41 protein-coding genes, 1 pseudogene and 1 riboswitch are annotated in these 50,045 nt (G+C 62.4%); of the genes and pseudogenes, 26 read left to right on the forward strand and 16 right to left on the reverse strand.

Annotated features, from left to right (window positions below):
* Positions 1-216: 216 nt before the first annotated feature.
* From RCH91_RS14380 to RCH91_RS14390, 3 genes are all read left to right on the forward strand, one after another.
* Positions 217-1,722, forward strand: a complete 1,506-nt coding sequence (locus tag RCH91_RS14380) for a YiiX/YebB-like N1pC/P60 family cysteine hydrolase (RefSeq protein WP_306535661.1) — start codon at positions 217-219, stop codon at positions 1,720-1,722.
* 109 nt (positions 1,723-1,831) lie between these two features.
* Complete coding sequence (locus RCH91_RS14385) at positions 1,832-4,324, forward strand: SPFH domain-containing protein (protein WP_306535662.1); 2,493 nt, start codon at positions 1,832-1,834, stop codon at positions 4,322-4,324.
* Positions 4,325-4,427: 103 nt separating this feature from the next.
* Positions 4,428-5,204: a class I SAM-dependent methyltransferase gene (locus RCH91_RS14390; protein ID WP_306535663.1), complete on the forward strand. Its 777-nt coding sequence runs from the start codon at positions 4,428-4,430 to the stop codon at positions 5,202-5,204.
* Positions 5,205-5,271: 67 nt separating this feature from the next.
* Here RCH91_RS14390 and RCH91_RS14395 read toward each other — a convergent pair whose 3' ends face one another.
* Positions 5,272-5,562 (reverse strand): type II toxin-antitoxin system RelE/ParE family toxin, encoded by a 291-nt coding sequence (locus tag RCH91_RS14395; protein WP_306535664.1) that lies wholly within the window; start codon positions 5,560-5,562, stop codon positions 5,272-5,274.
* Entirely contained in the window at positions 5,562-5,828 is a 267-nt protein-coding gene (locus RCH91_RS14400; protein WP_306535665.1) for a type II toxin-antitoxin system ParD family antitoxin, read from the reverse strand. Before RCH91_RS14400 ends, RCH91_RS14395 begins: the two co-directional genes overlap by 1 nt.
* Before the next feature lie 172 nt (positions 5,829-6,000).
* Between RCH91_RS14400 and RCH91_RS14405 the strand changes: the two genes are divergently transcribed.
* From RCH91_RS14405 to RCH91_RS14435, 7 genes are all read left to right on the forward strand, one after another.
* Positions 6,001-7,512: a phosphatidylserine/phosphatidylglycerophosphate/cardiolipin synthase family protein gene (locus RCH91_RS14405; RefSeq protein ID WP_306535666.1), complete on the forward strand. Its 1,512-nt coding sequence runs from the start codon at positions 6,001-6,003 to the stop codon at positions 7,510-7,512.
* Positions 7,513-7,631: 119 nt separating this feature from the next.
* The gene (gene gatC / locus RCH91_RS14410; protein WP_306535667.1) at positions 7,632-7,919 is read left to right on the forward strand and encodes an Asp-tRNA(Asn)/Glu-tRNA(Gln) amidotransferase subunit GatC; all 288 of its coding nucleotides are present in this window, start codon (positions 7,632-7,634) and stop codon (positions 7,917-7,919) included.
* Between the two features lie 74 nt (positions 7,920-7,993).
* Positions 7,994-9,451 (forward strand): Asp-tRNA(Asn)/Glu-tRNA(Gln) amidotransferase subunit GatA, encoded by a 1,458-nt coding sequence (gatA, locus tag RCH91_RS14415; protein ID WP_306535668.1) that lies wholly within the window; start codon positions 7,994-7,996, stop codon positions 9,449-9,451.
* Positions 9,452-9,467: 16 nt separating this feature from the next.
* Positions 9,468-10,910, forward strand: coding sequence for an Asp-tRNA(Asn)/Glu-tRNA(Gln) amidotransferase subunit GatB (gene gatB / locus RCH91_RS14420; protein WP_306535669.1), 1,443 nt, complete (start codon positions 9,468-9,470; stop codon positions 10,908-10,910).
* Positions 10,911-10,912: 2 nt separating this feature from the next.
* Entirely contained in the window at positions 10,913-11,953 is a 1,041-nt protein-coding gene (mtnA, locus tag RCH91_RS14425; protein WP_306535670.1) for an S-methyl-5-thioribose-1-phosphate isomerase, read from the forward strand.
* A complete protein-coding gene (glnE, locus tag RCH91_RS14430) occupies positions 11,950-15,144 on the forward strand; it encodes a bifunctional [glutamate--ammonia ligase]-adenylyl-L-tyrosine phosphorylase/[glutamate--ammonia-ligase] adenylyltransferase (protein WP_306535671.1) in 3,195 nt (1,064 codons plus the stop codon). The genes mtnA and glnE overlap by 4 nt, the downstream gene beginning before the upstream one ends.
* On the forward strand, positions 15,144-15,812 hold the full coding sequence (locus tag RCH91_RS14435) for an endonuclease III domain-containing protein (RefSeq protein ID WP_306535672.1): 669 nt from the start codon (positions 15,144-15,146) through the stop codon (positions 15,810-15,812). Before glnE ends, RCH91_RS14435 begins: the two co-directional genes overlap by 1 nt.
* A 6-nt stretch (positions 15,813-15,818) precedes the next feature.
* Here the strand turns inward: RCH91_RS14435 and RCH91_RS14440 are convergent, their stop codons facing one another.
* From RCH91_RS14440 to rsmB, 4 genes are read right to left on the reverse strand one after another with little or no spacing between them, the layout of a single operon-like run.
* The gene (locus RCH91_RS14440; RefSeq protein ID WP_306535673.1) at positions 15,819-16,790 is read right to left on the reverse strand and encodes a diguanylate cyclase; all 972 of its coding nucleotides are present in this window, start codon (positions 16,788-16,790) and stop codon (positions 15,819-15,821) included.
* Between the two features lie 42 nt (positions 16,791-16,832).
* On the reverse strand, positions 16,833-17,423 hold the full coding sequence (locus RCH91_RS14445; protein WP_306535674.1) for a CoA pyrophosphatase: 591 nt from the start codon (positions 17,421-17,423) through the stop codon (positions 16,833-16,835).
* A gap of 37 nt (positions 17,424-17,460) precedes the next feature.
* Positions 17,461-18,126 carry a ribulose-phosphate 3-epimerase gene (rpe, locus tag RCH91_RS14450; protein ID WP_306535675.1) on the reverse strand — a complete coding sequence of 222 codons (666 nt, stop codon included), beginning with the start codon at positions 18,124-18,126 and terminating at the stop codon, positions 17,461-17,463.
* Positions 18,127-18,141: 15 nt separating this feature from the next.
* Positions 18,142-19,488, reverse strand: a complete 1,347-nt coding sequence (rsmB, locus tag RCH91_RS14455; RefSeq protein WP_306535676.1) for a 16S rRNA (cytosine(967)-C(5))-methyltransferase RsmB — start codon at positions 19,486-19,488, stop codon at positions 18,142-18,144.
* A gap of 171 nt (positions 19,489-19,659) precedes the next feature.
* On the opposite strand from rsmB, the gene cls reads away from it, so the two are divergent.
* Positions 19,660-21,093, forward strand: coding sequence for a cardiolipin synthase (gene cls / locus RCH91_RS14460; RefSeq protein ID WP_306535677.1), 1,434 nt, complete (start codon positions 19,660-19,662; stop codon positions 21,091-21,093).
* A gap of 33 nt (positions 21,094-21,126) precedes the next feature.
* Here the strand turns inward: cls and RCH91_RS14465 are convergent, their stop codons facing one another.
* Together RCH91_RS14465 and RCH91_RS14470 are read right to left on the reverse strand one after the other, a co-directional pair.
* Positions 21,127-21,897, reverse strand: coding sequence for a sugar phosphate isomerase/epimerase (locus RCH91_RS14465; protein WP_306535678.1), 771 nt, complete (start codon positions 21,895-21,897; stop codon positions 21,127-21,129).
* On the reverse strand, positions 21,890-22,945 hold the full coding sequence (locus tag RCH91_RS14470; RefSeq protein ID WP_306535679.1) for a TrkA family potassium uptake protein: 1,056 nt from the start codon (positions 22,943-22,945) through the stop codon (positions 21,890-21,892). The genes RCH91_RS14465 and RCH91_RS14470 overlap by 8 nt, the downstream gene beginning before the upstream one ends.
* A gap of 162 nt (positions 22,946-23,107) precedes the next feature.
* Here RCH91_RS14470 and RCH91_RS14475 point away from each other — a divergent pair, with 162 nt between their 5' ends.
* The 6 genes from RCH91_RS14475 (at position 23,108) to cysS (ending at position 29,758) form a co-directional block, all read left to right on the forward strand.
* Complete coding sequence (locus RCH91_RS14475; RefSeq protein ID WP_306535680.1) at positions 23,108-23,812, forward strand: GntR family transcriptional regulator; 705 nt, start codon at positions 23,108-23,110, stop codon at positions 23,810-23,812.
* Positions 23,813-23,919: 107 nt separating this feature from the next.
* Positions 23,920-25,308, forward strand: a complete 1,389-nt coding sequence (gene selA / locus RCH91_RS14480) for an L-seryl-tRNA(Sec) selenium transferase (RefSeq protein ID WP_306535681.1) — start codon at positions 23,920-23,922, stop codon at positions 25,306-25,308.
* Between the two features lie 116 nt (positions 25,309-25,424).
* Positions 25,425-26,123: a 2-C-methyl-D-erythritol 4-phosphate cytidylyltransferase gene (gene ispD, locus RCH91_RS14485; protein ID WP_306535682.1), complete on the forward strand. Its 699-nt coding sequence runs from the start codon at positions 25,425-25,427 to the stop codon at positions 26,121-26,123.
* The gene (gene ispF, locus RCH91_RS14490) at positions 26,120-26,593 is read left to right on the forward strand and encodes a 2-C-methyl-D-erythritol 2,4-cyclodiphosphate synthase (protein ID WP_306535683.1); all 474 of its coding nucleotides are present in this window, start codon (positions 26,120-26,122) and stop codon (positions 26,591-26,593) included. The genes ispD and ispF overlap by 4 nt, the downstream gene beginning before the upstream one ends.
* A gap of 35 nt (positions 26,594-26,628) precedes the next feature.
* Positions 26,629-28,290: a glutamine--tRNA ligase/YqeY domain fusion protein gene (locus RCH91_RS14495; RefSeq protein WP_306535684.1), complete on the forward strand. Its 1,662-nt coding sequence runs from the start codon at positions 26,629-26,631 to the stop codon at positions 28,288-28,290.
* A gap of 16 nt (positions 28,291-28,306) precedes the next feature.
* Positions 28,307-29,758, forward strand: a complete 1,452-nt coding sequence (cysS, locus tag RCH91_RS14500; protein WP_306535685.1) for a cysteine--tRNA ligase — start codon at positions 28,307-28,309, stop codon at positions 29,756-29,758.
* A gap of 91 nt (positions 29,759-29,849) precedes the next feature.
* Here the strand turns inward: cysS and RCH91_RS14505 are convergent, their stop codons facing one another.
* Both RCH91_RS14505 and RCH91_RS14510 read right to left on the reverse strand, forming a co-directional pair.
* On the reverse strand, positions 29,850-30,041 hold the full coding sequence (locus RCH91_RS14505) for a ribbon-helix-helix protein, CopG family (protein ID WP_306535686.1): 192 nt from the start codon (positions 30,039-30,041) through the stop codon (positions 29,850-29,852).
* A 214-nt stretch (positions 30,042-30,255) separates the two neighbouring features.
* On the reverse strand, positions 30,256-32,544 hold the full coding sequence (locus RCH91_RS14510; RefSeq protein ID WP_306535687.1) for a sigma 54-interacting transcriptional regulator: 2,289 nt from the start codon (positions 32,542-32,544) through the stop codon (positions 30,256-30,258).
* Between the two features lie 403 nt (positions 32,545-32,947).
* On the opposite strand from RCH91_RS14510, the gene RCH91_RS14515 reads away from it, so the two are divergent.
* Entirely contained in the window at positions 32,948-33,160 is a 213-nt protein-coding gene (locus RCH91_RS14515) for a hypothetical protein (RefSeq protein ID WP_306535688.1), read from the forward strand.
* A gap of 94 nt (positions 33,161-33,254) precedes the next feature.
* Positions 33,255-34,715 carry a transglutaminase family protein gene (locus RCH91_RS14520; protein WP_306535689.1) on the forward strand — a complete coding sequence of 487 codons (1,461 nt, stop codon included), beginning with the start codon at positions 33,255-33,257 and terminating at the stop codon, positions 34,713-34,715.
* Between the two features lie 92 nt (positions 34,716-34,807).
* On the opposite strand, the gene RCH91_RS14525 is transcribed toward RCH91_RS14520, so the two are convergent.
* Positions 34,808-36,106 (reverse strand): pitrilysin family protein, encoded by a 1,299-nt coding sequence (locus tag RCH91_RS14525; protein WP_306535690.1) that lies wholly within the window; start codon positions 36,104-36,106, stop codon positions 34,808-34,810.
* Positions 36,103-37,164: a hypothetical protein gene (locus tag RCH91_RS14530; RefSeq protein ID WP_306535691.1), complete on the reverse strand. Its 1,062-nt coding sequence runs from the start codon at positions 37,162-37,164 to the stop codon at positions 36,103-36,105. The genes RCH91_RS14525 and RCH91_RS14530 overlap by 4 nt, the downstream gene beginning before the upstream one ends.
* A gap of 166 nt (positions 37,165-37,330) precedes the next feature.
* On the opposite strand from RCH91_RS14530, the gene RCH91_RS14535 reads away from it, so the two are divergent.
* The gene (locus RCH91_RS14535; RefSeq protein ID WP_306535692.1) at positions 37,331-37,786 is read left to right on the forward strand and encodes a hypothetical protein; all 456 of its coding nucleotides are present in this window, start codon (positions 37,331-37,333) and stop codon (positions 37,784-37,786) included.
* A gap of 34 nt (positions 37,787-37,820) precedes the next feature.
* On the opposite strand, the gene RCH91_RS14540 is transcribed toward RCH91_RS14535, so the two are convergent.
* Complete coding sequence (locus RCH91_RS14540; RefSeq protein ID WP_306535693.1) at positions 37,821-39,386, reverse strand: GGDEF domain-containing protein; 1,566 nt, start codon at positions 39,384-39,386, stop codon at positions 37,821-37,823.
* A 155-nt stretch (positions 39,387-39,541) separates the two neighbouring features.
* Here RCH91_RS14540 and RCH91_RS14545 point away from each other — a divergent pair, with 155 nt between their 5' ends.
* On the forward strand, positions 39,542-40,063 hold the full coding sequence (locus tag RCH91_RS14545; RefSeq protein WP_306535694.1) for an NUDIX hydrolase: 522 nt from the start codon (positions 39,542-39,544) through the stop codon (positions 40,061-40,063).
* Positions 40,060-40,953, forward strand: coding sequence for an RluA family pseudouridine synthase (locus RCH91_RS14550; protein ID WP_306535695.1), 894 nt, complete (start codon positions 40,060-40,062; stop codon positions 40,951-40,953). The genes RCH91_RS14545 and RCH91_RS14550 overlap by 4 nt, the downstream gene beginning before the upstream one ends.
* A 50-nt stretch (positions 40,954-41,003) precedes the next feature.
* Here the strand turns inward: RCH91_RS14550 and RCH91_RS14555 are convergent, their stop codons facing one another.
* From RCH91_RS14555 to RCH91_RS14565, 3 genes are all read right to left on the reverse strand, one after another.
* The gene (locus RCH91_RS14555; protein ID WP_306535696.1) at positions 41,004-41,471 is read right to left on the reverse strand and encodes a BCAM0308 family protein; all 468 of its coding nucleotides are present in this window, start codon (positions 41,469-41,471) and stop codon (positions 41,004-41,006) included.
* Positions 41,472-41,591: 120 nt separating this feature from the next.
* Positions 41,592-43,352 carry a diguanylate cyclase gene (locus tag RCH91_RS14560; protein ID WP_306535697.1) on the reverse strand — a complete coding sequence of 587 codons (1,761 nt, stop codon included), beginning with the start codon at positions 43,350-43,352 and terminating at the stop codon, positions 41,592-41,594.
* Positions 43,353-43,362: 10 nt separating this feature from the next.
* Positions 43,363-44,043 (reverse strand): cyclase family protein, encoded by a 681-nt coding sequence (locus RCH91_RS14565; RefSeq protein WP_306535698.1) that lies wholly within the window; start codon positions 44,041-44,043, stop codon positions 43,363-43,365.
* 244 nt (positions 44,044-44,287) lie between these two features.
* On the opposite strand from RCH91_RS14565, the gene RCH91_RS14570 reads away from it, so the two are divergent.
* The 4 genes and pseudogenes from RCH91_RS14570 to RCH91_RS14585 form a co-directional block, all read left to right on the forward strand.
* Positions 44,288-45,736, forward strand: a complete 1,449-nt coding sequence (locus tag RCH91_RS14570; RefSeq protein WP_306535699.1) for a sensor histidine kinase — start codon at positions 44,288-44,290, stop codon at positions 45,734-45,736.
* Position 45,737: 1 nt separating this feature from the next.
* On the forward strand, positions 45,738-46,352 hold the full coding sequence (locus tag RCH91_RS14575; RefSeq protein ID WP_306535700.1) for a response regulator transcription factor: 615 nt from the start codon (positions 45,738-45,740) through the stop codon (positions 46,350-46,352).
* 199 nt (positions 46,353-46,551) lie between these two features.
* A riboswitch (cyclic di-GMP riboswitch) is annotated at positions 46,552-46,632 on the forward strand.
* An 866-nt stretch (positions 46,633-47,498) separates the two neighbouring features.
* Positions 47,499-48,092, forward strand: a pseudogene (locus tag RCH91_RS21500) (cytochrome c peroxidase); the annotation flags it as partial.
* A gap of 1,873 nt (positions 48,093-49,965) precedes the next feature.
* Positions 49,966-50,045 (forward strand): transposase (locus RCH91_RS14585; RefSeq protein WP_306534530.1); only part of this gene is annotated, 80 nt, incomplete at its 3' end.

Genomic DNA, 50,045 nt, shown 5'->3' on the forward strand with positions numbered 1-50,045 from the left:
GATTGCATCGCCACCCTCCTGTGAAGTCAGAAAGGTAGCACCCGAAACGAATTCAAATCGAAAAAAGAACAATTATGTCAAAGAGCTATAAGAATCAGTTGGTTACAGAAGTACATTCGAACTTTACCGGACAGTAGTGAAAATTTATTAAAAGTTTTGCTGCACAGCTGCCGAAGAGATAAGGACAGACTGGAAAACCGTTCAAGGAGACAATCGATGGGGCGCATCACTGCCGCAGTGCTGCTCATGGCAGCCATGCTCTCACCCGTCACGGTCCTGGCCCAGCGCCAGACGGAATGCCGCGAGCACCTTGCCTCGGCCCACACTGGCGGCCGGGCAGCGGTTGAGCACTCCCTCGACCGGGAAACAGCCGCCTTCCGGACCCTTGCGGAACGGGCACTGGCCCTCCGTGCGGAGACCATCATGGCGGGAAACACGGTCCGCGCCAAAGTGGACCAGCGCAAACCCCTCACCGGCGACGACATCGCCCTGCTCAACCAGGGGATCAACGAGCACCTGGCCCTGCGGGAAGAGATGCTGGCCGTGGCCGAGAGCCATGAGTGCTGGCTCGACGCCCCGGCCGCCGAGCTGGGGAGGGCGGGCATCACCGGAGAAGCCCGCTTCAGGGGGGTGATGGTCTCTCTCGCCTCGGCTTTGGTCCTCTACGACAACTACCTGCTGGCGGTCTCCCTCTTCGAGGGGGACGCCAAGCTGCGCCGCATCCTCAACGAAAAGGACCCCGGCTACGCCGTAACCCGTGCCGCACTCTCCAGGGTCACCCTCAACTACAACTCCATCACGAACCGACAGCGGGTCCGGCGGGCCATATCCTTCTTCGAAAGCGAAGCGGCGAAATACCCGGACCTCCTTCGCAATGACCGGGAAGCCGCCTATCTCTCCCTGCTCATCTCCCAGAGCCCGTCGTATACCATGGCCAAGAAGATATCCCCCCTCTACGTGATCGGCCGCAAGCTGGGCTTCCTGGGGGCCGCCACCACCGACACCCTCACGGGCCTGGAGCGGGAAGGGGTCAACCTTTTCAGCATGCTGTTCGGCAACACGGTGGGGCTGGTGGAGACCCGCAAGGGGAAGCTGGCCCGGCGGAGCGACGTGGCGACAAAGGTTTCGGCAACCCTCAGGGCCGGCGACATCCTCCTGGAGAAGACCCCCTTCCGGCTCACCGACAAGCTCATCCCCGGCTACTGGGGCCATGCGGCGGTCTGGATCGGCGGCGAGGCGGAGCTGAAGGAGCTGGGGATCTGGGACAATCCAGTGGTGGCCCGCCACCACGACGAGATCCGCGAGGGGCGGCTGGTGGTGGAGGCGCTCCGCTCCGGCGTGGAGATGAACACCCTGGAGCACTTTCTCAACGTGGACAGCCTCGGCATCCTGCGCAAGGCCGCCGCCGGCCGGGAAGAGCGGGGGCGGATCATCATCCAGGCCCTGCGCCAGGTGGGCAAGCCCTATGATTTCAACTTCGACGTGGAATCCAAGGAGCGGGTCTACTGCTCCAAGCTGGTCTACCTCTCCTACAGCGGCATCGACTGGCCCACCAGGAAATCCCTCGGCCGGGCCACCTTCAGCCCCGACGACGTGGCTGTCCGGGCATTCCGTGGGGGAGACCTGCAGCTGGTCAGCTTCTACCACGACGGCCGCCAGGTCAGCGACGAGCCCGTGGCGCTCATGGCGAAGCTGATGGGGGAGCGAAAGCAGGGGAAATGACACCATCGCGGCTGCGATCCGATACGAGGAAAGGGATACACCTGATCCTCAATGACTACCTCGCCGCAGTTCCAATCCACTCACACACCACAGCACGAAAGGAACCGAAATGTTATTGAATGTCGTCATGAACAACTGGGGGTATTTTGCCGCCCTGGTACCCATCGCCGTCCTCCTCTACGCCTCCGTCGTCATTGTCGGCGGCAACGAGATCGCCCTGATCGAGCGGCGCTGGTTCGGCAGCAAGATGCCCCAGGGGCGGGTGGTGGCGCTGGGGAACGAGGTGGGCATCCAGGCCCGCACCCTCGGCCCGGGGCTCCATTTCCTCATTCCCTTCATCTACAAGGCGACCAAAAGCGTCTTCACGGAAATTCTGGATAACGAGATCGGCCTGATCGAATCGGTGGACGGCAACGCCATTCCGGCCGGGCGGATCTTCGCCGAGGTGGTGGCCGGCCACAATTCCTTCCAGGACGGCGAGGCGTTCATCAGGAACGGCGGTCAGAAGGGGCCCCAGATCGAGGTGCTCCCTCCGGGAAAGTACCGGATCAACCCCTACCTGTTCAAACTGACCAAGGGAAGCGTCACCGAGATCAAGGACACGGAAATCGGCATCGTCGAATCGGTGGACGGCGCCGCCATCCCCGAGGGGAAAATCTTCGCCCGGGCCGTGGAGGGGCACGCCTCCTTCCAGAACGGCGAGGCGTTCATCAAGAACGGCGGCCAGAAGGGGCCGCAGATCGAGATCATTCCGCCGGGTAACTATCGAATCCACCCCGGCCTGTTCAAGGTAACCAAGAGTCTGGCAACCAAGATCAACGAAGGGGAGATCGGCATGGTGGAGTCGGCCGACGGTTCGGCCATCCCCGCCGGGCGCATCTTCGCCAACGTGGTGCCGGGGCACAACTCCTTCCAGGACGGTGAGACCTTCATCAAAAGCGGCGGCCAGAAGGGGCCCCAGATCGAGATCCTGCCGCCGGGGGTCTACCGGATACATCCCAATCTCTTCCGCATCACCAAGGCCTCGGCCGTGGTCATCGCCAAGGGTGAGGTGGGGATGGTCACCGCCCAGGACGGCGAGCCGATCCCCATGGGGCGGCTCCTGGCCCAGAGCGTGCCGGAGCACTCCAATTTCGAGAACGGCGAGGCGTTCCTGAAAAACGGCGGCCAGAAGGGACCCCAGATCGACGTGCTCCTCCCCGGCACCTACCGGATCAACCTGAACCTGTTCCAGATCCAGATCGCCCCGGCGGCGGTGGTCGAAGCCAACAAGATCGGCCTGGTCACCGCCCTGGACGGCATCCCGCTGCCGGAGCGGGAATACGTCGCTTCTCCCATCACCGGTCATAACGACTACCAGGACGGTTCCGCCTTCCTGACCAAAAGCGGGCAGCGGGGGCCCCAGCTCGATGTCCTTCGCCCCGGTACCTACTACATCAACCCGCTCATGTTCAGCGTGGCCATCGACGACGTGGCCGTGGTGGAGCGGGGCCAGGTGGGGGTCATCGTCTCCAACGTGGGCGACGACCCGACGGAGGAAATGAAGAAGCGGCTCGGCTCATCTCAGACCGGCGCATCAATCGAGGAAGGGAAAGAGAAGTACGTGGTCCCCAAGGGGTTCCGCGGCATCCAGGAGGAGGTGGCCGGACCGGGCCGCTACTACCTGAACCGCCGGGCCTTCATGTGCTACATCATCGACACCACCAACATCACCATCGACTGGGACGACCAAGTGGATACCCGTTTCGACCAGCTCACCGTCATCTCCAAGGACGGCTTCCCGATCCAGGTGGCGGTCAAGGTGGTCATCCGCGTGCGGCCCGACCAGGCCCCCTACATGGTGGCCAAGGTGGGCTCCATCGACAACCTGATCCAGCACGTCATCCACCCGATGATCGACTCCTCCTTCCGCAACCAAGCCTCCACCGCCTCGGCCATGAATTTCCTCCAGAGCCGCTCCGAAGAGCAGGCCAAGGCGGAAAGCCGCGCCCGTATCGACCTGGAGCGCTACCACGTGGAGTGCGTCTCCGTCCTCATCTGCCAGATCAAGCTCCCCGAAGACTTGATGGAGACCCAGACCAAACGGATCATCGCCGAGCAGCAGCAGGAGATGTACAAGATGGAGCAGCGCTCCCAGGCCGAGCGGACCGAGATGGAGAAGATGCGGGCCACCGCCGACCAGCAGCCGACCCTGGTGGCATCGGAGATCGCCGTGAAAGTGGCCACCCAGAAGAAGGCCGAGATGATCACCCTAGCCGAGGGGACCGCGGAATCCAAGGCCCTGGAGGGAACCGGCGAAGGGAAGCGGCTCAAGGCCATCGGCGACGGCGAGGCCTCCAAGATCGCCGCCATCGGCGACGCCACCGCCCAGGCCTACTCGAAGCAGAAAGAGGCCATCGGCGAGGACGCCATCAAGCAGATCAAGATTGTCGAGCTGATCTCCGCCGCCATCGAAAACGGCCAGATCAAGATCGTCCCCGATGTGCTCGTCTCCGGCGGCGGCACGGCTGGCGACGGGCTGATGGGGCAGTTGACCCGGCTGCTGCCGGGGGTGGATCTGAATGCGCTGGTGGCGAAGGGGGGCGGGGTTAAAGGGGCGTAGGCGGGAAAGGCCCTCTCGGGAGAAATGTTCCAATAGGGTGGATCACCGGTTCACGCGGGTGTGCGCGTGAATCGGTCGATGACGAGTTGTACAGGAGATGAATATGCCACATGATTTTGATGGTAAAAAGTATGAAAAGGCATCTGCTCATCAAAAGGAATGGGGTTCCACCATTATCGCGGAATTATGTTTAACTGGGAATGAGCGGGTATTGGATCTTGGATGTGGTGATGGAGTACTTACGTCTCAGATTGCAGATCTCTTACCTTGCGGAGAAGTAGTCGGAATTGACGCTTCTCAAGGTATGATTGATGTTGCTTGCGAGAAAAAGCGTAGAAACTTGAATTTTCTTTTAAAAGACATTGAAGACATGGATTTTGTAGAGGAATTTGATCTGATCTTTTCAAATGCTGCGCTGCACTGGATCAAAGACCACGAGAAATTATTACGAAATGTCAAGCGCGCGTTACGCGAAGGCGGAAAAATTCGGTTTAACTTTGCCGGTGATGGCAATTGTTCCCATTTTTTTAGAGTTGTCCGTGAGAGCATGAAAAAGAGTACATTTCAAGAATACTTCCAAAATTTCGAATGGCCTTGGTACATGCCCTCAGTAATGGAATATACGTCAACTGTTGGGCGTATCGGACTCAAGAACATCCGAGTACGGGGTGAGAACGCAGACCGATACTTTCCGGACACGCAAGCAATGGTTAACTGGGTCGATCAGCCAAGCCTTGTGCCATTTTTAGCCATGATTGCAGATGCCGATAAAGAGGAGTTCCGGGATATTGTCATAAGCAGAATGATAGAAGAAACAATGCAAGAAGATGGCAGGTGTTTCGAGATATTCCGTCGTATTGATGTGATTGCAGAGAAGTGAATGCCCGACCATCGGCACGACCGGCTCTTGAAACCGACCGGTCAGCCCCCGCCCTGTTAGGCGAGGGTCAAAAGAAGAAAGCGTCGATATCCATCATGCCGTGCAAAACTCTGATAATCTCAATGCCGCCGCTGATCGGCATATAAAAAATCAGATACTTGCCGACCGGAAAACTTTGCAAACCCGGGTAGAGGTCATCCCGGTCTCTACCCATATTCTTGAACCGACCAAGTTTACGGCTTGTTTCCTCAATTTCGTCGAGGAGTTTATCTGCACTGGCTGGGCTATCCTGGGCTATATACCACCAGATTTCGTCGAGGTCTCTTTCAGCCTCGGGGCGCAGGAGGATTTTCACCATCAGCCGTTCGCCTTGTTTGCTTGCGCATCAAGCCGTTTACGGCCCCGAGCCTTAATAGCCCCAACGTCTAAAGGGGTAGGTTCGCCACTGTCCAGGCCCTTCTTGATCTCGGCCCTTAATTCTTCGACACGCAGAGCGTGTCTCCGATCGCGCTCTTCAAGAAGACGCAAGGCTTCGCGCATAACTTCACTAGCGGAACCGTAAAGTCCGCTATCAACCTTGTTTTTCACTAGTTTTTCAAGTTGGGGGGTAAGAGAAACGTTCATTTTGGGCCTCCTCGTTCGACCTCAAGCATAGCATAGAATAACAAACTTTGTTATCAAGAATTGGCAAGAAAGGAAGGGCATAACAGGTTACGACCCGCCCTATAAACCCGGCGGCTCAGCCGCCACACCGTTAACGACAGGACGTGCGATTGCATTTCCGAGGTACATTGTAATGATTCGACATCTGCGGCTTATCATCCTATCCACCCTGCTCATCCTCACCGCCGTTCCCGGCCTGCGCCCCCTGTCGGCCGCCGAAACCTCCCCGGCCACGCTCCCCCTGTCCCGGAGCATCCAGCCCCTCCTGGCCGCCCACCCGGGCAAGACGGGGCTGTATGTCCTGGAAAAGGGGGAGGAGTCACTCCTGGCCCGGGCATGGCTCGCCGACCACGCTACGAAAACCATCGATGTTCAGTATTTCATCTGGAGCAGCGACAACGTCGGCATCCTGGCTTCGGAGGCGCTGCTTAGGGCTGCGGAGCGGGGGGTGCGGGTCCGGGTACTGGTGGATGACCTCCTCATCGACGCGCCGCCGGAATCGCTCCTGGCCTTGGCCCGTCACCCCAACGTCGGCATCCGGATCTACAACCCGAAGATGACCGTGGGGACCTCGAAGGTGAAGCGGCTCGCCAACGTGGTGACTGGCTTCCGGGCCGTTAACCAGCGGATGCACGACAAGACCGCCCTGTTTGACGGGATGGTGGGGATCACCGGCGGCCGCAATATGGCCGACGAGTACTACGACTATGACCAGGAATACACCTTCCGGGACCGGGACATCCTGATGATGGGGCCGGCGGTGGCCGAGGCAGAGGCCAGTTTCGCCCGGTTCTGGGAGAGCCCCCTGGCGGTGCCGGTGGAGAAGCTGCTGAAGAAACCCCTGAAGGCGATGACCCCGGAGCGGACCGGCCAGGTCTATGCGGGCCTCCACGCCTATGCCGGGAAGCCGGAGAACTTCGCCCCGGAGGTCCGCCAGGCGCTCCAGGACCTCCCCCGAAGGTTCGACGAGCTGCTGCGGGAGATGGTCTGGGAGGAGGCCCGCTTTATCTCCGACGTCCCGGGGAAAAACAGCGGCCGGGATGGTCTGAAGGGGGGCGGCCGGAGCACGGCGGCCCTGTTGGACGCGGTGCGCAAGGCCAAGCGGCGGGTCACGATCCAGTCCCCCTACCTGGTCCTGCCGGAGGGGGGTCTGGAGCTGTTCCGGGGACTCATCAAGCGCGGAGTGGAGGTGCGGATCGTCACCAACTCCCTGGCCGCCACCGACAATCTCCAGGCCTTCAGCGGCTACCGCAAACAGCGCGGCAGGCTCCTGAAGGCGGGGATCGCCATCCGGGAGTTCCGCCCCGACCCGGCCGTGCGGAAGGAGCTGATCGAGCGCTATCCGAAGCTTAAGGAGAAGCCACCCACCTTCGCCCTCCACGCCAAGACCCTGGTGATCGACGGCGAGACCCTTTATGTGGGCACCTTCAACCTGGATCCCCGCTCCGCCAACCTGAACACCGAGGTGGGGGTGTTGGTCCGCAGCCCCTCCCTTGCCCGCCGGGTGGAGGAGCGGATCGAGCGGGATATGTTCCCCGAGAATAGCTGGAACCCGGCCACGGGCAACCCGGACCGGTACGCCTCGGCGGCCAAGCGGAACCAGCTCCGCCTCTGGAAGTCGCTGCCGCTGGAGCCGATTCTCTAGCCTTTCGGGGTCGGTCGTGACGGCCGGCCTCCCCCTCCCCCCTCTGCCTTGTCATTTCCCCCCGTTCGTGCTACAAAATACCGTTCATTTCACCAGTTGCACCCCACGGAGACCACCCCATGAAGATAACCAAAGCCGAAGTCGATGCCGTCGCCCTCCTGGCCCGCCTTGAGCTGACCACGGAGGAGACGGAAACTTTCACCGGCCAGATGGACGCCATCCTCGCCTACGTGGAAAAGCTGAACGAGCTGGACACAAACGGCATCATCCCCACTTCCCACGCGGTGCCGGTGGAAAACGCCTTCCGCGCCGACGCGGTGCGCCCCTCCATCGGCGTGGAGAACGCCCTGGCCAACGCCCCGGACCGAGTGGACGGGTTCTTCCGGGTGCCGAAGGTTATTGAATAATCGCGTAGGGGCGCGGTTTCCGCGCCCAGGGCGGGGAGACCCCGCCCCTACATTGACTTTTCATCGGAGATCGCATGGAACTCTTTGATCTGACCATACACGAACTGCACGACCGGCTGAAAAAGAAGGAGGTCTCCTCCGTGGAGGCGACGAAGGTGATGCTCGCCCGGATCGAGGCGGTGGACCCCAAGGTGAACGCCTACATCACGGTCACACCCGAAGAGGCCCTGGTGGCGGCTGAAGCCGCGGACCGGCGGATCGCCGCCGGCGACATCAGCCCCCTCACCGGCATCCCCATCGCCCTCAAGGACATCTTCGTCACCAGGGGTGTCCGCACCACCTGCGCCTCGAAGATCCTCGGGAACTTCGTCCCCCCCTACGACGGAACCGCCGTGGCGAAGCTGAAGGAGGCCGGCGCAGTCATCGTGGGGAAGCTGAACCAGGACGAGTTCGCCATGGGCTCCTCCGGCGAGTCGAGCGCCTTCGGCCCCACCTGCAACCCCTGGAACCTGGAGTGCATCCCCGGCGGCTCATCCAGCGGCTCGGCGGCGGCCATCGCGGCCCGCACCGCCACCGCGACGCTGGGGACCGACACCGGCGGCTCCATCCGCCAGCCCGCCTCCCACTGCGGTTGCGTGGGGCTGCGTCCCACCTACGGCCGGGTCTCCCGCTACGGGGTCATCGCCTACGCCTCGTCCCTGGACCAGGTGGGCCCCCTGACCCGGGACGTGACCGACTGCGCCCTGATGCTCGGCGCCGTGGCGGGCCACGACCCGATGGACTCCACCAGCATCGACCTTCCGGTCCCCGACTACACCAAGGCCCTCACCGGCGAGGTGAAGGGGCTGAAGCTCGGGCTCCCGAAGGAATACTACATCGCGGGGCTCGACCCGGACGTGAAGCAGGCCCTGGACGAGGCCATCGAAACCTACCGGGGGCTCGGCGCCGAGTTCGTGGACATCTCCCTCCCCCACACCGACTACGCCGTGGCCACCTACTACCTCATCGCCACCGCCGAGGCGAGCTCCAACCTGGCCCGCTACGAAGGGGTCCGCTTCGGCCACCGGGCCGAAGGGGCGGCGAACCTCATCGACATGTTCCGCAAGACCCGCGCCGAGGGGTTTGGCGCCGAGGTGAAGCGCCGCATCATGATCGGCACCTACGCCCTCTCGTCCGGCTACTACGACGCTTACTACCTCAAGGCCCAGAAGGTCCGCACCCTCATCATGCAGGACTTCCTCAAGGCCTTCGAGAAGGTCGACGCCATCCTCACCCCGGTGGCCCCGACCCCGGCCTTCAAAATCGGCGAGAAGACGAGCGATCCGCTCCAGATGTACCTGTCGGACATCTTCACCATCCCGGTGAACCTGGCCGGCACCTGCGGCATCTCCGTCCCCGCCGGGATAAGCGGCGCCGGACTCCCCATCGGTCTCCAGCTCATCGGCCGCCCCTTCGGGGAAGAAACAATCCTGCGCGCCGCCCACGCCTTCGAGCAGGCCACGGCGTGGCACCAGCGCAAAGCCCAACTCTAACTCTTCGGAGATTTCCATGAACTACCAGCCCGTCATTGGCCTTGAAGTCCACGTCCAGCTGAAGACCGACACCAAGATCTTCTGCGGCTGCTCCACCCAGTTCGGCGCCAGCCCCAACTCCCAGACCTGCCCGGTCTGCCTCGGGATGCCCGGCGCCCTCCCCGTCCTCAACAAGAAGGTGGTGGAGTTCGCCATCCGGGCAGGGCTTGCCACCAACTGCCGGATCGCCCCGCGGTCGGTCTTCGCCCGGAAGAACTACTTCTACCCGGACCTCCCCAAGGGGTACCAGATCAGCCAGTTCGAGCTACCCATCTGCCAGAACGGGCATCTCGATATCGAGGTGGAGGGTGAAACGAAAAGGATCGGCATCACCCGCATCCATATGGAGGAGGACGCCGGCAAGCTCGTCCACAGCGACATCCCCGGCCTGGGGAGCGGCTCCGGCGTGGACCTGAACCGGGCCTGCACGCCGCTTTTGGAGATCGTCTCGGAGCCCGACATCCGCAGCGCCGACGAGGTGGTGTCCTACCTCAAGAAGCTCCACCAGATCGTGGTCTACCTGGGGATCTGCGACGGGAACATGGAGGAGGGGAGCTTCCGCTGCGACGCCAACGTGTCGGTGATGCCGGTGGGCTCCACGACCTTCGGGACCCGCACCGAGACCAAGAACGTCAACTCCTTCAAGTTCGTGAAGCAGGCCATCGAGTACGAGATCGAGCGCCAGATCGAGCTGATCGAGGAGGGGGGGAAGGTGGTCCAGGAGACCCGCCTCTTCAACCCGGACAGCGGCGAAACCCGCTCCATGCGCGGCAAGGAGGAGGCCCACGACTACCGCTACTTCCCCGACCCCGATCTGGTGCCGCTCGTTATCTCCAACGACTGGGTCGAAGATGCGCGCCTCTCGCTCCCCGAACTCTCCGAGGCACGGCGGAGCCGCTACCGCTCCGAACTGGGGCTCTCCGACTACGACGCCGAGGTCCTGACCGCCACCCGGGAGATGGCCGAGTACTTCGAGGCCTGCCTCGCCGCCGGCGCCCCGGCCAAGGGAGCCGCCAACTGGGTGATGGGTGAGGTGACCAGGGCACTCAACGAGGCAGGGAAGGGGATCGGGGAATGCCCGGTCACGCCGGAGCGCCTCACGGCGCTTCTGCAGCTCATGGAGAAGGGGACCATCTCCGGCAAGATCGCCAAGACCGTCTTCGACGAGATGTGGTCCAGCGACAAGACCCCGGAGGCCATCGTGGAGGAGAAGGGGCTCGTCCAGGTCTCCGACACCGGCGAAATCGAGACAATCATCGATGAGGTCATGGCCGCCAACATGGGGCAGGTGGAGGAGTTCCGGGGCGGCAAGGAGAAGGTCTTCGGCTTCTTCGTCGGCCAGGTGATGCGGGCCTCCAAGGGGAAGGCGAACCCGGCGGTGGTGAACGAGTTGCTGATGAAGAAACTCAAGGGAGAGTAGCCATGTCCTTCAGGACCATAGAATGGCGCGACGACAAGGTGGTGATGATCGACCAGACCCGGCTTCCGGGCGAGGAGGTCTACTGCGAGTACGCCGACTACAAGAGCGTGGCCGAGGCGATCCGGGGGATGATCATCCGGGGGGCGCCGGCCATCGGGGTGGCGGCGGCCATGGGGGTCGCCCTGGGCGCCCGGGAGATCATGGCCGACACCCATGAGTCGTTCCTGCGGCAGCTGGACAACGTCTGCGACACCCTGGCCCGCACCCGCCCCACGGCGGTGAACCTCTTCTGGGCCATCGAGCGGATGAAGCGGGTGGCCGGGGAGAACCGCGACAAGACCCTGGACGAGGTGCGCGAGATCCTGAAGACCGAGGCTATCCGGATCGAGGAAGAAGATCTGGAACTCTGCAAGGCCATCGGCCGCCACGGGGCGGCGCTGATCCCCGAGGGGGCCACGATCCTCACCCACTGCAACGCCGGCGGGCTGGCCACGGCCGGCTACGGCACGGCCCTCGGCGTCATCCGCGCAGCCCACGAGGCAGGGAAGAAGATCCAGGTATTCGCCGACGAGACCCGTCCCTGGCTCCAGGGGGCGCGGCTCACGGCCTGGGAGCTCATGAAGGACGACATCCCCGTGACCCTCATCGCCGACAACATGGCCGGCTTTTTCATGAAGCGTGGGGAGATAACCTGCTGCGTGGTGGGAGCCGACCGGATCGCCGCCAACGGCGACACGGCCAACAAGATCGGCACTTACAGCGTGGCGGTTCTGGCCAAGGAGAACAATATTCCCTTCTACGTGGCGGCGCCCACCTCCACCTTTGATCTGACTCTGGCCGACGGCGACCAGATTCCCATCGAGGAGCGCCACTCCCGGGAGGTGACCCACCTCCAGGGGCTCCCCGTGGCCCCCGAGGGGATTGCGGTCCGCAATCCGGCCTTCGACGTGACGCCCGCCCGCTACATCACCGGCATCATCACCGAGAAAGGGGTGGTCACCGGCGATTACCTGGCGAAGCTCAGGACCCTCGTGACACCATGAACCGTACCGACTCCTTCGCCCGACGCCTGGAGGAGGCCCTCGCCACCTCCCCCGATTTCGACAACGACCAGACCCTCGTGGCGCTCCTGGAAGAGCAGGGGTTCGTCTACGCGGCCCGTTCGGCCACGAACCTCCGCCTCCTCCAACAGGTTTTTCCCGACGACCTCATCCGCGACATAGCCGTCGCCTCCCTCGCCACCCCCCTGCCGGACATGGCCCTGAACGGCCTGGAACGGGTGAGCGGCGTGGCGACCCAGGACGAACTCCTCGCCGTCTGCGCCCGGCGGGACGGGCTTGCGAGGCTCCTCACCATCTGCGGCTCGTCCCCCTTTCTCGTCAACATCCTCTCCCGGGACCCCTCGTACTTCCACCAGCTCTTCGTGGCCAAGGGGATCGACACCCGCCGGAGCGAGACCGAGATGCTGTCCCAGCTCCGCTCCCAGGTGACGAAGGAGACCGACTACACCTCCCTTTTCCCGCTCCTGCGCCGCTTCAAGTTCATGGAGATCCTCAGGATCGCCGCCCGGGACCTGACCGGGGTCGCGCCCCTGGAGGAAGTCACCGGAGAGCTCTCGGCCCTGGCCGCCGCATCTCTCCAGGTGGCCCACGATGTGGCGCGGCGAAAGCTCGTGGCGGAGCACGGTGCCCCCCTCATGGAGACCCCCGACGGCCCCCGGGAGGCGGAACTCACCATCATGGGGATGGGGAAGTTCGGGGGCCGGGAGCTGAACTTTTCCTCGGACATCGACCTCATCTACTTCTACTCCTCGGACCAAGGGGAAACGGCCGGGATTCCCGACGGCCAGGGGGGGGTGAAGGGGGAGATTTCCCTCCACGCCTTCTTTGTGAAGCTGGGCGAGATGATCAGCAAGGCGGTTTCCCAGGTGACGGCCGACGGCTTCGTCTTCCGGGTGGACCTGGGGCTTCGCCCCGAGGGTAAGAGCGGTGACATGGCCTGTTCGTTCCGCTCGGCTGCCACCTATTATGAGTACTGGGGCCAGTCGTGGGAACGGGCCGCCATGCTCAAGGCCCGCCCCGTGGCCGGCTCCATCGAGTTGGGGAACCAGCTCCTGGCGGCCATCGAGCCCTTCGTCTACCGCAAGTACCTCGATTACAATCTGATCGAGGACATGATGGCCATGAAAAAGAAGATCGATGCGTCCCTGGCCCGGCAGCAGGAGGGGGATCTGAACATCAAGCTGGGCCGGGGCGGCATCCGGGAGATCGAATTCTTCATCCAGGCCCTTCAGCTCGTCTATGCCGGCAAAAACCCGGCGCTGCGGGAGCGGAACTCCCTCAAGGCCCTGGAGACGCTGCGGGACGGCCGCATCATCGCCGAGGAAGACGCCGCGGCCCTGGCCGACGCCTACCGGTTTCTCCGCACCGTGGAGCACCGGATCCAGGTGGTCCAGGAGCGCCAGACCCACTCCCTCCCCAAGAAGGACGACGAAATGCTGGCCCTTGCCCGCCGCAGCGGCTACCTGCGCAAAGACGGCCTGGAGAAGTTCCGGGAGGTTCTGGAGGGGCACCGGAGCTCCGTGGCCGCCATCTACGGCGGGCTTTTTCTCTCCCGGGACGAAAAGCTCAAGGAGGAGGTGCGGCCGGAGATCTACGTCTTCTTCGACCACAGCGCCGATCCCGACCTCATCAAGGACATGCTGGCCGAGCGGCGCTTCGAAAACGTTGACGCCGCCTATGCGAACCTGCTCCTCCTGCGGGACGGCCCCCCCCGGGCCCACCTCACCGAGCGGTCCCGGCGCCTGCTGGAGCAGATCTCGCCGCTCCTTCTCCAGGAGATTTTCGCCTCCCCCGACCCGGACATGGCCCTCAACAACCTGGAGCGCTTCCTCTGTGCCGTCGGCTCCCGCTCCTCCTTCTATGCACTCCTGGCTGAGAACCGCGAGATACTGAAACTCCTTGTCACCCTCTTCGCCACCTCGGAACTCCTGTCGAAGATCTTCATCGGTCATCCGGAACTGCTGGACAGCCTCGTCTCCCGCTCCTCCGCCTCCTACATGAAGGATCGGGAGACCATGGAGGCGGAGCTGGAAGGGATGCTCGCCGCCGCAGCCGACTACGAGGAACGCCTCGACATCCTGCGCCGCTACCGCAACGAAGAATTCCTCCGGATCGGTCTGAACGACATCTACGGCAAGCTGGGACAATCGGAGCTCACCTATCAGCTCACGGGGATCGCCGAGGTCTGCCTCAGCGCCGCCTGCCGCATGGCCAAGAAGGAGCTGGCCCGCTTCGGTCGGCCCATGTACCGGGACACCGACGGCGACCTGCGCCAGGCCCACTTCGCCATGGTAGCCATGGGAAAGATGGGGGGAAACGAGCTCAACTACCATTCGGACCTGGACATCATCTACATCTACGACCAGCAGGGGGAGACCCACGACGGCGACAAGCAGATTTCAAACCGGGAGTACTTCGCCAAGCTGGGGCAGAAAATCATCTCCATCCTCACCACAGCCACCCGCGAGGGGTACGTCTACAAGATCGACACGCGGCTCCGTCCTTCGGGGAACGCCGGCCCCCTGGTCACCTCCCTGGAGTCGTTCCGGACCTACCACCAGGAGGAGGCCCAGATATGGGAACGCCAGGCCCTCACCAAGGCCCGGGTGGTCTTTGGCGACGAACGGCTGCGGCGCCAGATCGAGGAGGTGTTGCGGGGGACGGTCTACGGCTCCGGCGCCGACGAGACGGTACGCCGGGAGATCCACCGGCTGCGGACCCGCATGGAGGTGGAGCTGGCCAAGGAAAAGGAAGGGAGCTACAACATAAAGACCGGCCGGGGTGGGATCGTCGACATCGAGTTCATGGTTCAGTACCTCCAGCTCCGCCACGGCGTGAACCTCCCCGAGATCAGGAGCACCAACACGCTTCTGGCCCTGAAGGCGATGCGGCTCTGCGGTGTGCTGACCGAGGTGGAGTCCGCAACGCTCCAGTCGGGCTACAAGTTTCTCCGCCGGCTGGAAAACCGGCTCCGGCTCATTCACGATTACTCAATCAACGACCTGGGGGGACCCCGGGAATACCTTGACAAGCTGGCCCGGCGGCTGGGTTACGATCCGAAGCTGCGACATCCGGGAGATCTCCTCATGCGGGAGTACGAGGAGACGACCGAGGCGATCAGGGGGATATACGAGCGGATCCTCGGGGGAGAAAACCCCGGGAGAGAACCCTGATGCTCGACGCGTACCTGCTGGAGATCTTCGACCTCCTCCACGCCACCTACGGCCCCCGCCACTGGTGGCCCGCCGAAACCCCCTTCGAGGTCTGCGTGGGCGCAATCCTGACCCAGAACACCAACTGGGGAAATGTGGAAAAGGCCATCGGCAATCTTAAGGGGTCGGGAATCCTCTCTCCCGAAGCCCTGCGCGACGTGCCGGCAGACCGCCTTGCGGAGACCATCCGGCCAGCGGGGTACTTCAACGTGAAGAGCGTCAGGCTCAAGGATTTCGTCGGCTATCTGTGGGAGCGGCACGGCGGGAGTCTGGAGCGGATGTTCGCGGGGGAGTGGCGAGAACTGCGGGAAGAACTGCTACGGGTGCGGGGGATCGGCCCGGAGACCGCTGATTCGATCCTCCTCTACGCGGGGGATAAACCGACCTTCGTGGTGGACGCCTACACAAGGCGCCTCTTCGCGGCCCTGGGGGTGGTGGACCGGGAAACCGGCTACGAGGAGGTACGCTCCCTCTTCATGTCCAACCTGCCGTCGGATGTGCGGCTCTTCAACGAATACCACGCCCTCATCGTGGAGCACGGCAAGCACCACTGCCGCAAGCGCCCCCGCTGCGCCGGCTGCGGGCTCCACCTCTTCTGCCGCGCCAACGCCGCGGAACGGCCGGCATAATTCCGGTCAGTCGGTAACCATCACCTGGGCGCCTGAAGGCGTCGATCTTTCAGCATTCGCCCCCGCCATGAGCTCCACGCGGTTCCGTCCCCCCTGTTTGGCCCGGTAAAGGGCCTCGTCGGCCTGCCTGAAAAGGGAGTCGATACTCTCCACCCGGGACGATGGGTAGGTCGCCACGCCGAGGCTTATGGTAAGCACCAACCCCTGGAGGCTCCCGTCGAAGACATGCTCCTGAACCTCCAACCGCAACCGCTCCGCTATGGACAAGGCTTCATGGATGGGAGTCTCCGGCAACAGCAGCACGAACTCTTCCCCCCCATAGCGTGCCGCAAGGTCGTAGCTTCGGAGTCGCCTCGTAACGATCTCGGCCAGGATGGTGAGAACCCGGTCCCCCTCCTGGTGTCCGTAGGTGTCGTTTATCTTCTTGAAGTAGTCGATATCGAGGATGACGAGGGAGAGGTGCGCTCCCTTGCGTAATGCCCGCTGGAACTCCCTCTCCACCATCTCCATGAGGTGGCGGCGGTTGTGGAGGTGGGTGAGGGGATCGGTGATGGAGAGGGTGCGCAGCATCTCGTTGGAGCGCTTCAGCTCGTCCTGGAGCGATTTCATCTTGAGCTGGACCCGCACCCGGGCCACCAGCTCACCGGCGTCGAAGGGTTTGGTCACATAGTCCGAGGCCCCCTGCTCCAGGCCCCGGATCTTCGTATCCCGGTCCTCGCGCCCCGTCAGGATGATAACCGGCAGGTCCTGGAACTCCTCCCGTGCCCGCATCATGGCAAGGAAGCGGAACCCGTCCATCCGCGGCATCTCCAGGTCGCAGAGGACCAGGTCCACCCGGTTGTTGAGGAGGGTCTTGAACCCTTCGAGCCCGTCGCGGGCTTCCAGGTAGGAATCGAAAAGGGACACCTCCTGCAGGGTCCGGAAGATCTCCCCCCTCAAGGTGTCCGAATCGTCGATGACCAGGACTGTCGTCGTCATGTCTGCCCTATGATCGTCGCGCTCTGGGCGCGGTTCCCGCCGTTAGGGCCGGGGAAAAGCCAGGTCCAGGAACTGTTTGAGGATGGCCGCTGTCAGCCCCCAAATCTCGTCCCCTTCATACGTGAAAAAATAGACCGGGTGGGTACGTCCCTTCCAACTCCAGTCCTCGACCCGAAAGATCTCGGGCCGGAGAAGGTGCGCTAACGGCACCACAATGATCCGCTCGATCTCGTCGGGGTTCACCTGCAAAGGGTAGCGGGGAGGAAAGACCCCCACCACCGGCGTCACCAGGTAGTTGTGGATCGAGTAGAAATCGTCCAGCTCCCCCAGCACGTCCACATCGTCCGGCCGTATCCCAACCTCTTCCCAGGTCTCCCGCAGGGCCGCCTCGCGGGGGCTCCCATCCTCGGGGTGGCACACCCCGCCGGGGAAGGAAATCTCTCCCCGGTGATGGTTCAGGTGCTCCGTCCTCTTGGTGAAGAGCACGTGGTACTCTCCCCCCTCCAGAAAGAAGGGGACGAGGACCGCGGCCGGAACCGGTCCCGGCTCCATGGGCACCCGCACCCGGCTTGCCAGGACGGTCCGGATCCGCGCCGGGAGATCTCTCTGATCGCGAACAACCGGCTCATTCATTCTATAACACTTTTTGAAGAAAGTGCATGGCACGTAGTTACAGTATCGGCTCTTTTGCCCGACGCTTTAGCTCTTTTATGGTCTCCCCGTAATCTTTGCTCCCGAATACGGCGCTCCCGGCCACGAAGACGTCGGCCCCCGCATGGGCAATCCGGTCGATGTTGTCGATCTTCACGCCGCCATCCACCTCCAGTTCCGCCTCGCACCCCCGCCGGTCAAGCATGGCCCGCAGGGCATGGATTTTCGGCAGGCAGGCCTCGATGAACGACTGCCCCCCGAAGCCCGGGTTCACGGTCATGAGGAGGACCAGGTCCAGCTCGTCGATGACGTATTCCAGGGACGAGAGGGGGGTGGCCGGGTTCAGGGAAACCCCTGCCCTTTTACCCAGGGATTTGATGAGCTGGATGGTCCGGTGGAGGTGAACGGATGCCTCGGCGTGGACCACGATGATATCGGCGCCGGCCTTGGCAAAGTCGGGGATGTAGCGGTCGGCGTTCTCGATCATGAGGTGGACGTCGAGGGGGAGATCGGTCACCTTCCGGACCGCCTCCACCACCAGGGGGCCGATGGTGATGTTGGGAACGAAGTGGCCGTCCATGACGTCCACGTGAATATAGTCGGCCCCGGCGGCGGCCACGGCCCGAACTTCGTCGCCAAGACGGGAGAAATCGGCGGACAGTATTGATGGGGCGATCTTCTTCATTGCATCCTCCACAAACTAGAGCTTTCTCAGCCGGGCGGCGAAAAAGCCGTCCATGCCGTGCCGGTGGGGCCAGCTCCGAAATAGCCCCCGAGGGGTGAAAAGTCCTGCAAATCCGGGGGAGATGGCATTCAAGTTTTCTAACACAAAATCTTCATGCCGGGAAAGGAAATCATCGACGACATTCTCGTTTTCCGCCACCATAGTCGAGCAGGTGGAGTAGAGGAGAACCCCGCCGGACCGAAGCCTCGGGGCGAGGGCGCCGAGGATGGTTCGCTGGGTCTCGACGAGGCGGGCCACATCCTCCGGCGTCTTCCACCATTTCCCTTCGGGGTTGCGCCGGATGACGCCGAGCCCCGAGCAGGGAGCATCGAGGAGGATCCGGTCAAAGGGGGGGCCGTCTGGCACCCCGCCGGGCTTCGCCGCGTCGCCGGCAACGGTCCGGATGATGCCGATGCCGAGCCGGGTCGCCGCCTCGGTCACGAGCCGAAGCTTTTTTGCCGAGATGTCGCAGGCGGAGACCTCGCCCCGGTTTTCCATGAGCTGGGCCAGGTAGGTGGCCTTGCCGCCCGGGGCGGCGCAGGCGTCAAGAACCCGCTCGCCGGGCCGGGGGGCCAGGAAAAAGGCCGCCAGCTGCGACGATTCGTCCTGCACGGTGAAACGTCCCTCAGCAAAGCCGGGAAGCGCCGGGACGACGACCCGGGAGAGGATGCGCAGCCCATGGGGCGCCCAGGTGGTCGGCTCGGCGGCGACCCCGGAAGCGGCAAGCTCCTCCCTGAAGGCTTCGCGGGTGGTCTTCAGGCTGTTGACCCGGATGGTCAGGGGGGCCGGCTCTGCCATGGCAGCGGCAAGCTCCTCCGCTCCAGCCACATCGAGTTGTTCGATCCACCGCTCCACGAGCCAGCGGGGATGGGAGTGGCGGGCCGCGATGTACGCGGCCGGGTCTCGCTCCCGATCGGGCCAGGGGAGGGCTTCCCGCTCCCGGTCGGCCCGGCGCAGCACGGCATTCACGAACCCCGCGGCCCGGGGCGCCAGGGCCTTGGCGAGGTTCACCGATTCGTTCACCGCGGCCGAGGCCGGAATCCGATCGAGGAAGAAGAGCTGGTAGAGCCCGAGGCGAAGGATGACGAGAACCGCCCGCTCGAGCTTTCCGCTCCGGCTGGCGGCAAAGGCATCCACCAGAAAGTCGAGGGAACCCTGGCGGCGAAGCACCCCGTAGACCAGTTCGGTGAGGAGCCCCCGGTCGGGCCCCGCAAGGGTACCCTGGGAGAGCTCCCGGTCCAGGAGCTGCTCGGCAAAGGCATGGTCGCGTTCGACCCGCAGGAGGATATCGAGCGCCGTTCGGCGCGGGTTGGCTCTGGTCACGGATAATCCTTTTATGCTGAACTTGTTATAAGTATAGTGATTCCTGCCCGAAAGCTCAAGAAACCAGCAAAACCGGCGCGCTGCTTGACTTGGCCGGCGGGTGAGCTACCCTTTTGACTGCGCCGGTCGGCCCCGTTGCCGGGCGTACGTGCAGATGTTATGGAGAAGTGAGTGATCGACGATCTGGCCATAGCCATAGGGATAGCGGCTCTCATTGCCCTCTCGCTCTATTCGGCGGGACACGCCCTGATCATGAAGCGCGACCCCCGTTCCTCCCTGGGGTGGATCGTCGCCTGCCTCACCATTCCCCTCTTGGGCCCCCTTTTTTACTGGGGCATGGGGGTCAACCGGATTTTCCGCCGGGCCCGCACGTGGCTTGAAAGCGGCCGGCGTCTGGCCGACCCCGAGTTGTTCAAATCGACCCTCGACAAGAACACCGCCACGTCACTCCCCCCCGGCGCCGAGTACCTGAGCGAACTCCGCCGTCTGGCCGACCGGGTAGTGAGCACCCCCCTCGTGACGGGAAACCGGTTCATCCCCCTCAAAAACGGCGAAGAGGCCTATCCCGTCATGCTTGAAGCCATCGCCGGCGCTCACCGGTCGATCCACCTCTCCACCTACATCTTCGACTCCGACGGCGCGGGGCGTCGCTTCATCAAGGCCCTGGCCGATGCCGCGGCGCGCGGGGTTGACGTGCGGGTCATCATTGACGGCCTCGGCGAAAAGTATTCCTTCCCCCGTGCCCGGACCCTCATGGAGGGTACCGGGATCCATGTCGCCCGCTTCCTGCCGCTGAGGCAGGGTATCTACATGAATCTGCGCAACCACCGGAAGATGGTGATCATCGACGGGGAACGGGCATTCACGGGGGGGATGAACATCGGGGACCGCCACCTCGTGGAACGACCGGATTCCACGGTGGTGAAGGACTTGCACTTTGCCGTGGAAGGGCCGGTGGTGGGGGAGCTCCAGCAGATTTTCCTGGAAGACTGGTACTTCGTTGCCGGAGAACTTCTGGACAACAGGCACCACTTCCCCCCCATCCCCCCCACGGGGCATGCCATCGCGCGGGCCGTCGGCGACGGCCCCGACAAGGAGTTCCGCAAGCTCTTTCTGATCATTATGGGGGCACTCTCATGCGCCACCCGGCAGGTGCAGATCATGACCCCCTATTTCATCCCCGACCGGGCCCTGGTGGCAGCCCTTGTCACCACGGCCCTGCGCGGAGTGGAGGTGACTCTCATCCTCCCCGAGAAGAACAATCTACCCTTTGTCCACTGGGCCTCCCGATCCTACCTCTGGGAGATCCTTCAGCAGGGGATACGGGTCTTCTACCAGCCCCCCCCCTTCGTCCACACAAAGCTCTTCATCGTGGACGGGATCTGGAGCCTCATAGGGTCCGCAAACCTGGATCCCCGCAGCCTCCGCCTCAATTTCGAGCTGAACGTGGAGGTCTACGACCGGGAGTTCGCCGGGACCCTGACGAAGCATGTGGCCGGCGTGCTGGCTCAATCCCGGGAGGTTTCCCTCGCCCAGATGGACAGCCGCCCCCTGCCGGAAAAGCTGCGGGACGGGGTGGCAAAGCTCTTTTCCCCCTATTTGTAGCCCCATGAAAAGGCCCGCTTGCGCGGGCCATGGTCACTTGCGGAATTTCTCGATGCCGACCAGCGCCCGGTCGAGGGCATCGCGGCAATGGGCCTCGATGGTCCAGGCGGCCCCGGGGGCGTAGCGCTCCATGAGGGAAAAGAAGAGGTCGAAGTCAATGTCCGCCTCCCCCAGCGGCAGGTGGTCGTCCCGCTTCCCGAAGTTGTCGTGGATGTGGGTTTCAGCCACGAAACAACCCAGCTCGGCAAACCACTCCTCCATCCCCACCGTGTGAAACAGGTTCCAGTGCCCCACGTCGAAGCAGTGCCTCAACCGGGGATGGTTGATCTCCTCCAGGAGCGCCTTCAGCGTTGACGGCTCCTCCTCGAAGATATTCTCCACCGCGATGGTGGTGCCGATGGCCTCGGTCAGCTCCAGCACCCGGCGCCAGGCAACGATGCTGTGGGCAAGCCACTTGTCCTGGCTCTCACCGTAGCGCCACTTGTCGTACCCCGGATGGAAGACGATGACGTCGGGCCTGAGGATATCGGCCGCATCCAGCACCTGTCCGAAGCGGTGCATGGTCGCCTCCCGGATGAGGCGTTCCACCGACCCGGGGTTCAGGTCCAGGAACGGCGCATGGAAGGTGCAGCGGAGCCCCGCCTCCCCCAGCTGCCCGGCGATGGCGCCGAGCTCCTCGGGAACGATGGTGTCGAGGATGTCACCGGAAAAAAATATCTCCGGGTTGATCCGGCGGGAGGTTATGGTCGGCAGGTTCGCCACCAGCATCGGGTACGGCACGTGGGCATAGACGTTGTTACGCATGGTCGGGGTGCTCTTTTCGGTGTTTTTTGATGATCGTATCGGCGCAGGAGTCGCAGGCGACCAGTTGCTCCAGTTTCGCGATTGCCACCGGCTCGCCGAGAACGATGAGGGTATCGAGTGTCTCGATTTTCGTATGGGGATTGGGATTGAAAACCATCTTCCCCGAGGCCTTCTTGATGCCGACAATGATGACGCCGGTCTCCTTGCGGAAGCCTGCAGTGACCAGGTTCTCGCCGACAAAGGCCGACTTTTCGGGAATCAGGATCTCCTCCATCTGGAGATCCAGGTGCTCCCGACCTGTGGCGATCTCGATGAAATCCACCACGTTGGGGCGAAGGATCGCCTGGGCCATTCGGCTCCCTCCGATGAGATATGGCGAAACCACCTTGTTGGCCCCGGCCCGCTTCAGCTTGATCTCCGACCCCTCCTCGCCGGAGCGGGCCAGGATGTAGAGGTCGGGGTTGAGCCCCCGGGCCGTGAGGGTAATGTAGACGTTCTCCGTATCGGAGGTGACCACCGAGATGAGTCCCTTGGCCCGCTTTATGCCGGCCCGCAAGAGCGTCTCGTCCTCGGTGGCGTCGCCCCGGATGTGCAGGTACTCCTCGTGGTGCAGTTTCTCATGGACCTCGGGATGCTTCTCGATCACCAGAAACGGAATCGGTTTGGCCGCGAATTCCCTGCAGATGAGGGCGCCGATCCGGCCAAAGCCGCAGATGATGTAGTGGTCCCGCAGGGCCTCGATCTTTCGTTCCACCTTCTTCCTCCCGATGATCCGCTGGATCTGCCCCTCGAACATGATCTGGGCGAGGCTGCCGACGATGTAGCCGAGAACGCTCACCCCGAAGACAATGAGCCCAATGGTGAAAAGTTTCCCCGCGTTCCCCAGGTCGTGGACCTCCTTGAAGCCCACCGTGCCGAGGGTGATGATGGTCATGTAGAGGGCGTCAAGGAACACCCATCCCTCGATGACCATGTAGCCGGCCGTCCCGGCCGACACGAGGAGCGCCAGGATGAGTATGGAAATTTTAAAATGACGTACGGGATCCATGGCCTCTCTTCCTCGCTCAAGATACTATCGGAACACCTCCCTTGGCAAGTGCGTAACTGGTCAGGGAGGCGCGCTTTTCTTTTTTTGGTCACCAGTAACTCCTGCTTGACAATTTATGTATACTGTATACAATAAGCCAGTCCCGCCGCCGGAGTGATTTCAATGAAAAAACCGATGGAAAAGCACCTGACCCTCAGGGAGAAGATACTCGAAACCATCCGCGACGCCATCATGACCGGCGCCCTCAGACCAGGGGAGAAAGTTGCCGAACCCGACCTGGCCGAGCGCTTCGGCATCAGCCGCACGCCGATCCGCGAGGCATTCCGCCAGCTTGAATCGGAAGGATACCTCACCGTCATTCCCCGCAAGGGTGCGGTGGTCACCTCCTTCTCCCCCCGGGATGTGGAGGAGTTCTACGCCATAAAGAGCATCCTTGAAGGGTACGCAGCCCGCCGGGCCTGCGAAAAGCTCTCCGTAAAGGATATCGAGCGGCTCCGCACCATCAACGATCGGCTCCGGCACATGGCCGACGACGGCGACATAAAACACTTCTTCCGTATCCATAACGACTTCCACGAACTCTTCCTCAAGGCAGCCGACAACGAAAAGCTTTACGAACTGATCACGAACCTCGTGCGCAAGTTCCAGCGTCTGCGCTACGCCTCCCTGAGCCTCCCCGGCCGGATGAAAATCTCGGTGCAGGAGCACGACAAGATCATCGAAGCCTTCCTCAAGCGGGACGCCGACAAGGCCGAAACCCTCGTCCGGAAAAACGCCGAATACGGCGGCAAGGTTCTCATGCAGGACGACGGGGCTCCACCTCTCAAGCCGGCGGAACGGGCAGCCGCCCTCCATCTCGACCTCTAGCCATCTCTTCTCCCTGTCCCCTGGCGGCCTTGACAGGCTAGCACCAATCTGGTACTGAGGTTCTCTGGTTCCACAACTTCCCACCTCCCCAGACAGAGGACTTCCCTGTGACGCTCTTCGCGCGGATTCCCAAGGTTGACAGAATTCTCGAATGGGACGGAATCAAGGCCCTCCTCGGTCTTCATCCCCGCCCGACCGTTCTCAATGCGGTCAGGACCGTTCTCGACTCCATCCGCTCCTCCGCCCGCAGTGGTCTTTTCCGGGAGGAGGAGTTGCACGAAAGTTCGATTACGGCCAGGATTGAGAGTGAAGTTGCCCGGGCAACCGCCTTTAGCCTGCTGCGCGTGGTCAACGGGACCGGCGTCGTGATCCATACGAACCTGGGGCGCTCCCCCTTGTCGAAGCTGGTGAAACCGCTCCTCGACGAGATCGCCTTCGGTTATTCCAATCTCGAATTCGATCTGGAAAAGGGAGAGCGGGGGAGCCGCTACAGTCACGTGGAGCAGCTTCTCTGCGAACTGACCGGCGCCGAGGCGGCGCTTGTGGTGAACAACAACGCCGCCGCCGTGCTCCTCGCCCTGTCGGCCCTGGCAGCCGGAAAAGAGGTCATCGTCTCCCGGGGAGAGCTCGTGGAGATCGGCGGTTCCTTCCGCATCCCCGACGTGATGAGTCAGGGTGGCGCCATCCTCCGGGAGGTGGGGACCACCAACCGGACCCACCCCCGGGACTACCGCCAGGCAATCACGCCGGAAACGGCACTTCTCCTCAAAGTCCATTCCAGCAACTTTGTCGTAATCGGCTTCACCGCCGAGGTATCCGCCACAGAGCTCGTAGCCATAGGCAGAGAGCATTCCGTTCCGGTCATGGCCGACATCGGCAGCGGCTGCCTCCTGGACCTCTCCCGGTTCGGAATCCGCGGCGAGCCTACGGTGCAGGAGTTCGTCCAGGCGGGCATAGACATCATCACCTTCAGCGGCGACAAGCTCCTCGGCGGTCCCCAGGCAGGGATCATCGTCGGTCGGAAGGAGTGCGTCGCCCCCCTCAAACGACATCCACTGCTACGGGCCCTGCGGATCGACAAACTGACCCTGGCCTCCCTGGAAGGGACGCTCCGTCTCTACCGGGACGAGCGGCAGGCCCTGGCCGAAATTCCGACCCTGCGGATGCTTACCGCGTCGGCCGACGAGCTGGCGGCCCGGGCAAGAAGCATCGCACGGCGCGTCCGCCGGGCATCCCCCCCGGCCATCAGGCTCACCCTTACCAATGGCATCTCCCAGGTGGGAGGAGGCGCCTACCCCCTCCTCGAACTGGCGACGACCCTCATGGCAGTGGAGGCCGACGGTATCTCTTCCCAGGAGATTGAAATCCGGCTCCGGGGGATGGATGTCCCGGTCACCGGCCGCATCCACAAGGGACGCTTCCTCCTTGACGTCCGCACCCTTCTGGATGACGATATCCCGTTCATAGCCGCCGCCCTCCGGAGTCTGGCCGACTGAGTCCCCCCACAGTCATGGGGTGACTTTTGACTGGCCTTTTGCCTATCCTTTTGTATAATCGGATAATTCCGGCCGGCTGCTCCCCGGGGCACACCGGCCCGTCACGAGGTTGACACATGGCAGTATTCGCCCTGATTCCGGCGGCCGGCATGGGCAAACGGATGGAAGCCTCCATCAACAAACAGTATCTGCTCCTCGACGGGATGCCGATCCTTGCCCGCACCCTGGAAGTTTTCGAACGATCCCCCCTGGTGGACGGCATCTTCGTCGTGATTCCCGCGGACGAGATCCCCTTCTGCCGTGAGCAGGTGGTGAAGCGACACGGCTTCACGAAAGTGCGGAGCATCGTGGCCGGTGGGGCCGAGCGGCAGCAGTCGGTCCTGAACGGCCTGCGAGCCATGGAGGGAACGGCGGGGGAAGACGACGTGGTTCTCATCCACGACGGGGTCCGCCCCTTTGTCACGGAAGATATCCTCAGCCGGGCAACCGCCGTGGCCCGGGAAAACGACGGAGCCCTGGTGGCTGTGCCGGCCAAGGACACGGTCAAGATGGTGGAGAACGGCATTATCACCGCAACTCCGCCACGGGAGACACTCTGGCTCGCCCAGACCCCTCAGGCTTTCCGCTATGGCATCATCCGGGCAGCCCACGAAGTGGCCGACGCCGAGCGGTTTCTTGGCACCGACGACGCCATGCTGGTGGAGCGCCTGGGGCGTCAGGTCCGGATCGTCGTGGGGGACTACCGCAACATCAAGATCACGACGCCGGAGGACATGGTTCTGGCTGAAGCTTTTTTGAAGGAGAGGCAGCAATGAGAATCGGACACGGCTACGACGTCCATTGCCTCGTGGAAGGGCGAAAACTGATCCTCGGCGGGGTGGATGTTCCCCACGAGCGGGGGCTTCTGGGCCACTCGGACGCCGACGTCCTCCTCCACGCCATTGCCGACGCCATCCTCGGCGCCCTGGCCCTCGGCGACATCGGCAAGCATTTCCCTGACACTGATCCCCAGTACAAGGGGGCCGACAGCCGCAAACTCCTGCGCCACGTGATCGCGCTGGCGGGGCAGCAGGGGTACGCCCTCTGCAACGTGGACGCCACCATCGTGGCCCAACGCCCCAAACTGGCCCCCTTCATCCCGGCGATGCGCGCAAACATCGCCGAGGACCTCGACTCTGATATGGATCGGGTCAACGTCAAGGCCACCACCACTGAACAGCTCGGCTTCGCCGGCCGGGGCGAGGGGATCGCCGCCTACGCGGTGGTGCTCATGGAGCGGAAGTAGCGCCCTCCAGAAATCACGTCCAAAGGATCGAGTTCATGTCTACCGAAACGCATCAAGCCGCCAACTTCCTCCGAACCATCGTCCAGGAGGACCTGAAGAGCGGCAAGCACGAAACCATCGTCACCCGCTTCCCGCCGGAGCCCAACGGCTATCTCCACATCGGCCACGCCAAGTCGATCTGCCTCAATTTCGGCCTAGCAAAGGAATTCGGCGGCCGCTGCCACCTGCGTTTCGACGACACGAACCCGGTGAAAGAGGAAACCGAGTATATCGAGTCCATCAAGGAGAGCGTCCGCTGGCTCGGCTTCTCATGGGGGTCCCACCTCTACTACGCCTCGGAATACTTCGAGCAGCTCTACCAGTGGGCAGAGTACCTGGTCCAGCAGGGGAAGGCCTACGTGGACGACCTCGCGGCCGACGAGATCCGCACCCACCGCGGCACCCTGACCGAACCGGGAAAGGAGAGCCCCTACCGCGGCCGCTCCGCGGATGAGAACCTGGACCTCTTCCGCCGGATGCGGGCCGGCGAGTTCCCCGACGGCGCCAAGGTGCTCCGGGCAAAGATCGACATGGCTTCCCCCAACATGAACCTCCGGGACCCGGTCATGTACCGGATCATTCACGCTCCCCACCCCCATGTAGGGGACGCCTGGCGCATCTACCCCATGTACGACTACGCCCACGGCCAGTCGGACGCCATCGAAGGCGTCACCCACTCCATCTGCACCCTGGAGTTCGAGGACCACAAACCCCTCTACGAATGGTTCCTGGACAACCTGCCGGTGCCTCAACGCCCCCGCCAGTACGAGTTCGCGCGCCTGAACCTCACCTACGCGGTCATGAGCAAGCGCAAGCTCCTTCAGCTGGTGAAGGACGGCGATGTCTCCGGCTGGGACGACCCCCGCATGCCGACCATCATGGGAATCAGGCGGCGGGGATACACCCCCGAGGCGGTCCGGAGCTTCTGCGATACCATCGGCGTGGGGCGCAGCGACAGCTGGATCGACATGAGCATCCTGGAGGAGAGCGTCCGCCAGGACCTGAACGAACGGGCTCCCCGGGTCATGGCAGTGCTGAGACCTTTGCGGCTTGTTATCGAGAACTATCCGGAAGTGGAATCGGAGGAGCTTTCCATCCCGTACCATCCCCAGAAGCCGGAGCTCGGCGCCCGGTTGGTCCCCTTCTGCCGGGAACTCTTCATCGAACGGGACGACTTCATGGAAGAGCCCCCCAAGGGGTTTAAGCGCCTCTCCCCGGGGGAGGAAATCCGGTTGCGGGGGGCCTATATCCTGAGATGCGTCGGCGTGGAGAAGGGTGTCGACGGCACCGTCACCACGGTCCGCTGCACCTACGACCCGGAAACCCGCAGTGGACTGCCGGGATCCGAGCGGAAGGTTAAGGGAGTCATCCACTGGGTGTCGGCCCGTCACAGTGTGGCGGCGGAGGTGCGCCTCTACGACCGGCTCTTCACCGACCCCAACCCCGCCGGCGACAACTGGAAGGAGCACCTCAACCCGGCATCGGTGGAAGTGTTGCACGATTGCCGGCTGGAGCCGTCCCTGGCTGCGGCCCAGGCCGAGGACCGCTTCCAGTTCGAGCGGCAGGGGTATTTCTGTGTTGATCTGAAGGATTCACGCCCCGGGGCACCGGTCTTCAACCGGACGGCGACCCTGCGGGATTCATGGACCAAGAAATAATCTGAAGAGGGAGTACATGACACTGCGCGTTTACAACACGCTTTCCGGAACAAAGGAAGAATTCACTCCCCTCGTGCCGGGTAAGGTCTCCATGTACGTCTGCGGCGTGACGGTCTACGACCACTGCCACATCGGGCACGCCCGGGCCAACGTGGTCTTCGACATGATCTACCGGTACCTGTGCCACGCGGGGTATGAGGTGACCTACGTCCGCAATTACACGGACGTGGACGATAAGATCATCAACCGGGCCAACCAGGAGGGGGTTCCCTTCAACGTCATCTCCGAGCGGTTCATCGCCGAATTCGACCGTGACATGGCGGCCCTGGGGCTCGCTCTTCCCACCCACCAGCCCAAGGCGACGGAGCACATCGCCGAGATGATCGCAGTCATCAGCTGCCTCATCGAGAAGGGTTACGCCTACGCGGCGGACGGCGACGTCTATTTCTGCGTGGAGGAGTTCGCCCCCTATCTCAAGCTCTCCAAGCGCAACCTGGACGAGATGCAGGCCGGCGCCCGGATCGAGGTGGGGGAGAAGAAGCGCCACCCCATGGATTTCGCCCTCTGGAAGGGGTCCAAGCCGGGCGAGCCCTTCTGGGAATCCCCCTGGGGGAAGGGACGCCCGGGCTGGCACATCGAGTGCTCTGCCATGAGCATGAAATACCTGGGAGAGACCTTCGATATCCACGGCGGCGGCAAGGATCTGGTCTTCCCGCACCACGAAAACGAGATCGCCCAGTCCGAAGCGGCCAACGGCAAGCCTTTCGCCCACTACTGGATCCACAACGGCTTCGTGAACATCAACGCCGAGAAGATGAGCAAATCTCTGGGGAACTTCTTCACCATCAAGGAGGTCCTGGAGAAGTACGACGCCGAGGTGCTCCGTTTCTTCCTCCTGTCGGCCCACTACCGCTCCCCCATCGACTTCTCCGACCAGAACCTGCGGGAGGCGGAGACAGGACTTGAGCGGATATACTCGACCCTGGCGGGGATCGACGAGGAACTGGCAAAGGGAGCAGCCGGAACGTCCGGACAGCCCGAAGAGGAACTGGCCGGAAAGACCGCCGCCTTGGCCGATCGCTTCCGCGAAGCCATGGACGACGACTTCAACACTGCCCAGGCCCTGGGCTTCGTCTTCGATCTGGTGCGCTCGGCAAACCGGGTGCTTGCGGAAGGGAGAGGGGATAATCGGGCGCTCCTGACCGAGGCCAGGGACCGGATCCGGGAGGTGGGAACGGTGCTCGGCATCTTGACATCCGGGCCCCGTGCGTTTGCGGAGCGGCTCAAGAGCCGCAAGGCGGCGGAACTCCCCATATCTCCAGAGGAGATCGGGCGGCTGATCGAGGAACGGATCGCGGCCCGGGCTGCCCGGGACTTCCGCCGCGCCGACGAGATCCGGGATACCCTTGCTGAACAAGGGATCATGCTTCTGGATTCCCCCCAGGGGACCACGTGGAAGGTAAAGTAAAAAAAGGTTGTCACGGGGGGCTCACTATCCGTGACAACCTTGGCACAATCATCCTGATAAGAAAAAAGGGTCGCTTTTCGCGACCCTTTTATTATGCAGCCTTCTGCTGGGCGGGTTGATCCTTCTGCTCCAGCTGGACGGCAAAAATCGCCATCGCTTCCCGCATGATGTCGGAGACGCTCTTGTGGGTGGCTTCCATGATCTGCAGGAGCCGATCACGCTCCTCGTCGCTGATCCTCATGGAGATGACGTTGTAGCGCGGATTTTCTCTCATTCTGCCCATGGTTAGTTATCCTCCGTGTATAGTGTTTTCGGTAACGTTCGATCGTTCGTGATTACACTATTGCCATATGTGTGCCAAATCATCCGGAGTGATACCATCCTCGTAACAGCCTAAAATCACTATTTTTTAAAACGTTGGTTTGTTTTAATCAATTTTTTTGTATACACTGTTGTGTCGCGGTTGGCACAGAGTTGGCCAAAAGTGCACACCTTGATTATGCCATACCATCCTGGCTCGGCCGCAGGTCCCGTTCCTTGAGGTGGTATTTGTCAAGAAGACGGTAAAAGGTCCGGCGGGGGATGTTCGCCAGCTTTGCCGCCCTTGTGACATTACCGTTGGCCTCTGCCAGGTAGCGCTGGATAAGTTTCTTCTCCAGCTTGACCACATGCTGCTCCCGCTCGGCCCGAAACGAGGCGCGCGTATCGAGACTCATGGCCGCACCCTCCTCAAGGCTCTCGGAGAGGGCATGGGGAAAATTTTCGATCCGGATCACGCCGTCATGGGTGAGAACGGCGGCCCGCTCGATGACATTCTGCATCTCCCGGATGTTGCCGGGCCAGGGATACTTCGTAAGGGCCTTGACGGCACGGTCCTCGATGCCGACCATCCGCTTGTTCAGCTTGGTGCTCGCCTTGTCCATGAAGTGGTGAACCAGGATGGGAATCGACTCGACGCGGCTTCGCAGGGGAGGCATGGTGATGGTGAAGACATTGAGGCGGTAGTAGAGATCCTCCCGGAACCACCCTTCCCGGACCCCCAGTTCCAGGTTCTTGTTGGTGGCGGCGATGAGGCGCACATCCACCCTTTTCGCTGCCGTGCCCCCCACGGGACGCACCTCCCCCATATCGAGGACCCGCAGCAGCTCAGCCTGGAGCTTGGGGGTGATGTCGCCGATCTCGTCCAGAAAGATCGTCCCGCCGTCGGCCGCTTCGAAGAGCCCCTTCTTGTCGGCGATGGCGCCGGTGAAGGCCCCGCGCTTGTGGCCGAAGAGTTCGCTTTCAAGGAGCGAATCGGTGATAGTGGTGCAGTTGACCGTCACCAGCGGTTTGTCGTTGCGCTTGCTGTAGCGGTGGATAGCCCGGGCGGTGAGTTCCTTGCCGGTCCCCGACTCCCCCCGGATGAGGACCGTGGTGGGGGTGGGGCCCACCTGCTTGATGAGGCCGAGCACCTCCAGGGTCTTGCGGTCGCTGCCGACAATGAACTCGTCGCCGTACTCCCGTTCCAGCTCCCGGCGGGCCAGCTCGTACTTCTGGATGAGACGCCCCCGGTCCTCCTCCAGTTGCTGAAGGGTGTAGGGAAGACACATCTCGATCTCCGCGAGGCCTTGGAAGACCGCCACCGCATACTCTCGGCAGGTCCGGTAGCCACAGGCGCGGCAGTTCAGTTCGTCCTTCACGGTGAACTTGTTGGTAGCGTTGAGAATCTTCCGGACATCATTCGCCTTGGGGGTTTCCAGTTTCGCGTACTTGCTGGTAAAGCTCCGGCCGAAGGGGACGTCGTGGAGCTCCGCCTGGCTGTTGGGGGCGGTCCGACAGGGAACCTCCTGCTTGAAGTGGGTTATCACCCGGTTGCGGCGGTAAAACTCCGTAAGTGCCCGATTTCTGCCGGGGCCGCCGATACAACCGTCGTAGCAGAAGCGCAGGTCCGCGATCCGGGGGGAAATCCGTCCGGAGGCAAGGTCGCTGATGATTCCCATCACGTTCACCTCGCCACAGGCCGTGACGATCTCGGTATCAAGGGGATCGAAGGAGATGCCGAAGGCCCGGAACGTCCCGTCGGCAATGGGAAAGAGCCTGCCGCGACCGGGCCGTGCACCATTCAGGGGTTCATCGGCAAGGGCGGGAAGGGCTATCTGGCGGCTCCGGAAGATTCCCTCCAGCTCCCGATAGGTCAGGACGATATCGATGGCGCCGCGGGTCTCCTTGATCTGCGTCTCGAGCTTGGCGGCGATACAGGAACTGATATAGACGACTCGCACGTGGTGCCCCAGGATTCCCTTGAGGTGCCGCCCCATGGCCACCATGGGCGAAACCACCGGAACGAGATTCCCGATGAGCTTCGGATAGTGACGCTCGATGAGATCGACGATGGCGGGACAGTGAGATGAGATGTGGGGCCGGTCCCTTTCTGTCGTGGCCCGTGCATAGTCGCCGGCGATCAGCTCGGCTCCGTAGGCCCCTTCGTGAACCTCTGCAAATCCGAGCTTCTTGAGTCCGGCCACCAGTTGGCCGGGGGTAACATTATGGAAGAAGGCGGGAAAGGAGGAACCAAGGACGGCAATGACCTCTTCCCCCGAGGAGAGGAGTTTCTCGGTCACCCCCACCTTGTCGGCTACCATCTTCGCCTGCTGGGGACAATTGCTGAGACAGTTACCGCACCCGATACAGCGGTCAAAGATGATCTCCGTGTAACTCTTGTCCACCTTGATTGCCTTGACCGGACAACTCCGGACACAGCAGTAGCATTTTCGGCACTTCTCCTTCACCGTAACGATCGGTTCCATGGTTCTCCCGTTTCAGTCTCATAGGGCCGGATGGCCGTAACGGCCTATCATATACCAGACCGTACATGTGTGCAACAAATGACACACCCCGACACCAGCGTGCCATAAGCGACACGGCGCCGGGCAAAAAAACACCCTAGCGACTAGGAGGGAAAGTCGACTAGGGCATAATGAGGGTCTTTCGACCCTCGCAATTCTTTCATTCATATTATAGCGTGCTGCCGCCATCTCTGCAAGTAAAAATATTTTCTAACCAATTAATATACAACGTTTTTTCATGTCTGCCCCAAGGCGCGCCGACCGGCGCTTCGGGGCTCTGGGTCAATTGCCACCCTTGGCGGACTGTGGTATAACCTGATCAGACTCCGCCGGTTTCCCGGTAAATTCCCCTAAGGAGCCCCCCATGGACCTGACCCTCGACGAACACAGACTTATTGCCGAATTTCGCCGCCTGAGCCCCGCCGGGAAACAGGAGGTTTTCGACGTTGTGGCCCTCCTGCAGAAGCGGCAGGGCGGAGACGCGACGGTCGGCGATGCCCCCTCCCAGAACAGTTGCGCCCTCGACCAAAAAGAGGAGCGGCCCGAGGCAGCCAAGGAGCCGATCTTCACCGAATAGCGTCATGATCTCGTAAACCGCAGAGCAACGGAGCGCCGGATTTTTGATCGGGGGGGCACCGTTGCTCTGTCTTTTTTCCGGAGAGCATATGTCCATGCGTTTATCGATTCGAGTCCTCGCGTGCCTGTTTATCCTGCTCACTGTCCCTGTTGCCGCGTTTTCGGCTACACGGACAGTCGCAAAGCCGTTGCTGCCCCCCCTGGGAAAACTTCCCAGCGGGGTGCGGTGGTACGGCATCTACCTGGGGGGCGAGCGGACCGGATTCTCGAAGATCACCACCGCCGAGACGGCGGACGGCTACGAGCTCACCGTCGAGGCCAGCGTCAGGATGGTGGTGATGGGCTTCTCCCGGGAGGCGTCGTCTCAGGAACGGTACCAGGTTAACCGTGATCTCTCGCTCAGGTCGTTTCAGGTGGAAGAGGTGCTGGATGGCACCCCCATGAAGCTTGCCGGCTCAGTGACTCCCAAGGGGGTAAAGGTGAGCGTAACGTCCGGCGGGACCACCAGAGACAAACTTCTCAAGGTAAAGGAGGCGATTTATCCTCAGCCGGCCCTCAACTACTACCCCCTCGTAAAGGGTGCGATTCCGGGAGGGCGTCACCGCATCCAGATGCTCGACGTGGAGGCGATCAAGGTTAAGGAGATTGCCATCACCGTTACGGGAGCGGAAACTCTGCCGGACGGTACCCGTACCATCAGGCTAAAAAACGATCTCTATCCGATGGTCGACAATGATGTCTGGGTTGATCTGGAGGGGAACACGTTGAAGGAGTCGGTGCGGGACGGCCTCGTGGAGACCCTGGCCGAGGATGAGGGGAGTGCCCGGCGCTTCATCGCCGATGCTGCACTCTCCCGCCGGGATCTTATCCTTGACTTCAGCCTGGTGCGGGTGGAGCCGCCTCTGGCAAACGCTACGGACCTCACCTGTCTTGTGCTTGAGGTCGGGGGTATCCCGACCGCCATGCCGCTGGTGCAGGGTGGGGGGCAGAGTGCCACACGCACCGACGACGGAAGGGTTCTTTTTACCGTGGAACCGGGGAATTCGGGTGCGTCCCGTGCGGAGGAGGTCGCAGGCGAGCGTTTTCTGGTACCCACCGACCGACTTCCGGTGGATAATCCCGAGATCCGTGGGCGAGTTGAGAGCATCGTGGGCGACGAGACAGTCCCCCGAAAGCGGGTGGAACGTCTCGTCCGATGGGTTGCCGGCTACGTGGAGGATACAGTCACCGACAGCCCGTCACCCCTTGATACCCTCAAGAGTCGGAAGGGAAACTGTCAGTCCCATGCCCGCCTCTATACGACCCTTGCCCGGGCTGCGGGGATACCGACCCGGTTTGTCTCAGGGCTTGTCTACCTTGAGGGGAAAGGGTTCGTTTACCACAGCTGGGCCGAAAGCATTGTGGATGGGGAGTGGCTGCAGGTGGACCCGACCTTCGGCCAGGTCCCCGTCGACGCCACCCACGTGAAGCTTGTGGAAGGGGAGAGCCCCGACGAGCTGGCGGCCATCGCCGGGGTGGTGGGAAAGATTAGGGCCCGGGTGGTAGAGGCGAAGTGATCAGAACATAAAATAACGCCGAGCAACAGAGGAACCAGTTAACCCTACTGACTTTCTCAGTTTTTGTTCAGTTGCTCCGTGTTTCAAATGTATTACCTGAACTCCGCTTCGTAACGCATGACGATGGCGGCAATCTCCCGCTTCACCGCCGCCTTCACCGGCCCCACGGCCACGAGGTTGAGCCGTTGCGGGGCGAACAGCTCCCGGGCCGTGGCCATGACCGCCGCCGGGTCGACGACCGCGGCCTCGGCCTGGTCCTCCTCGATGCTCCGGACCATCGCCATCAGCTCACCCCATCCATAGCGCACCTGCATGTCGAAGGTGGAGTCCCTGCTGTAGTCCAGATCGAAGAAATATCCCTGCCGCACACGCCCCAACTCGTCGTCCCCCACGGGCTCCGTTGCCAGGCGCAGCGTCTCGCGAAGGACCTCCGTCACCGCCACGGCCAGGTTCTCCGGGGCCGTGGAAAGCTCTATGGCAAAGCAGCCGGTGTCATCGTAGGCGGCCAGCTGGGCGTCCACCGAGTAGACGATGCCGAGCCGCTCCCGCAGGTTCAGGTGAAGCCGTGAGCAGCCGCCCCCCGTGAGGATCCGCCGGATGAGCCGTGCCGCCGCCAGCCGCCCGTCCTCCCGCGGGAAGCTCCGGAAGGCGATCTGGAGGTCCACCTGGCTGTCGGCGTCCTTGACGAAAAGGGAGAGGGGAGCCGCCTGGCTCTCGGAGACCGGCTCCTGGACGGGCGCCGGCGGGCCGGCCCAGGACGTGAAGGCCCTGCCGGCCGCGGCGAAGACCTCCTCCGTGGAAACCCGCCCGGCCGCCACCACGACGGCGTTTTCCGGCACGTAGTGCCGGGCCAGATGCCTCCGGAGGTCCTCATCGGTGAAGCCGGCGATGGTGTCGAGGTAGCCGATGGTCGGCATGCCGATGGGGTGACCGGGCCAAAGGAGCCGGCTCGCCAGGTTGTCGGGGTTGATCTCTTCCCCTTGCTCATTGATGTCCTCCAGGGCCTCCTCGGTGATGATCTTCTTCTCGATCTCGATCCCCGAGAGAACCGGGGAGAGGAGCATGACCGACAGGAGCCTCAGCCCCTCGGCCACGTGGTCGGGGTGGACCCGGGTGTAATAGCAGGTGGTCTCGGCGTCGGTGGCGGCGTTGATGCAGCCACCGATGGCCTCGAAATCGGCCTCCAGTTCACGGCTCGTGGGGTGCTCGGCAGTACCGCGGAAGAGCATGTGCTCCAGGAAGTGGGCGAGCCCCGCCTTCTCGCGGCTGTCGTGGCGGCCGCCGACCCGGAGGTAGACGGCAATCTCCGCCGAGTTGAGGTGGGGCATCTCCACAGAAACCACGCGAAGGCCGTTGGGAAGGGTTGTCAGGTGGGGGGTGATTGTGGTCATGGGGCGTCCGCGCTGATGGTCCGGATGGCGTCGAAGACGACGGCGTCGTACTTGTCCTGGGAGAGGGCCTGGGCCACGGGGGGGATTTTCAGGAGCGACTTCACGAGGCCGAAGCGCATGTCCCGGGGGAGGATGTCGATGTAGCGCACCAGGTTCTCCTCCTGCTCCGCACCCAGCCGCGGGTCGGCGGACAATGTTGCCACGATGTCCCCCATGGTGACCGCCTGCAGGTCGTCCCGCTGGGCCTCCAGGCGTTCTCGCACCCCATCCCAGCCGTTGAGGACTTCGGCGGCGGTGACGGGGCGGCGGGTGTTTTCGGCGCACCAGCGCAGAAAGGCGATGGCCGCCTCCTTCCCGACGATGCCGGCGTAGATTTCCATCTCCAGATCTTTCGGGAAGCGGCAACTCTTGCGAAGGATGCTCACCATCTCCCACCCCCGCTCGGTGGGCTCGGCATCCATCTCCAGGGGGCTCCCCTGGCTGGCGAGAAACAGGGAGTTGGCGGCCAGAAACTGGCGCACGCCGGTGTCCAGGTCCCGGGCCGCGGCATAGCCGGCCCAGCAGTGGTAGTCGGTTTCCACGTAGATCATCACCATCCGGTCGATGAGGGCCCGGTCCAGGGTCGCCACCTGATAGGTGCCGTCAGGGGGGTTGATGGTCACCACCACCTTGTGTCGGGGGTGGAGGGTGTGGGTGTGGAGCGCCCGGCGCATCCCCTCGGCCGGCGGTTCCACGAACTGGAAGATGGCCTGGAGGGTGTCTTCCTGCTGGGCCCGGTTCAACTCGTCACAGTGGACGACCGTCTCCGGCTCGCCGTCGGTTGGCCACCAGCAGGGGCGGGACCAGTGCATCACCTCTTCGTCCCGGTACGGAATGCCGACGAGATCCCCCACCTCCATCTGGCCGAGGCGCAGCGGCACATAGCGGCGGTCCAGCTCCCGGCAGAGCTGGATGATCCCGGCGGTTTTCCCGACGCCCCGGTGTCCCACCACGCAGGGGGTGAGGTCAGTCTTCGTCAGGATCTCCCGCAGGACATTCTTCATCTGTTCGACGTTCATGGCGTGCGTAACACCTCGTGAGCATTTACTTCAACATGGAAGCATAGCATTGTTGCGACCGCCAGGTCCATACTGACGTGTGCGGCGGCAGGGGAACGTCCTTGACACACCCCGGGCAAAGTGCTATAAACGCCCTCCCTTTCGGGGGAAAATTGCGAGGTGGAAGATGATAGTCAGGAAGCGGTCAGCAGGAGATAACGTCGAAGCAAAATGCACCCGGTGCCGGACGGTGCTGAACCACACCATCGTGGCGATGGTGGGGGAGCGGATTGTCCGGGTCCAGTGCAACACCTGCGGCGGCCAGCACAACTACCACCCTCCCCAGGAAGAAAAGAAACCGGCCGAGCGGTCCGCCACAACGCGCTCCGCCGCGCCGCGGACCCCATCGGCGGGCCGCTCACGCAAGGAGCCGGTTCCCAAGGGTCCGTCGGAATGGGAACAGAGCATGGCGGGAGTCGACCCGGCCACAGCCACCCCCTATGCCATGGACCGGCCGTTCCGCACCGGCGAGATTGTCTCTCACCCCGTTTTCGGCATCGGCATCGTCATGACCGTCACCAAGCCGAACAAGGTGGAGATCCTCTTCAGGGACGGAGTAAAGCTTCTGCGCTGCGCCCTGTAACACCCCCGCCTCACCTCCCCTGCCCGACAACGTCCTACTGCGACTCCAATCCAGACTTGTGGAGAACCTTGTCCTCGTACATCCGCCGGTCAGCCCGCCGCCACGCCTCGCCCAAGGCGCCCGGCGCATCCGCCGTCGCCGCGCCAAGGGAGAGGCTTAACCGGAGATCCCCTTTCTCCCCGTTGCAGGCGGAGATGCTTCCTCGAATCCGCGCCAGGGCCTCCGCCGCGGCTATCTCGCCAGCCCCTTCGAGGATTGCGGCAAACTCGTCCCCACCGATCCGCGCCGTCACGTCCTCCGCCCGGAACGCCCCCAGAAGGGCCCGTGCCGCCATGAGGATGAGCCGGTCGCCGGTCTCGTGACCAAGGGTATCGTTCACCACCTTGAGGCTGTCAACATCAACCATGATGACGCTGACCGGAAAGCGCCTCCCCCGGTCGAGCCGCTCCATCTCCGCCTCGAAGAAGCGCCGGTTATAGAGTCCAGTCATGGCGTCACGGGTCGACAGGTGGACGAGCGTCTCCTCTTTATCGTGGAGCCGGTTCATGAGACTGTTGAAAGCGTCGGCCACGGTCTGGATCTCATCGCCGGAACTGATGAGGACGTTGCGGTAGGTGCCGGTTTCCTCGATCCCCTTGATCTGTTCCGTGAGGGAGAGCATCGGCAGGGTCACGTGGCGCATGAAGAGCCACATGACGAAGACGAGCAGAAGCCCTCCTGGAATGATTCCCAGCCAGACCGAGCGCTCGGTGGCGCGCACCGGCGCGTAGGCCTCCGCCACCGGGTAATCGGCGGCAAGCATCCATGGCACCGTGCCCAGCCGCTTTACCGTCGTAACGACGACTTCTCCGTTGGCGTTGACCGTCTCGCCGGAAACCGTCCCGCCGTCGGCGCCCCTGGCATAGATGTTCCGCACCCCCGACGGCAGACCGCGGTTCAGTATGCTTCCCCGATGGGGGTGCGTCATGATGGTTTCATCGGCGGTAAAGAGATAAAAGTATCCGGTGCGCCCCACCTTTGCGTCAGCCAGGGAGCCGAGGAAATTCTCCTTCATGAGGTCCATGCTGCCGCCGAGCAGTGCCACCAGAAGACCGTCGCGGCTGAAAATCGGGGCTGTGAACATGATGACCGGATGCCGGTGGGACTGCCGGGATATGTAGGGGGATGAAATGCACGGCCTGCCCGTTGCCACCGTCGAGCGGACGTACTCCCGGTCCGAAAAGTCCATTCCGGGTCGGGCGACTTCTCCGATGGTCCCGGCCAGAAGCTTCCCGTCGGCGGCAAAAAGGAACACTCCGTTGTCGAAAAGGGAGCCGAGGGCCGGCAGCGTATGCAGGAATTCCCGAGCCGCCCGCGGAGTTGCCAGGTGGGCGGCGGTGACGCTCTGTGCCGCCAAGATGAGGGCACCGTGGGAAACCTGGAGTTTATCGTCGAGTTCGTCGGCAATTCGAGACACGAGGGTGACCTGCTGGTCCCTGACGGCCCGCCCGAATTCATCACTGAGAAAGGAGAGGGTGACGTGGGCGGCCAGGGGGACGCAGGTGAAAATGATGAGCATCACGAAGATGGCAATTTTTGACTTGAGGCTGATCCTTCTCATGGGGGTACCTGTCTGACAATTCCAAACTCCTCTAATGTTTCGGCATTTTGTTGCATTCCTTGAGGGATTTAATGCATTGCGTGGCGAGCCCAAGGCCTTCCCATGTTTCCCCACTTAGTGATATGCTCTGCACATTTACCAGGGAGGCGATACCAATGGACACCCGCAACCGGGCCATGCTCTTCGAGGGGCTCGTGGTCGACATTGAACAGATGGAGGTACGGATCGGCGACAAGGGATGGCACACCTTCCAGGTGGTGCGCCATCCGGGGGGGGTGGGGGTGCTGCCGCTCCACGACGACGGCACGGTGACCCTCATCCGGCAACTGCGCCCCTCGGTGGATGCTACGCTGCTGGAAATCCCGGCCGGCCGGCTTGACCCGGGTGAGGAGCCGGCAGTCTGCGGCCTGCGGGAACTGGCCGAGGAGACGGGGCTCTCGGCGGCCCGGCTGGACCCCCTTGGGGTCATCCTCACCTCACCGGGGGTCTTCGACGAGGCGATCCATATCTACCTGGCCACCGATCTTGCCCAGGGGGAGGCCGATCCGGAGCATTATGAGGAGATCGAGGCCGTTCGGATGCCGCTGGACGAGGCCCTTGCAATGGCAACGGACGGACGGATCCGCGACAGTAAGACCATCATTGCCCTCTTCCGGGCGAAGGCGAGGCTCCCGTGATCCTCACCGCCCGGGCTGGACAGGGAGAAGCGGGGATGCGGCTCGATGACGGGGCGGTGCGACTCTTCCCGGAACTCTCCAAGACCCGCGTCCGCAAGATCATCGACTGGGGGGGATGCACCGTGGCCGGCGCCATGGTGCGGGTCGCCTCCCGCACCCTCCGGGCCGGGGAGGAGGTGGTTCTCGGCGTCATGGAGCCGGAGCGCTACCAGGAATTCACCTACTCCCGGGACGACCTCCTCCTGGAGGACGCCGACTACCTGGCGGTGAACAAGGCGGCCGGCCTCAACTGCCAGCGGACCCCCTACCAGCTCAAGGGAACCGTGGAGTATGCCGTGACCCTCTACCTGCGCGCCATCGGCAGCCAGGAGCCGGCCCGGGTGATCCACCGCCTCGACCGGGGGACCTCGGGGGTGATGATCTTCCCCAAGACGCGGCGGGCCGCTGCCCACATCTCCGCCGAGCTGAAAGAGGGGCGGGTGGAGAAGGTCTACTGGGCCATCGTGGCCGATGAACCGGCATCGGACCGGTGGGAGGTGGACGCTCCCATCGCCAAGGTCGGGAGCGCCCGCTACGGGGTGAGCACCCCCGGCCGGGACGCCCTGACCCGTTTCACGGTCATCGCCCGGGGCACCGGCGGATCCCTCCTGGAGGCCCGTCCCTTAACCGGCCGCACCCACCAGATCCGGGTGCATCTGGCCCACGGCGGGCTTCCCATCGTCGGCGACACCACCTACGGCGGCGAGGATGCACCGCGGATGATGCTCCACTGCCGGGCCATGTCCTTTACCGCCGGGGATGGGCGGCGGAGGATTTCAGCAGAAGCCCCCCTGGACGACGCGTTCCGCGAGGCCTGCGCCAGCCGGGGCATATCACTGACAGAGGGCTGATTCGTTCCGTCCAATGAAAAAAGGCGACGTTTCCGTCGCCCTTTTCTGTGTCAGCGTGACCAGCTCACCCGGACGAAGTTTTCATCCTCGCTCCACTGGAAGCCAAGCTTCCCGCTGTGAGATTTGTAGATCTCCCTCCCCAGCCTTTCCGCCAGCTTCTCGTCGGTGGTGCGGATGGTGAGAACGTTCCCCTCCTGACCGATCTCCATGATCCGGGACAGGGGGTTCTTGGCCCGCGATTTTGCCTCGATATTCTTGACGGCGTTCAGGATCAGCTCCTCATGCTGGAGGAGGTAGTCCCCTGAAAAGGTGACGATCCCAGCGGGGTTGTTATCCTGCATTCGCTGACATGCGGGACAGACGACTTTGTGCGGCGTGGAGCCGGCGGGTAATGTTACCGCTTCGTCACCGTCGGCAAACCAGCGTTTCCCCCACGAGATAGCCTTGCAACCGGTACAGACCCCAACGGCTTCCTGTCCCTCGTGTGGCAGGTACGCATCCGTGCTGCGGGTTGCCATTTTTCCATGTTCCTCAAACCCAAACCGTGCTGGAGCTCTTTTAACGGCCATTGCGTCACACCCCTTTCCGGAAGACTCCCTGTCTTCCGTCCAATCACTTAAGTCTCTGATTTCAGTATATCACCCCTTGTCCGGGGCGCCATGACCCTCCACCCGGTTTCTTCCCCGTCTCTTGGCCCGATAGAGGGCCTGGTCCGCCGCATCCACCAACTCCCGGGCCGTGGTTGCGTCGTCGGGGAACGTGGCGATGCCGACACTCACCGTGAGAATCCCGCCGGGCTGGGTTTCCTGGAGGGGGAAGGGGTGCTCGGCCACGGCCCGCCGCAGCTTCTCCCCCGCGATGAAGGCCAGGTCGCGGCCCGTTTCGGGCATGATGACCATGAACTCCTCCCCCCCGTAGCGGGCCGCGATGTCCGAATCCCTGATGCTGGCGCCGAAGAGAGCACCCACCTCCTTCAGCACTTCGTCCCCCCGCAGGTGACCGTGCCGGTCGTTGTACTGCTTGAAAAAGTCGATGTCGATCATGGCGAGGGAACACTGACGGCGGTAGCGGCGGGCCCGGGCCAGCTCGTGCTCGAGGCTCAGCCAGAACTGGCGCAGGTTGAAGAGGCCGGTGAGGGAATCGGTGAACGCCTCGCTGGCGGCGATCTCATAGTTGCGCTTGAGGAAGTCGTAGTTGAGCTTCTGGGCGATGAGGCTGCGGGCCTTGAGAAGAAGCTCCCCCATCTCGGCCGGGAGGGCAAAGAATCCGTCGGCCCCCGCCTGGGCGCTTCTGACCTTGGCCGAGCGGTCGGGGAGGGGGGCGGTGACGATGACCGGGATCTGCTTGCTCCGCTCGTGGGCCTTGAGCCGCAGGCAGACGTCGATCCCCCCCACCTCAGGGAGGGAGAGGCTGAGGATGCAGAGGTCGGGAGCCATGGAAATCCCCTTGTCCAGGGCATCCTGGCCGCCGCCGGCGGTGATGGTGTCGTACCCCTCCTCCCGGAGCCGCGCCAGGAGAGGTCCGAGGAGTTCACCCTCAAGGCCCGCCACCAGCACCCGCGGCGTGCGGGCCATGCGAACGGGGGGTCCCCCCTTGGGAAGGAGGACGGTGAAGGTGCTCCCCTCCCCGGCCCGGCTGTCGACAGCGATGCGGCCGCCGTGGAGGTCCACGAAGTGCTTCACCAGGGCAAGCCCAAGCCCGAGGCTCCCGGGGCCGGCTGCCACCCCGCCACCCACCTCGAAGCTCTTGAAGATCTGCTCCAGCTCTTCCTCCCGGATTCCCCGCCCCTGGTCAGAGACCGCCACCTCCAGGAACCGCTCCTCCAGGCCATTGGCAACCACATCCCGCAGACGCACGGTCACCCTGGACCCCTTGGGGGAAAACTTGAGGGCATTGGTGGCCAGCTCTTCGATGATGAAGGAGAACTTCCCCTCGTCGGCCGTGACGGTCCCCTCCCCATTCACGCAGCCGGCATCGATGGTCACCCCCCGCTTCTTTGCCGTCTCCCGCAGTCGCTTCACCACCCGGTCGAGGACATCATGCACGGGAAACTCCTTGGGAAGAAAGACCGCCATCCCCAGATCGCTGCTGCACAACTCCAGGACCCGCTGAAGCATCCGCTGGAGCCGCATCCCCCGGATGATGATGGCTTCGAGACCGCGGCGCTGGTCGGAGTTCACCTCCCCCATGGCGCCGTCACGGAGGCAGGAGGCGAAATCGACGATGCGATCGAGAGGTCGCTGAAACTCCCGGGACATGTGGGAGAGGAACTCCGATTTCACCTGGGTGGCCATGAAGAGGCGCTCGTTGGCCCGCTCCAGTTCCTCGGTCCGCTCCCGGAGAAGACGGCGCAGGAGGTCCAACTCCCGGGCGCTGACGATCTTCCGTGATCCGGCCATGGCGTCCTCGTCAGGCCACGGGCCAGCGGGTGGTGTGGGGATCGAAGGGGGGCTCTCCGGCACTCCGCTCCCGGCCCCGGAGGATAGCCCGGGCCGGGGCTCCGTCACCGCCGGCGATCTTGAGGGGGAGGCAGATGAGTTCGTACTCCCCTGGCTCCACCTCCGCGAGGGTGAGCCCCTCCAGGATCACGACCCCGGCGTCCAGGAGCATCCGGTGGACGGTGATGCCGCTGTCGATCCCCTCGATGGAGAGGTAGTCGATCCCCACGAGCCGGACCCCCGCCTCGATGAGAAAGGCGGCACCCTCTTCGGTGAGGTGGGCGAAGTCGTCCTGGAAGCCGGGACGCTCCCAGAGGAGGGAATTGTCGGTCCGGAGGAGAATACGCTCCTCCCCCCTCACCGGGAGGCGGGCCAGCTCCCGATGGCCGATGGTGCGCACGCCGCTGATATCCACCACCCGGGCCTTCCCCATGAGGAGCGACAGGGGGAGGTGGTCCACGGTGGCGCCGCCGTCGCGGCAGTGGCTCGGCACGTCCAGGTGGGTGCCGCTGTGGGTGGTCATGGTGACACGGGTGACGTTGGCCGTGTCTCCCCGGGCGATGCGGGTGAGCGGCTCGAGGACGACCGCCGGGTCGCCGGGGTAGACGGGAAGGTCGGGGGAGAGGGGAACGGTAATGTCGTAGATGGTCATGGAGGGCCTCCACTGCGTGGGAATCACTGAAAAGTATACACGCAGTGGAGGGTTTTGCGAGGGGGGTCCATTTCCATTAATTTGACCTTCACGGCATTCCGGTTAAACTGAAACCGGTGAGGCCGCCCCGTGAAATACCCGTTGTTGGCGAGCAGAACCGCTTAGTATGAGGCAGACAACGGACTCTCTGTTACAGGCATTAATTTCTATGTCAGGTTCAATAAAATCGCGGCAATGGTACTGGATGCCGACAACGGTCTTTTTGATCGGCATATTCTCGATCATTCTGCTCTTGTGGGTCGATCGGATCAGCGAGAAACTGCGCACTGATTCTGACATTGTCGACGCGATAATGGATGTTCAGATCCATACTGCAACAGCCCATCTCTGGTTAGAGCACGCTGTCGGCGGAGATACTGAAGCGGATGCCGAGAAGGTTATTGCCGATCTGGATCCGGCGATAAACCTGGTCGATGTGACCCTCAAGGGAGGAAAATCTGAGCATAATTGGATTTCGGAACCGCTCGAAGACCCGGAACTGCGCGCCCGCGCAGAAGCGATCAAGTCCCTGCTGGTGAAGTTTAAGATGATCGGTCTGGCGCGTTTGCAGGACCCTGAAAAATCAGGAATAGGGTCGGTTTCCCATCATCAGTCTGATACGCTCTTCAAGGAAATTCTCAGCAAGGCGAGAAATCTGGAAGATGTTATAGAAAGAGATGAAGCCCGAAACCGGGAGAAATACAGGCTCCTCTTCCTTGGCATCCTGGTTAGCTGGGTGTTTATTGTGGTTGCTGCAACAGCGGGTCTCTGGAGCCGCGAAAGACAGCGAAAAAGTGCCGAAGAAGCGCTGCGGAAGGCACATGAGCAATTGCTCTCACAAGCAGAAGAATTGACAGGACACCGCGAGCATCTCGCCAAGTTAGTCGAAAAGCGCACAGCTGAATTGACGACCGCGAATGAGCTTCTCCGGGTTGAAATCACCGAGCGCAGGCAGACAGAGGAAACGCTGAAAGAGACGGAACAACAGATTCGACTCCTCTCTTCCAGACTTATAACTGCTCAGGAAATGGAGCGAAAACGCATATCCATGGAACTTCATGATGAATTGGGCCAGGCCCTGAGTGTCACGAAGCTCCGGATAAGGGCCATAGAGAAAGGACTGAGTGAAGGCCAGCCGGAGATAAGGGAAGAGTGCGAGGCACTGCTAGGGTACATGGATCACGTCATCGAAGATGTCCGCAGGCTTTCCCTGGCTCTGAGTCCTACCATCCTCGAAGACCTCGGGCTGACATCCGCTCTTCGATGGCTTGTCAGCAGCTTCGCGATAATTCCAGCCACGATACTGACGGCCGATATTGCGGAGATTGATCATCTTTTTCCTCGTAGCCATTGGATTACCATCTACAGGGTTATTCAGGAGGCCCTCACGAATATCGGGAAGCATGCTGAGGCTGAACATGTATCCGTAGTTGTCCGGCGCCATGACGATACGGTTATCTTCTCTGTCGAAGACAACGGGAAAGGGTTTGATCTGAAACAGGCATCGGTGAAAAATGCCCCCGAAAAGGGCCTCGGTCTGGCGACCATGACGGAGCGGGTAAGGATGATGGACGGGGTTTTCGATCTATGGAGTCAGACAGGGAAAGGCACCCGGATCACCTTTAGTATCCCCGTTGGGAAAGGAGGGGCCTGACATGGATCGTTACCGGATTGTGCTTGCCGATGACCACGTTCTGATCAGGCAGGCGTTGGGAGGGCTTATCAAAGTGGAAGCTGGTCTGGAGGTCATCGGGGAAGCCGGGGACGGCATCGAGCTTTTGTCGCTCTTGAATACGGTGACCCCACACATGGTCATTCTCGACATATCGATGCCAAATCTCCGCGGGATCGAAGCTGTCAGCGGAATTAGGAAGAAATACCCCGAGGTGAAGATACTGATCCTCACCATGCACAAAGAATACGTGCATCAAGCCCTGTCCGCCGGCGCCGACGGATATCTCCTGAAAGAGGATGCGGACCGGGATCTCTTTTCCGCCATCGAGAACATCCGGCAGGGGAGAGTCTATCTCTCTCCCCGCCTCGCGGGAGAGCTGTTTGGAAAGCGGGCGCCCTTAACCGAACCGCTGTCGGTCCGCGAAATAGAGGTTCTGAAATTGATTGCCCAAGGAAAATCGAATAAGGAGATCGCGGAGACCCTCTTCATCAGCGTCCGCACCGCGGAAAGCCATCGTGCCGCCATCCTGAAGAAATTGAATTTGAAGAACACCGCCGACCTGGTAAACTACGCCATTCACAAAGGATATATTTAAACACGTCACCCTTTACCCGTTATTGTTTCAATAGAGTCCCTCATCCTCACCGCATAAAAAACCAATAAATCCAGCCAATAAGCATCTTGGGCGCTCTGTAATCCGTATTTGTACGGTATGAAAATCCGTATTTCTACTGATTGAAGCCATTTGTTTATCGGATAGTATTCCTTCAACGAATAGTATTTGTAGCTATTCTCTTTCGAAAAGCCGACCCCTTTGCGAGAAGGGTTAGGAAAGCCACGGGTCTTCCGAAAATGAAGATGGCCGGGTTGCCGAAGAAGAAACCTTCGGTATGCCCGGCCTTTTCATTTTTCACTGGCATGGAGTGATTCCGGATAGGAGGAAAACGGGACGCGAGCATAGACCAAATCAGGCCACCCCGCCTGCCCAGCAAGGAGGTGATTGGAACGGATGGTGGGCACTCTAACTGCCGCAAGGAATCTGAAGCAGGAATTCGACAAGAAAGGAAAGGAGAATCAAGTCATGAAGAGCGGCAACCCATTCTTTAAGGGGAGAAGGCCCCTGGTCTTGACGAGAGTCATGGCCGTAATCCTCTGCCTGACCATGGCGCCGTTGTCGGCGACGCCGGCCATGGCTCAGCCGACAATAAGCGGCAACATAATAGACAACTCCGGGTTGATCCCCTTCCAGCAGGCGTTTTTTGCCTTCGAGGTGGAGAGCGCCCTGGGTTCGTTGAAAGACGTTGCCATCTGGGACGAGCTGGAGCAGATGCTGGACAACCCGTACCAATTCGCCCTTGATCCGAGCGTGGCGGGGAACGAGCAGGGCTATCCGTCGTACCGCTTGACCCAGGAGCGCCGCCGGTCCTTCATCTACCGAAACGCGACGGGCGAGCCGTGCGCGCCGGGCAGTGCGGGCTGCACCGAGGTGCCGCTGCCCCGCCACATTATCCATCCGCTGAATTACAACCACATGAACGGCGAGGAACTGCGCCTGCTGAACATCGACTACGAGGGAGGTCCTTGGCAAGTCCCGTATCAGCTCGTCCAAACTTCTCCGGGCGATCCTGGTGCCACGCCACCTGTGCCTGCGTCATATGCATTCACCTATCGGCCCATCGAGGTCTCTCCGGGCGAGGACCGCGTTGAGGACGACGGGGCGGCCATCGACTTCAACAGCCCCATGGCGCCGGATACCCCATTTACCATCACCGCTGTGGACTCGTTCTTTTTCCCTGGTCCTCACCCGTGGGGTAGCACACCCACCGGAGAGGGCGCGCTGATCACCGGAGGCGATCCGGGCGAACCGGGCTACCTCGGGTTCGGAGTGTTGGGCAACAACACCCCCGCCAGGAGGGGACAGTATTCGACCCCGGCCGTCCCTGGGATAGCATCCCATGCGACTCCCATTCCCACAACCGCGCGACTCTTCGACCCGGCGCGGGGATTCATCCAGCCGCGCAACGCCGGAGGTGCCGGGGGCCTGCGAAAACCTTCGCTCAGGGTTCCCCCGAATGGAACTCCGAGTAACCCCTTATACACCAGGAACTCGGCGGCCAACCTCGCTGCCGATCCCGCGGCCTTGCTGCCTTCGAATGAGAACGATTACTACGCCGGGGGTACGGGTAATGTTACCCAACAACGTGCGCAGAAGGTGGCCGCAAGGGCGGCGGCGGCGGCGTTGGGCAAGGCCCTGTTCTGGGACATGCAGGTGGGCAGCGACACGGTCCAGGCCTGCGCCTCGTGCCACTTCCACGCCGGCGCCGACAACCGGACCAAGAACCAGACCAACCCCAACCATCTGGGCGGGGACTTGACCCTTCAGCTCCACGGAGGTGTTCAGAACACGGACTTGGTTGCGACCGACTTTCCTTTCCACCCGGGCGGGCAAGACACTTTCGGGCCCGGCAACGACATCAACGACGTCGCGTCCTCGATGGGCGTGCGATTCCGCCGGTTCGTCGACATTCCACCAATTGGAGCCTTGGGTCCGCCAGACGCGTTTGGCGTAAGGACGCTGATGCCTGACATCGGCGACGACCCGGTTGGCGGGCAGACTGCCGACCCGATTCCGCTCTTCCAGGGGCTGCGCCGGGTCGAGCCACGCAACACCCCCACATTTTTCAACTCGGCCATGAACTTCGACAACTTCTGGGATGGCCGTGCGCGCCACGACTTCAACGGCGGCAGCGTTTTTGGCGCCTCCGACCCGCAGAGCCACGTCATGGTCGATCAAGGCGGAACCATCGTGCCAACGCGGCAGATCATCCGGTTCGTCAGCCTGGCTTCGCTGACAACCGGGCCGGCGCTGAGCGACTTCGAGATGTCCTTCCAAGGACGCAACTGGGCCAAGCTCGGCAAGAAGCTGCTCCAAGCGGGCGTGACGCCCCTGGCCAACCAATTGGTCTCCACCACCGACAGCGTGATGGGTCTCTACTCCAACCAGGGTGGTTCGGCTTGTGCGGCGTTGCCGGCGGCGGATCGTTCCCCCGGGGCAACGGCAGCCGGCAAGCCAGGGTTGTGCATCAATTACCCGGGCCTGATCCGGCGGGCCTTCTACCCGGCACTCTGGAGAAACACGGGCCAGCACCTCAACGGCTGCTACACTGACGGCAACCTCGCACTCCATCCGAATCAGTGCGCTGCCGGCAGCGTCGCTGTCCCGGTCCTCCAGGATACGGACGCCGACGGTAACGGTGACGTGGTAGTCGACAGTACTGCCGACCCGTTCGACAACTACGTTCTCACCCCTGCCAGCGGTCCAGCCGTTGCGAGCAACACCGACCAGTTCACCCAGATGGAAGCGAACATGCCCCTCTTTGCAGGACTGTCGGTACACGCCTGGGGCCTCCTGCTGGTCCCGGATGACACGCCGTTTGACCGGTTCATGGACGCGAATCCCGATACATTCGCATCGTTCGGCGAGTCCGGCGAGCCGACTCTCGCTCTCGATCTGCCCAATTGCTTCGGACCGAATGGAACGGGCGGGGTGCAACCCTGCTTCGTCGAGGTCGGGAACTTCAAGCGGGATCCGGGCGTTGTTGCCAGAATCAACTGTCCGCCCGAGAATCCGGCCGGCTGTACGGACGTGCCTGCCGGCGGCACGCGTACGGTGAGCGACGCTACGGTCGACCCGTTGATGGGCCTCGACTTCTTCCTGGGATCCAACCTGTCTCTCAAGAACCGCAACTTCAGGTCGCTCCGTTGCGGTGAGTGCCATGCCGGCGGGACCCTGACCGACGCCACTTTCGGGACCAGTCACCAGACGAGCTTCATCGACTTTGTCCAGGAGTTCTTCACAGGCCAGCCGGGGTCCGAGAAATTTCCGGAGCCCTTGGGTCGAGACCGGGTCATCTCCGGCTTCAGCCTTGAGGGCGAGTTGATGGAGAACGCCCAGGACGCCATAGAGCGTAACGTCCTGGACTTCTGCACCGTACCACCATGTTCGGTTCCGGCTACCGATGCCTTCGGCAACGTGGTGAGTGGCTTGCCACAGGGTGGATTCCCCCAAGGCATGGGCATGCTCGACAACGGAATGTACAACCTCGGGGTGACACCCATCGGGAACGACATCTCGCGCGGAGGCAATGTGACGTATCCTGAAGACAATGGACACTCCCACTTGGTAAACTACCGAGAGGGAGGGGAACATGAAGAAGCAGCAACGTTACACGCCAGAGTTTCGAGCAGAGGCGGTCAAACTGGTAACAGAGCAAGGGCTGTCCCAAAA

The sequence above is a fragment of the Geobacter sp. genome, assembly GCF_030834625.1.
Lineage (GTDB): Bacteria > Desulfobacterota > Desulfuromonadia > Geobacterales > Geobacteraceae > Geobacter.

Excerpts from the sequence above, each read along its gene's own strand:
- RCH91_RS14380 (WP_306535661.1), top strand. The coding sequence starts at position 217 with ATGGGGCGCATCACTGCCGCAGTGCTGCTCATGGCAGCCATGCTCTCA.
- RCH91_RS14385 (WP_306535662.1), top strand. The coding sequence starts at position 1,832 with ATGTTATTGAATGTCGTCATGAACAACTGGGGGTATTTTGCCGCCCTG.
- RCH91_RS14390 (WP_306535663.1), top strand. The coding sequence starts at position 4,428 with ATGCCACATGATTTTGATGGTAAAAAGTATGAAAAGGCATCTGCTCAT.
- RCH91_RS14395 (WP_306535664.1), bottom strand. The coding sequence starts at position 5,562 with ATGGTGAAAATCCTCCTGCGCCCCGAGGCTGAAAGAGACCTCGACGAA.
- RCH91_RS14400 (WP_306535665.1), bottom strand. The coding sequence starts at position 5,828 with ATGAACGTTTCTCTTACCCCCCAACTTGAAAAACTAGTGAAAAACAAG.
- RCH91_RS14405 (WP_306535666.1), top strand. The coding sequence starts at position 6,001 with ATGATTCGACATCTGCGGCTTATCATCCTATCCACCCTGCTCATCCTC.
- gatC (WP_306535667.1), top strand. The coding sequence starts at position 7,632 with ATGAAGATAACCAAAGCCGAAGTCGATGCCGTCGCCCTCCTGGCCCGC.
- gatA (WP_306535668.1), top strand. The coding sequence starts at position 7,994 with ATGGAACTCTTTGATCTGACCATACACGAACTGCACGACCGGCTGAAA.
- gatB (WP_306535669.1), top strand. The coding sequence starts at position 9,468 with ATGAACTACCAGCCCGTCATTGGCCTTGAAGTCCACGTCCAGCTGAAG.
- mtnA (WP_306535670.1), top strand. The coding sequence starts at position 10,913 with ATGTCCTTCAGGACCATAGAATGGCGCGACGACAAGGTGGTGATGATC.
- glnE (WP_306535671.1), top strand. The coding sequence starts at position 11,950 with ATGAACCGTACCGACTCCTTCGCCCGACGCCTGGAGGAGGCCCTCGCC.
- RCH91_RS14435 (WP_306535672.1), top strand. The coding sequence starts at position 15,144 with ATGCTCGACGCGTACCTGCTGGAGATCTTCGACCTCCTCCACGCCACC.
- RCH91_RS14440 (WP_306535673.1), bottom strand. The coding sequence starts at position 16,790 with ATGACGACGACAGTCCTGGTCATCGACGATTCGGACACCTTGAGGGGG.
- RCH91_RS14445 (WP_306535674.1), bottom strand. The coding sequence starts at position 17,423 with ATGAATGAGCCGGTTGTTCGCGATCAGAGAGATCTCCCGGCGCGGATC.
- rpe (WP_306535675.1), bottom strand. The coding sequence starts at position 18,126 with ATGAAGAAGATCGCCCCATCAATACTGTCCGCCGATTTCTCCCGTCTT.
- RCH91_RS14465 (WP_306535678.1), bottom strand. The coding sequence starts at position 21,897 with ATGCGTAACAACGTCTATGCCCACGTGCCGTACCCGATGCTGGTGGCG.
- RCH91_RS14470 (WP_306535679.1), bottom strand. The coding sequence starts at position 22,945 with ATGGATCCCGTACGTCATTTTAAAATTTCCATACTCATCCTGGCGCTC.
- RCH91_RS14475 (WP_306535680.1), top strand. The coding sequence starts at position 23,108 with ATGAAAAAACCGATGGAAAAGCACCTGACCCTCAGGGAGAAGATACTC.
- ispD (WP_306535682.1), top strand. The coding sequence starts at position 25,425 with ATGGCAGTATTCGCCCTGATTCCGGCGGCCGGCATGGGCAAACGGATG.
- ispF (WP_306535683.1), top strand. The coding sequence starts at position 26,120 with ATGAGAATCGGACACGGCTACGACGTCCATTGCCTCGTGGAAGGGCGA.
- RCH91_RS14495 (WP_306535684.1), top strand. The coding sequence starts at position 26,629 with ATGTCTACCGAAACGCATCAAGCCGCCAACTTCCTCCGAACCATCGTC.
- cysS (WP_306535685.1), top strand. The coding sequence starts at position 28,307 with ATGACACTGCGCGTTTACAACACGCTTTCCGGAACAAAGGAAGAATTC.
- RCH91_RS14505 (WP_306535686.1), bottom strand. The coding sequence starts at position 30,041 with ATGGGCAGAATGAGAGAAAATCCGCGCTACAACGTCATCTCCATGAGG.
- RCH91_RS14510 (WP_306535687.1), bottom strand. The coding sequence starts at position 32,544 with ATGGAACCGATCGTTACGGTGAAGGAGAAGTGCCGAAAATGCTACTGC.
- RCH91_RS14515 (WP_306535688.1), top strand. The coding sequence starts at position 32,948 with ATGGACCTGACCCTCGACGAACACAGACTTATTGCCGAATTTCGCCGC.
- RCH91_RS14520 (WP_306535689.1), top strand. The coding sequence starts at position 33,255 with ATGCGTTTATCGATTCGAGTCCTCGCGTGCCTGTTTATCCTGCTCACT.
- RCH91_RS14525 (WP_306535690.1), bottom strand. The coding sequence starts at position 36,106 with ATGACCACAATCACCCCCCACCTGACAACCCTTCCCAACGGCCTTCGC.
- RCH91_RS14530 (WP_306535691.1), bottom strand. The coding sequence starts at position 37,164 with ATGAACGTCGAACAGATGAAGAATGTCCTGCGGGAGATCCTGACGAAG.
- RCH91_RS14535 (WP_306535692.1), top strand. The coding sequence starts at position 37,331 with ATGATAGTCAGGAAGCGGTCAGCAGGAGATAACGTCGAAGCAAAATGC.
- RCH91_RS14540 (WP_306535693.1), bottom strand. The coding sequence starts at position 39,386 with ATGAGAAGGATCAGCCTCAAGTCAAAAATTGCCATCTTCGTGATGCTC.
- RCH91_RS14545 (WP_306535694.1), top strand. The coding sequence starts at position 39,542 with ATGGACACCCGCAACCGGGCCATGCTCTTCGAGGGGCTCGTGGTCGAC.
- RCH91_RS14555 (WP_306535696.1), bottom strand. The coding sequence starts at position 41,471 with ATGGCAACCCGCAGCACGGATGCGTACCTGCCACACGAGGGACAGGAA.
- RCH91_RS14560 (WP_306535697.1), bottom strand. The coding sequence starts at position 43,352 with ATGGCCGGATCACGGAAGATCGTCAGCGCCCGGGAGTTGGACCTCCTG.
- RCH91_RS14565 (WP_306535698.1), bottom strand. The coding sequence starts at position 44,043 with ATGACCATCTACGACATTACCGTTCCCCTCTCCCCCGACCTTCCCGTC.
- RCH91_RS14570 (WP_306535699.1), top strand. The coding sequence starts at position 44,288 with ATGCCGACAACGGTCTTTTTGATCGGCATATTCTCGATCATTCTGCTC.
- RCH91_RS14575 (WP_306535700.1), top strand. The coding sequence starts at position 45,738 with ATGGATCGTTACCGGATTGTGCTTGCCGATGACCACGTTCTGATCAGG.